Source organism: Pseudomonas sp. YuFO8 (genome assembly GCF_035065025.1).
Lineage (GTDB): Bacteria > Pseudomonadota > Gammaproteobacteria > Pseudomonadales > Pseudomonadaceae > Aquipseudomonas > Aquipseudomonas putida_AE.
The window spans coordinates 1-56,532 of the sequence record NZ_JAXDEQ010000039.1 but is presented as its reverse complement, the minus strand read 5'-3'; the positions used below and the strand labels follow the sequence as shown (position 1 = coordinate 56,532).

At 59.8% G+C, this 56,532-nt stretch carries 50 protein-coding genes and 2 pseudogenes; 20 read left to right on the top strand and 32 right to left on the bottom strand.

Going from position 1 to position 56,532, the window contains the following annotated elements:
• Nucleotides 1-50: 50 nt before the first annotated feature.
• The gene (tcdA, locus tag SOP95_RS25695; protein WP_406591888.1) at nt 51-860 is read right to left on the bottom strand and encodes a tRNA cyclic N6-threonylcarbamoyladenosine(37) synthase TcdA; all 810 of its coding nucleotides are present in this window, start codon (nt 858-860) and stop codon (nt 51-53) included.
• A gap of 213 nt (nt 861-1,073) precedes the next feature.
• Between tcdA and SOP95_RS25690 the strand changes: the two genes are divergently transcribed.
• The 4 genes from SOP95_RS25690 to SOP95_RS25675 all read left to right on the top strand — a co-directional run bounded on the left by SOP95_RS25690 (nt 1,074) and on the right by SOP95_RS25675 (nt 6,308).
• Nucleotides 1,074-3,665, top strand: coding sequence for a glycosyltransferase (locus tag SOP95_RS25690; RefSeq protein WP_323608749.1), 2,592 nt, complete (start codon nt 1,074-1,076; stop codon nt 3,663-3,665).
• Between the two features lie 220 nt (nt 3,666-3,885).
• Complete coding sequence (gene dapE, locus SOP95_RS25685) at nt 3,886-5,037, top strand: succinyl-diaminopimelate desuccinylase (protein WP_323608748.1); 1,152 nt, start codon at nt 3,886-3,888, stop codon at nt 5,035-5,037.
• Nucleotides 5,037-5,846: a putative RNA methyltransferase gene (locus SOP95_RS25680; protein WP_323608747.1), complete on the top strand. Its 810-nt coding sequence runs from the start codon at nt 5,037-5,039 to the stop codon at nt 5,844-5,846. The genes dapE and SOP95_RS25680 overlap by 1 nt, the downstream gene beginning before the upstream one ends.
• 84 nt (nt 5,847-5,930) lie before the next feature.
• Nucleotides 5,931-6,308: a hypothetical protein gene (locus tag SOP95_RS25675; RefSeq protein ID WP_046816499.1), complete on the top strand. Its 378-nt coding sequence runs from the start codon at nt 5,931-5,933 to the stop codon at nt 6,306-6,308.
• 134 nt (nt 6,309-6,442) lie between these two features.
• Here the strand turns inward: SOP95_RS25675 and SOP95_RS25670 are convergent, their stop codons facing one another.
• Nucleotides 6,443-6,652: a cold-shock protein gene (locus tag SOP95_RS25670; RefSeq protein WP_008035470.1), complete on the bottom strand. Its 210-nt coding sequence runs from the start codon at nt 6,650-6,652 to the stop codon at nt 6,443-6,445.
• 166 nt (nt 6,653-6,818) lie between these two features.
• Here SOP95_RS25670 and plsB point away from each other — a divergent pair, with 166 nt between their 5' ends.
• The 3 genes from plsB (at nt 6,819) to SOP95_RS25655 (ending at nt 10,614) form a co-directional block, all read left to right on the top strand.
• Nucleotides 6,819-9,317, top strand: a complete 2,499-nt coding sequence (plsB, locus tag SOP95_RS25665) for a glycerol-3-phosphate 1-O-acyltransferase PlsB (protein WP_274077179.1) — start codon at nt 6,819-6,821, stop codon at nt 9,315-9,317.
• Between the two features lie 138 nt (nt 9,318-9,455).
• Nucleotides 9,456-9,821 carry a YbaY family lipoprotein gene (locus SOP95_RS25660; RefSeq protein ID WP_323608745.1) on the top strand — a complete coding sequence of 122 codons (366 nt, stop codon included), beginning with the start codon at nt 9,456-9,458 and terminating at the stop codon, nt 9,819-9,821.
• Between the two features lie 109 nt (nt 9,822-9,930).
• Nucleotides 9,931-10,614: a DUF4197 domain-containing protein gene (locus SOP95_RS25655; RefSeq protein WP_323608744.1), complete on the top strand. Its 684-nt coding sequence runs from the start codon at nt 9,931-9,933 to the stop codon at nt 10,612-10,614.
• Nucleotides 10,615-10,675: 61 nt separating this feature from the next.
• On the opposite strand, the pseudogene SOP95_RS25650 reads toward SOP95_RS25655, so the two are convergent.
• The 3 genes and pseudogenes from SOP95_RS25650 to SOP95_RS25640 all read right to left on the bottom strand — a co-directional run.
• Nucleotides 10,676-11,218: pseudogene (locus SOP95_RS25650) on the bottom strand (Fic family protein); the annotation flags it as partial.
• Between the two features lie 316 nt (nt 11,219-11,534).
• Complete coding sequence (locus SOP95_RS25645; RefSeq protein WP_274077182.1) at nt 11,535-14,600, bottom strand: efflux RND transporter permease subunit; 3,066 nt, start codon at nt 14,598-14,600, stop codon at nt 11,535-11,537.
• 6 nt (nt 14,601-14,606) lie between these two features.
• Nucleotides 14,607-15,707: an efflux RND transporter periplasmic adaptor subunit gene (locus tag SOP95_RS25640; protein ID WP_323608743.1), complete on the bottom strand. Its 1,101-nt coding sequence runs from the start codon at nt 15,705-15,707 to the stop codon at nt 14,607-14,609.
• 93 nt (nt 15,708-15,800) lie between these two features.
• On the opposite strand from SOP95_RS25640, the gene SOP95_RS25635 reads away from it, so the two are divergent.
• Nucleotides 15,801-16,439 (top strand): TetR/AcrR family transcriptional regulator, encoded by a 639-nt coding sequence (locus SOP95_RS25635; RefSeq protein WP_323608741.1) that lies wholly within the window; start codon nt 15,801-15,803, stop codon nt 16,437-16,439.
• A 121-nt stretch (nt 16,440-16,560) separates the two neighbouring features.
• Here the strand turns inward: SOP95_RS25635 and SOP95_RS25630 are convergent, their stop codons facing one another.
• The gene (locus SOP95_RS25630; protein ID WP_406591885.1) at nt 16,561-17,343 is read right to left on the bottom strand and encodes a class I SAM-dependent methyltransferase; all 783 of its coding nucleotides are present in this window, start codon (nt 17,341-17,343) and stop codon (nt 16,561-16,563) included.
• A 93-nt stretch (nt 17,344-17,436) separates the two neighbouring features.
• Between SOP95_RS25630 and SOP95_RS25625 the strand changes: the two genes are divergently transcribed.
• Nucleotides 17,437-18,060, top strand: a complete 624-nt coding sequence (locus tag SOP95_RS25625) for an energy transducer TonB (RefSeq protein ID WP_323608740.1) — start codon at nt 17,437-17,439, stop codon at nt 18,058-18,060.
• A gap of 3 nt (nt 18,061-18,063) precedes the next feature.
• Here SOP95_RS25625 and SOP95_RS25620 read toward each other — a convergent pair whose 3' ends face one another.
• The 7 genes from SOP95_RS25620 to ppc form a co-directional block, all read right to left on the bottom strand.
• The gene (locus tag SOP95_RS25620) at nt 18,064-18,753 is read right to left on the bottom strand and encodes an extensin-like domain-containing protein (protein ID WP_274077186.1); all 690 of its coding nucleotides are present in this window, start codon (nt 18,751-18,753) and stop codon (nt 18,064-18,066) included.
• A gap of 2 nt (nt 18,754-18,755) precedes the next feature.
• Complete coding sequence (locus tag SOP95_RS25615; protein WP_274077187.1) at nt 18,756-19,577, bottom strand: isocitrate lyase/PEP mutase family protein; 822 nt, start codon at nt 19,575-19,577, stop codon at nt 18,756-18,758.
• A 34-nt stretch (nt 19,578-19,611) separates the two neighbouring features.
• Nucleotides 19,612-20,469: a DUF72 domain-containing protein gene (locus tag SOP95_RS25610; RefSeq protein ID WP_414919780.1), complete on the bottom strand. Its 858-nt coding sequence runs from the start codon at nt 20,467-20,469 to the stop codon at nt 19,612-19,614.
• Nucleotides 20,469-20,774, bottom strand: a complete 306-nt coding sequence (locus SOP95_RS25605; protein WP_274077188.1) for a hypothetical protein — start codon at nt 20,772-20,774, stop codon at nt 20,469-20,471. Before SOP95_RS25605 ends, SOP95_RS25610 begins: the two co-directional genes overlap by 1 nt.
• A 232-nt stretch (nt 20,775-21,006) precedes the next feature.
• Nucleotides 21,007-21,681: a tRNA (adenosine(37)-N6)-threonylcarbamoyltransferase complex dimerization subunit type 1 TsaB gene (gene tsaB, locus SOP95_RS25600; RefSeq protein WP_274077189.1), complete on the bottom strand. Its 675-nt coding sequence runs from the start codon at nt 21,679-21,681 to the stop codon at nt 21,007-21,009.
• Between the two features lie 88 nt (nt 21,682-21,769).
• A complete protein-coding gene (gene adk / locus SOP95_RS25595; protein WP_274077190.1) occupies nt 21,770-22,417 on the bottom strand; it encodes an adenylate kinase in 648 nt (215 codons plus the stop codon).
• Nucleotides 22,418-22,706: 289 nt separating this feature from the next.
• Entirely contained in the window at nt 22,707-25,337 is a 2,631-nt protein-coding gene (gene ppc / locus SOP95_RS25590) for a phosphoenolpyruvate carboxylase (RefSeq protein WP_323608739.1), read from the bottom strand.
• A 200-nt stretch (nt 25,338-25,537) separates the two neighbouring features.
• Here ppc and SOP95_RS25585 point away from each other — a divergent pair, with 200 nt between their 5' ends.
• Both SOP95_RS25585 and SOP95_RS25580 read left to right on the top strand, forming a co-directional pair.
• Nucleotides 25,538-25,846 (top strand): hypothetical protein, encoded by a 309-nt coding sequence (locus SOP95_RS25585; protein ID WP_323608738.1) that lies wholly within the window; start codon nt 25,538-25,540, stop codon nt 25,844-25,846.
• A gap of 89 nt (nt 25,847-25,935) precedes the next feature.
• Nucleotides 25,936-26,265, top strand: coding sequence for a hypothetical protein (locus SOP95_RS25580; RefSeq protein ID WP_323608737.1), 330 nt, complete (start codon nt 25,936-25,938; stop codon nt 26,263-26,265).
• Nucleotides 26,266-26,346: 81 nt separating this feature from the next.
• Here SOP95_RS25580 and SOP95_RS25575 read toward each other — a convergent pair whose 3' ends face one another.
• From SOP95_RS25575 to SOP95_RS25560, 4 genes are read right to left on the bottom strand one after another with little or no spacing between them, the layout of a single operon-like run.
• Nucleotides 26,347-28,059, bottom strand: coding sequence for a hypothetical protein (locus SOP95_RS25575; protein WP_323608736.1), 1,713 nt, complete (start codon nt 28,057-28,059; stop codon nt 26,347-26,349).
• The gene (locus SOP95_RS25570; RefSeq protein WP_323608735.1) at nt 28,059-29,054 is read right to left on the bottom strand and encodes a hypothetical protein; all 996 of its coding nucleotides are present in this window, start codon (nt 29,052-29,054) and stop codon (nt 28,059-28,061) included. The genes SOP95_RS25575 and SOP95_RS25570 overlap by 1 nt, the downstream gene beginning before the upstream one ends.
• Nucleotides 29,047-29,454, bottom strand: a complete 408-nt coding sequence (locus SOP95_RS25565) for a hypothetical protein (protein ID WP_323608734.1) — start codon at nt 29,452-29,454, stop codon at nt 29,047-29,049. The genes SOP95_RS25570 and SOP95_RS25565 overlap by 8 nt, the downstream gene beginning before the upstream one ends.
• 60 nt (nt 29,455-29,514) lie before the next feature.
• The gene (locus tag SOP95_RS25560) at nt 29,515-30,702 is read right to left on the bottom strand and encodes a hypothetical protein (protein ID WP_323608733.1); all 1,188 of its coding nucleotides are present in this window, start codon (nt 30,700-30,702) and stop codon (nt 29,515-29,517) included.
• A gap of 179 nt (nt 30,703-30,881) precedes the next feature.
• Between SOP95_RS25560 and SOP95_RS25555 the strand changes: the two are divergent.
• The 3 genes and pseudogenes from SOP95_RS25555 to SOP95_RS25545 form a co-directional block, all read left to right on the top strand.
• Nucleotides 30,882-30,980 (top strand): annotated as a pseudogene (locus SOP95_RS25555) (pilin assembly protein); the annotation flags it as partial.
• 312 nt (nt 30,981-31,292) lie between these two features.
• Nucleotides 31,293-31,700 carry a DUF4398 domain-containing protein gene (locus SOP95_RS25550; protein WP_274077193.1) on the top strand — a complete coding sequence of 136 codons (408 nt, stop codon included), beginning with the start codon at nt 31,293-31,295 and terminating at the stop codon, nt 31,698-31,700.
• 59 nt (nt 31,701-31,759) lie between these two features.
• On the top strand, nt 31,760-32,557 hold the full coding sequence (locus tag SOP95_RS25545) for an OmpA family protein (RefSeq protein ID WP_274077216.1): 798 nt from the start codon (nt 31,760-31,762) through the stop codon (nt 32,555-32,557).
• Between the two features lie 255 nt (nt 32,558-32,812).
• Here the strand turns inward: SOP95_RS25545 and SOP95_RS25540 are convergent, their stop codons facing one another.
• The 15 genes from SOP95_RS25540 to SOP95_RS25470 all read right to left on the bottom strand — a co-directional run bounded on the left by SOP95_RS25540 (nt 32,813) and on the right by SOP95_RS25470 (nt 49,289).
• Nucleotides 32,813-33,142, bottom strand: a complete 330-nt coding sequence (locus tag SOP95_RS25540; RefSeq protein ID WP_274077194.1) for a hypothetical protein — start codon at nt 33,140-33,142, stop codon at nt 32,813-32,815.
• Nucleotides 33,139-34,053, bottom strand: coding sequence for an alpha/beta hydrolase (locus SOP95_RS25535; protein ID WP_323608731.1), 915 nt, complete (start codon nt 34,051-34,053; stop codon nt 33,139-33,141). Before SOP95_RS25535 ends, SOP95_RS25540 begins: the two co-directional genes overlap by 4 nt.
• A gap of 138 nt (nt 34,054-34,191) precedes the next feature.
• The gene (locus SOP95_RS25530) at nt 34,192-35,469 is read right to left on the bottom strand and encodes a flavohemoglobin expression-modulating QEGLA motif protein (protein ID WP_274077196.1); all 1,278 of its coding nucleotides are present in this window, start codon (nt 35,467-35,469) and stop codon (nt 34,192-34,194) included.
• 32 nt (nt 35,470-35,501) lie between these two features.
• Nucleotides 35,502-36,056, bottom strand: a complete 555-nt coding sequence (locus tag SOP95_RS25525; protein ID WP_274077197.1) for a hypothetical protein — start codon at nt 36,054-36,056, stop codon at nt 35,502-35,504.
• 122 nt (nt 36,057-36,178) lie between these two features.
• Nucleotides 36,179-36,895 carry a TetR/AcrR family transcriptional regulator gene (locus tag SOP95_RS25520; RefSeq protein ID WP_274077198.1) on the bottom strand — a complete coding sequence of 239 codons (717 nt, stop codon included), beginning with the start codon at nt 36,893-36,895 and terminating at the stop codon, nt 36,179-36,181.
• A gap of 101 nt (nt 36,896-36,996) precedes the next feature.
• Complete coding sequence (gene lysS / locus SOP95_RS25515; protein WP_274077199.1) at nt 36,997-38,499, bottom strand: lysine--tRNA ligase; 1,503 nt, start codon at nt 38,497-38,499, stop codon at nt 36,997-36,999.
• A gap of 95 nt (nt 38,500-38,594) precedes the next feature.
• A protein-coding gene (prfB, locus tag SOP95_RS25510) for a peptide chain release factor 2 (RefSeq protein WP_109790603.1) occupies nt 38,595-39,690 on the bottom strand; the annotation gives its coding sequence in 2 pieces (ribosomal slippage) (nt 38,595-39,617 and nt 39,619-39,690; 1,095 coding nt in all).
• A 246-nt stretch (nt 39,691-39,936) separates the two neighbouring features.
• Entirely contained in the window at nt 39,937-40,938 is a 1,002-nt protein-coding gene (locus tag SOP95_RS25505; RefSeq protein ID WP_323608729.1) for a PleD family two-component system response regulator, read from the bottom strand.
• 46 nt (nt 40,939-40,984) lie between these two features.
• Nucleotides 40,985-41,995 (bottom strand): chemotaxis response regulator protein-glutamate methylesterase, encoded by a 1,011-nt coding sequence (locus SOP95_RS25500; protein WP_323608728.1) that lies wholly within the window; start codon nt 41,993-41,995, stop codon nt 40,985-40,987.
• A complete protein-coding gene (locus SOP95_RS25495; RefSeq protein WP_323608727.1) occupies nt 41,992-44,265 on the bottom strand; it encodes a hybrid sensor histidine kinase/response regulator in 2,274 nt (757 codons plus the stop codon). The genes SOP95_RS25500 and SOP95_RS25495 overlap by 4 nt, the downstream gene beginning before the upstream one ends.
• Nucleotides 44,262-44,945 (bottom strand): chemotaxis protein CheW, encoded by a 684-nt coding sequence (locus tag SOP95_RS25490; RefSeq protein WP_274077203.1) that lies wholly within the window; start codon nt 44,943-44,945, stop codon nt 44,262-44,264. The genes SOP95_RS25495 and SOP95_RS25490 overlap by 4 nt, the downstream gene beginning before the upstream one ends.
• A complete protein-coding gene (locus tag SOP95_RS25485; RefSeq protein WP_274077204.1) occupies nt 44,942-46,213 on the bottom strand; it encodes a CheR family methyltransferase in 1,272 nt (423 codons plus the stop codon). The genes SOP95_RS25490 and SOP95_RS25485 overlap by 4 nt, the downstream gene beginning before the upstream one ends.
• Complete coding sequence (locus SOP95_RS25480; RefSeq protein ID WP_323608726.1) at nt 46,210-46,746, bottom strand: chemotaxis protein CheW; 537 nt, start codon at nt 46,744-46,746, stop codon at nt 46,210-46,212. Before SOP95_RS25480 ends, SOP95_RS25485 begins: the two co-directional genes overlap by 4 nt.
• A complete protein-coding gene (locus SOP95_RS25475; protein WP_323608725.1) occupies nt 46,746-48,368 on the bottom strand; it encodes a methyl-accepting chemotaxis protein in 1,623 nt (540 codons plus the stop codon). Before SOP95_RS25475 ends, SOP95_RS25480 begins: the two co-directional genes overlap by 1 nt.
• 198 nt (nt 48,369-48,566) lie before the next feature.
• A complete protein-coding gene (locus SOP95_RS25470; RefSeq protein WP_323608723.1) occupies nt 48,567-49,289 on the bottom strand; it encodes a tellurite resistance TerB family protein in 723 nt (240 codons plus the stop codon).
• A gap of 189 nt (nt 49,290-49,478) precedes the next feature.
• Here SOP95_RS25470 and SOP95_RS25465 point away from each other — a divergent pair, with 189 nt between their 5' ends.
• The 6 genes from SOP95_RS25465 to SOP95_RS25440 all read left to right on the top strand — a co-directional run bounded on the left by SOP95_RS25465 (nt 49,479) and on the right by SOP95_RS25440 (nt 56,253).
• Nucleotides 49,479-50,393, top strand: coding sequence for a LysR family transcriptional regulator (locus SOP95_RS25465; protein WP_323608722.1), 915 nt, complete (start codon nt 49,479-49,481; stop codon nt 50,391-50,393).
• A 131-nt stretch (nt 50,394-50,524) separates the two neighbouring features.
• Nucleotides 50,525-51,982, top strand: a complete 1,458-nt coding sequence (locus tag SOP95_RS25460) for a gamma-aminobutyraldehyde dehydrogenase (protein WP_274077217.1) — start codon at nt 50,525-50,527, stop codon at nt 51,980-51,982.
• A 92-nt stretch (nt 51,983-52,074) separates the two neighbouring features.
• Complete coding sequence (gene ydcS / locus SOP95_RS25455) at nt 52,075-53,226, top strand: putative ABC transporter substrate-binding protein YdcS (protein ID WP_323608721.1); 1,152 nt, start codon at nt 52,075-52,077, stop codon at nt 53,224-53,226.
• 241 nt (nt 53,227-53,467) lie between these two features.
• Complete coding sequence (locus tag SOP95_RS25450; RefSeq protein WP_274077210.1) at nt 53,468-54,505, top strand: ABC transporter ATP-binding protein; 1,038 nt, start codon at nt 53,468-53,470, stop codon at nt 54,503-54,505.
• A gap of 1 nt (nt 54,506) precedes the next feature.
• Entirely contained in the window at nt 54,507-55,454 is a 948-nt protein-coding gene (locus SOP95_RS25445; RefSeq protein WP_046816459.1) for an ABC transporter permease, read from the top strand.
• Nucleotides 55,444-56,253 (top strand): ABC transporter permease, encoded by an 810-nt coding sequence (locus SOP95_RS25440; RefSeq protein WP_046816458.1) that lies wholly within the window; start codon nt 55,444-55,446, stop codon nt 56,251-56,253. The genes SOP95_RS25445 and SOP95_RS25440 overlap by 11 nt, the downstream gene beginning before the upstream one ends.
• The last annotated feature ends 279 nt before the right edge of the window (nt 56,254-56,532 follow it).

Here is a 56,532-nt window from a genome sequence, read left to right as displayed (position 1 = left end):
TCTGTTGATCTTGATTTTCAAGATCAACAGATCGCAGCCTGCGGCAGCTCCTACAGGGGTTTGACCCGCTCCGCCGGCCGCCTTACACCCGCCACAATCTTGTCCACCGCCTTGGTCGCCGCGACCATGCCGAAGGTCGCCGTCACCATCATCACCGCGCCAAAGCCGCCGGCACAATCGAGCTTCACGCCATCGCCGACAAAACTCTTCTGCAAACAAATGCTGCCATCCGGTTTCGGGTAGCGCAGTTGTTCGGTGGAGAACACGCACGGCACGCTGTAATGACGGGTCACGGTGCGCGAGAAGCCATAGTCGCGACGCAAGGTGGAGCGTACTTTCGAAGCCAGCGGGTCATTGAACGTGCGGTTGAGGTCGCAGACCTGGATCAGCGTCGGGTCGATCTGCCCGCCCGCACCGCCGGTGGTGATGATCTGGATCTTGCGCCGCTTGCACCAGGCGATCAGCGCCGCCTTGGCGTTGACGCTGTCGATGCAGTCGATCACGCAGTCGATGTTCGGCGTGATGTACTCGGCCATGGTTTCGCGGGTGACGAAATCCGGCACCGCGTGCACCGTGCAGTCCGGGTTGATCCCGCGCAGGCGCTCGGCCATCACCTCGACCTTGGGTTTGCCGACGGTGCTGTCCAGCGCATGCAACTGGCGGTTGGCGTTGCTGACGCAAACATCATCCAGATCGAACAGTGATATCTCGCCCACACCGCAACGCGCCATGGCTTCCGCCGCCCAGGAGCCGACGCCACCGACACCGACGATCGCCACATGCGCCGCTTTCAAGCGCTCAAGGCCTTCGATGCCATACAAACGGGCGATGCCTGCAAACCGCGGATCTTCTGTACTCATGACCATAACCCCAAAAACCGGCGGGCATTATATGGCGATATGAAGACAAAATCAGTTACATGAAAAACTGAAAGAACTTTAACGAAATCAAACTGCCCAATATCGGGTAATTCCCTGTCCGCTGTACGTTCAGAGAATGCCCAGTGTAGGATGCGCGCCCCTCGGCGGTCCGACCGTTCCTTCGTTCCACAGTCTTTGGAACCCGAAATAACTATGTCATCGCGTAAATTTGGACTCAACCTGGTGGTGGTGCTCGCCATCGCTGCCTTGTTTACCGGCTTCTGGGCGCTGATCAACCGCCCGGTGACCGCCCCCAACTGGCCCGAACAGATCTCCGGCTTCTCGTACTCACCTTTCCAGCAGGGTCAATTCCCGCAGAAAGAGCAGTACCCGACCGACGATCAAATGCGTCGTGACCTGGAGATCATGAGCAAGCTGACGGACAACATCCGTACTTACTCGGTCGACGGTACGCTGGAGAATATTCCCAAGCTGGCGGAAGAGTTTGGCCTGCGCGTGACGCTGGGGATCTGGATCAGCCCGGACCAGGAGCGCAACGAGCGCGAAATCACCCGCGCCATCGAAATCGCCAATACATCACGCAGTGTGGTTCGCGTGGTGGTCGGTAACGAAGCGATCTTCCGCAAGGAAATCACCGCCCAGGAACTCAGCGTCATGCTCGACCGCGTCCGCGCTGCCGTGAAAGTGCCGGTGACCACGTCCGAACAGTGGCACGTCTGGGAAGAGCACCCGGAACTGGCCAAGCACGTCGACCTGATCGCCGCCCACGTGCTGCCGTACTGGGAATTCATCCCGATGGACAAGGCCGGGCAGTTCGTCCTCGACCGCGCCCGCGACCTGAAAAAGATGTTCCCGAAAAAACCGCTGCTGCTCTCCGAAGTGGGCTGGCCGAGCAACGGCCGCATGCGCGGGGGCGCCGATGCGTCGCCGGCAGACCAGGCGATCTACCTGCGAACCCTGGTCAACAAGCTCAACCGCCAGGGCTTCAACTACTTCGTGATCGAAGCCTTCGACCAGCCGTGGAAGGCCAGTGACGAAGGCTCGGTGGGTGCTTATTGGGGCGTGTTCAACGCCGCGCGCCAACAGAAATTCAACTTCGAAGGCCCGGTGGTCGCCATTCCGCAATGGCGCGTGCTGGCCGTGGGTTCGGTGGTGCTGGCCCTGCTGTCGTTGACCCTGTTGATGATCGACGGCTCGGCGTTGCGCCAGCGTGGCCGCACCTTCCTGACCTTTATCGCGTTCCTCTGCGGTTCGGTGCTGGTGTGGATCGGTTATGACTACAGCCTGCAATACAGCACCTGGTTCAGCCTGACCGTGGGGTTCCTGCTCGCCCTCGGTGCGCTCGGGGTGTTCATCGTGTTGCTGACCGAGGCCCATGAACTGGCCGAGGCCGTGTGGGTGCACAAGCGCCGACGCGAGTTCCTGCCGGTGGAAGGCGACTCCAGCTACCGTCCGAAAGTGTCGATCCATGTGCCGTGCTACAACGAGCCGCCGGAGATGGTCAAACAGACCCTCAACGCCCTGGCCAACCTCGACTATCCGGACTTCGAAGTCCTGATCATCGACAACAATACCAAGGACCCGGCCGTCTGGGAGCCGGTGCGCGATTACTGCGCAACCCTCGGCCCGCGCTTCAAGTTCTTCCACGTCGCGCCCCTGGCCGGTTTCAAGGGCGGCGCGCTGAACTACCTGATTCCGCACACCGCCAAGGATGCCGAAGTGATCGCGGTGATCGATTCCGATTATTGCGTGCACCCCAACTGGCTCAAGCACATGGTGCCGCACTTCGCCGATCCGAAGATCGCCGTGGTGCAGTCGCCGCAGGACTACCGCGACCAGAACGAAAGTACCTTCAAGAAGCTCTGCTACGCCGAGTACAAAGGTTTCTTCCACATCGGCATGGTCACCCGCAACGACCGTGACGCGATCATCCAGCACGGCACCATGACCATGACCCGCCGCTCGGTGCTCGAAGAATTGGGCTGGGCCGACTGGTGCATCTGTGAAGACGCCGAGCTGGGCCTGCGGGTGTTCGAAAAAGGCCTGTCGGCGGCGTATTACCACGACAGCTACGGCAAAGGCTTGATGCCCGACACCTTCATCGACTTCAAGAAACAGCGTTTCCGCTGGGCCTACGGCGCGATCCAGATCATCAAGCGTCACACCCGCAGCCTGCTGCGCGGCAAGGACACCGAGCTGACGCGCGGCCAGCGCTACCACTTCCTCGCGGGCTGGCTGCCATGGGTGGCCGATGGCATGAACATCTTCTTTACCGTCGGCGCGCTGTTGTGGTCGGCGGCGATGATCATCGTGCCGCAACGGGTCGACCCGCCGCTGCTGATTTTCGCCATCCCGCCCCTGGCGCTGTTCGTGTTCAAGGTCGGCAAGATCATCTTCCTCTACCGTCGCGCGGTGGGCGTGAACCTCAAGGATGCCTTCTGCGCGGCGCTGGCCGGGCTGGCGTTGTCGCACACCATCGCCAAGGCGGTGTTGTACGGTTTCTTCACCAGCAGCATTCCGTTCTTCCGCACGCCGAAGAATGCCGATAACCACGGCTTCTGGGTGGCGATTTCCGAGGCCCGCGAAGAAGTGTTCATCATGTTGCTGTTGTGGGGCGCGGCCCTGGGGATCTACCTGGTGAACGGCATGCCGAGCAACGACATGCGCTTCTGGGTGACCATGTTGCTGGTGCAGTCGCTGCCGTACCTGGCCGCCCTGATCATGGCGTTCCTGTCGTCGCTGCCCAAGCCGTCGGTCGAAGTGCAAGCGGCACCCGTGGTCTAAATAAGGCCGGATACACTAAACGGCGGCCAATGGTCGCCGTTTTGCTTTAAGATAACCGCCATTTTGCGGGGCTTGGCGTGATATCCATCCCTGTGGGAGCCAGCCTGCTGGCGATGGCAATGTAACAATCACCGTTTATGTTGACTGCCACACCGCCATCGCCAGCAGGCTGGCTCCCACATTCAGTCCGCGCCCATATTCATGATCTCCGGAGTTTTCCATGACGGCCCACGCCGACCTTTCGCCGACCCTTCAACTCGCCATCGACCTGATCCGCCGTCCGTCCGTGACCCCGGTCGACGCCGATTGCCAGAAGCAGATGATGCAGCGCCTGGGCGATGCCGGTTTTGCCCTGGAACCGATGCGCATCGAAGATGTGGATAACTTCTGGGCCACCCACGGCAAACACGACGGCCCGGTGCTGTGCTTCGCCGGCCACACCGACGTGGTACCGACGGGCCCGGTGACGGCCTGGCAGATCGACCCGTTCAATGCGGTGATCGACGAGCACGGCATGCTCTGCGGCCGTGGCGCGGCCGACATGAAAGGCAGCCTGGCGTCGATGACCGTGGCCGCCGAGCGTTTCGTCGCCGACTACCCGGATCACAAAGGCAAGGTCGCCTTCCTGATCACCAGTGATGAAGAAGGCCCGGCGCATCACGGCACCAAGGCGGTGGTTGAGCGCCTGGCTGCGCGCAAGGAGCGTCTGGACTGGTGCATCGTCGGCGAACCGTCGAGCACCACCCTGGTCGGTGACGTGGTCAAGAATGGCCGTCGCGGCTCACTCGGTGCCAAGCTGACCGTACGCGGTGTGCAGGGCCACGTGGCCTATCCGCACCTGGCGAAGAACCCGATCCACCTCGCCGCCCCGGCCCTCGCGGAACTCGCCGCCGAGCACTGGGACCATGGCAACGATTTCTTCCCGCCGACCAGTTTCCAGATTTCCAACGTCAACTCCGGCACCGGCGCGACCAACGTCATCCCGGGTGACCTGGTCGCCGTGTTCAACTTCCGCTTCTCCACCGAATCCACCGTCGAAGGCCTGCAAAAGCGCGTCGCCGACATCCTCGACAAGCACGGCCTGGACTGGCACATCGACTGGGCATTGTCCGGCCTGCCGTTCCTCACCGAGCCGGGCGCGCTGCTCGATGCGGTGTCGTCGAGCATCAAGGACATCACCGGTCGGGACACCAAGGCGTCCACCAGTGGGGGCACCTCCGACGGCCGCTTCATCGCGACCATGGGCACGCAAGTAGTCGAACTGGGGCCGGTCAACGCGACCATCCACCAGGTCAACGAGCGCGTACTGGCGGCTGACCTCGACGTGCTGACCGAGATTTACTACCAGACCCTGATCAAGTTGCTCGCCTGATGCTCGCGTGTCCGATCTGCAGCGAACCGCTGGGCGCGGTGGACAACGGCGTGGCCTGCCCCGCCGGGCATCGTTTCGACCGCGCGCGCCAGGGTTACCTGAACCTGTTGCCGGTGCAGCACAAGAACAGCCGCGACCCTGGGGATAACCAGGCAATGGTCGAAGCCCGCCGCGACTTCCTCAACGCCGGCCATTACGCGCCGGTGGCCAGGCGCCTGGCGCAGCTGGCTGCCGGCTACGCGCCACAGCGCTGGGTCGACATCGGCTGTGGCGAGGGTTACTACACCGCGCAGATCGCCGACGCCTTGCCGGAGGCCGACGGCTACGCCCTGGACATTTCCCGGGAAGCGGTCAAGCGTGCGTGCAAACGCAATCCCGGGCTCACCTGGTTGATCGCCAGCATGGCCCGCGTACCGCTGGCGTCGGGCAGCTGTCAGTTCCTCGCCAGCGTCTTCAGCCCGCTGGATTGGGACGAAGCCAAACGCCTGCTCAGCCCCGGCGGCGGCCTGATGAAAGTCGGACCGACCAGCGGCCACCTGATGGAATTACGCGAGCGGCTGTACGACGAAGTGCGCGAGTACATCGACGACAAGCACCTGGACCTGGTGCCCGAAGGCATGGCGCTGGCGCACAGTGAAACCCTGACCTTCAAACTGACGCTAACCAGCGGCCAGGACCGGGCGAACCTGCTGGCCATGACGCCCCACGGCTGGCGTGCGAGTGCCGAACGCCGGGCAGCGGTGATCGAGCAGGTCGAACCCTTCGAGGTCACCGTATCGATGCGCTACGATTATTTCGTACTTCAATAACTTCAAACATTTTTGGCCTTGGGCAACGGCCCGAGGCCGGCTAAATCCGCGAATGGATTTTTCAGACACGCAGTGAGGACATCCATGCGCCAACCCGATATCGAGATTTACCTGAAAGACGCCGACGTCGACCACAAGGCCATCTCGGCCTGGCTCGGCACGGCTCTGGGCCCGTGCACCGACTGGGTACAGAAAGGCCAGACCTACAAGTGCAAGGCGGGGAATGTGCCGGTGACCTGGTTGCCAAAAGCCGTAGGAAAGTGGAACAGCCTGTACCTGGAAAGCGACCAGACGCCGTGGGACGATGACATCGCCTGCGCTCGCGCCGCGTTTGCCGCGCTGAACGTCGAAGTGCGCTGCGCACCGGGTAGCTGGGTCGAGGAAGAAGGCGAAGAGACGGCGGATCGCTGGATTCGCATCAGCGCCGATGGTGAAGAAGAGATCACCTGGAAAACTGCTTAATAGCTATACGCAAAACCTGTGGGAGCGAGCCTGCTCGCGATTGCGGTGGATCAGTCAACGTTGATGTCGACTGACACGGCCTCATCGCGAGCAGGCTCGCTCCCACAGTGTTTTTTTGTGGTCTGAAGAATGGGTTACAGCCCCACCACATCCTCGGCCTGCAACCCCTTCTCGCCAGTCACCACCCCATATTCAACCTGCTGGCCTTCGGTCAGCGAACGATGCCCTTCGCCGCGAATCGCGCGGTAATGCACGAACACGTCCACCCCGTCCTCGCGTTGAATAAAGCCGTAGCCCTTGGCGTCGTTGAACCACTTCACGTTGCCGGTTTCGCGCGTAGCCATTTTCAGTACCCCCGTTGTTTTTATTTTGAGCGGCCGAGTATATGACAGGCACAGAAACTCTCAACTACAGATTGGTTGACCGCTTTTTTGCCGATTTTCGATGAATACGGCACACTATCGAGCGCCCGAGCAACCGCTCGGTTTTATTCACTCACGCAGAAGCCGTATGACCCGTTCCCCGTTCCGCCGTCTTGTGTTTGGCACCCTGCGCCGACTGTTGTACCTCTGGGTTCGCTCGGAGACGATCAACCAGTCGTCGTTCACCCTCAACCTCGACCGCAGTCGTCCGGTGTTCTACGTCCTGCAAAACCCTTCGCTGACCGACCTCGCCGTGGTCGACACCGAATGCACCAAGGCCGGCCTGCCGCGCCCGGTGTTGCCGGTATCGGTGGGCAACCTGCTGGAACCGGCCGCGTTCTTCTACCTGACCCCGGACCCGGACTGGCTCGGCCGCCAGGACAAGCGCGGCGCGCCACCCACCCTGACCCGCCTGGTCAGCGCCTTGAGCCAGAACGCCGCCGAAGACGCGCAGATCATTCCGGTCAGCGTGTTCTGGGGCCAGTCGCCGGACAGCGAAAACAGTCCATGGAAACTGTTGTTCGCCGACAGCTGGGCGGTCACCGGGCGCCTGCGTCGCCTGCTCAGCATCATCGTGCTGGGACGCAAGACCCGCGTGCAGTTCTCCGCGCCCATCCACCTGCGCGAACTGATCGACCATAACAAGGGCCACGAGCGCACCGTGCGCATGGCCCAGCGTATCCTGCGGGTGCACTTCCGCAACCTGAAGGCCGCAGTGATCGGCCCGGACATTTCCCACCGGCGCAACCTGGTCAAGGGCCTGGTCAACCAGCCCCTGGTCCGGCAAGCGATCCTCGACGAAGCCGAGCGCGAGAACATCTCGCCGGAGAAAGCCAAGGCCCAGGCCCTGCGCTATGGCAACGAGATCGCCTCGGACTACACCTACACTGCTATCCGTTTCCTGGAAGTGGTGCTGAGCTGGTTCTGGAACAAGATCTACGACGGCATCAAGGTCAACCACATCGAAGGCGTACAGAAGGTCGCCCAGGGTCACGAAGTGATCTACGTCCCGTGCCACCGCAGCCACATCGACTACCTGCTGCTGTCGTACCTGCTGTTTCGCAACGGCCTGACCCCGCCGCACATCGCCGCCGGTATCAACCTGAACATGCCGGTGATCGGCAGCCTGCTGCGCCGTGGCGGCGCGTTCTTCATGCGCCGCACGTTCAAGGGCAACCCGCTGTACACCTCGGTGTTCAACGAGTACCTGCATACCCTGTTCACCAAGGGCTTCCCGGTGGAGTACTTCGTCGAGGGCGGCCGTTCGCGCACAGGGCGCATGCTGCAGCCGAAGACCGGGATGCTGGCGATCACCCTGCGCAGCTTCCTGCGCTCGTCGCGCATGCCCATCGTCTTCGTGCCGGTGTACATCGGTTACGAGCGCGTGCTGGAAGGCCGCACCTACCTTGGCGAGTTGCGTGGCGCGACCAAGAAGAAAGAATCGATCTTCGACATCTTCAAAGTCATCGGCGCCCTCAAGCAGCGCTTCGGTCAGGTCGCGGTGAACTTCGGTGAGCCGATCAAACTCGCGGAATTCCTCGACAGCGAACAGCCGGACTGGCGCAAGCAGGAACTGGGCCCGCAGTTCAAACCCGCCTGGCTCAACGAAACCACCAACCGCCTCGGTGAGAAAGTCGCACAGCACTTGAACGAAGCGGCGGCGATCAACCCGGTCAACCTGGTCGCGCTGGCGCTACTGTCCACCAGCCGCCTGGCCCTGGACGATCGCGCCATGGCGCGGGTGCTCGACCTGTACCTGGCGTTGTTGCGCAAAGTCCCGTACTCACCGCACACCACGTTGCCGGAAGGTGACGGCCGGGCGTTGATCGAGCATGTGAAGGACATGGACCTGCTCTCCGAGCAGAGCGATGCCTTGGGCAAGATTCTCTATCTGGACGAGCAGAACGCCGTCCTGATGACCTACTACCGCAACAACGTGCTGCACATCTTTGCGCTGCCGGCGCTGCTGGCGAGTTTCTTCCAGAGCGCGTCGCGCATGAGCCGCGAACAGATCCTGCGCTACACCCGTGCGCTGTACCCCTACCTGCAAGCAGAGTTGTTCATTCGCTGGTCGCTGGACGAGCTGGATGCGGTGATCGACCAGTGGCTGCAAGCCTTCGTCGAGCAAGGTCTGTTGCGCTTCGAGAACGACGTCTACCTGCGCCCGGCACCAAGTTCACGGCATTTCGTATTGCTGACGCTGCTGTCGAAAAGCATCGCCCAGACCTTGCAGCGCTTCTACATGACCGTCTCCCTGCTGCTCAACAGCGGCCAGAACAGCATCAGCGCCGAAGAGCTGGAAGACCTGTGCACGGTCATGGCCCAGCGCCTGTCGATCCTGCATGGCCTGAACGCCCCGGAATTCTTCGACAAGAGCCTGTTCCGCCACTTCATCCAGACGATGCTCGACCTTGAAGTGCTCAAGCGCGACGAAGCCGGCAAGCTGAGCTACCACGAACTGCTCGGTGAACTGGCAGAAGGCGCGGCCAAGCGGGTATTGCCGGCGGAGATTCGCTTGTCGATCCGTCAGGTGGCGTTGCATCGCAGTGAAGATGCGGCGGATCAACCGCCACCCACCGCGCCCTGAAATTCCTGACGACCCTGAACATGGATGTTCAGGAAGATTCGTCGTGGATTTGCCGAATTCCCCTACAGGGGTTTGGCTAATTCAACCATATGCTTGGCACTCGTCATCTTCGACGAATCATTGGATAAGGAAATCATGATGAACAACGAACACACCAAGAGCATCAACGGTACCGTTCACTATCTGCAGAGGATTGGGCTCGCACCGAACTCGACACTTCAAGTCAGCCTGGAGGACGTCTCCCTGGCTGATGCACCGGCCAGGCAGCTCGCTGTCCAGGTTACCCGCAATGCTGAGACCGCCGGGTTGAGTTTCAATCTTGAGTACAGCACCGCGGATATTCAGCCAGGTCACACCTACGCAATCCGTGCACAAATCGAAAACGAAGGACGGCTCATCTTTATCAACACTGAACGCTACCCGGTAGAGTTGGGTGTCGACTATTTGCAGCCACTGGACATACGGGTCGACAACGTCGCCGCAACCGCGCAGCCGGATGCCTGATGTAATGCCAGGTGCCTGGATCGGTTTGCGAGGCGATATTGCAGGCGAAATCCGTTAAATTGTCGTTGGCGCTGCTCTTCTTCAGGCGCCAATGACAAGGATCCGCTTCATGAAAAAAATCCGTTTTACCGCCCTGTGCGCAGGTTTGATGATCTCTGCCAGCGCTATGGCGCTGTCCCTCACTGACCTGTCGCAGAAAGACGCCACCGGCGGACTCAAGGACGCCCTGACCCAAGGCGCGCAACTGGCCGTGAAACAACTCGGCACCCCGGGCGGCTTCAGCAATAACCCGGACGTGAAGATCGAGCTGCCGGGCAAACTGGGCAAGGTCGCCAGCAAAATGAAACAATTCGGCATGGGCGATCAAGTCGATCAACTGGAAACCAGCATGAACAAAGCGGCGGAAACCGCCGTGACCCAGGCCCAGCCGATCCTCGTCGACGCGGTGAAGAAAATGTCCGTTGCAGACGCCAAGGGCATCCTCAGTGGCGGCAATGACTCAGCCACCCAGTACCTGAACAAGACCAGCCGCGAACAGATCCGCGCCAGGTTCCTGCCGATCGTCAAGCAAGCCACCGACCAGGTCGGCCTGGCCCAACAATACAACTCGTTCGCCGGCCAGGCCGCGACCATGGGCGTGATCGACGCGAAGAGTGCCAACGTCGAGAACTATGTGACCGAACAGGCGTTGAACGGCTTGTTCGAGATGATCGGCAAACAGGAAGAAACCATCCGCCAGAACCCGGCGGCTGCGGCGACCAGTTTGGCCAAGAAAGTATTCGGCACACTGTAACAACCACCTGTAGGAGCTGCCGCAGGCTGCGATCTCTTGATTTTGATTTAAAAAACAAGATCTAAAGATCGCAGCCTTCGGCAGCTCCTACCCGCTCAAAAAACCCGGACTCCGACAACCAACGATCAAAGCTCTCGGCATTAACCAGACTTTTCCTATAAGCCTCGGTAAAGCTGCTGACAGCACGCAGCACCACCCAACACTGGAAATCGATGAAGTACGTCAAGTCCAGGTCATCCGCTTCGCTATTGAGATAGGAGCGTCCGTATTTCACCGGCGCATTGCGCAGCAAGACGCTGATCGCGATGTAACGAAACGCCGAGAAATCATTCTTGAACATGAACCAGTAGAACAACGCCCGTGCGACGCGACCGTTGCCATCACGAAATGGATGCTCATAACCCAGCGCGAAATGCAGCGCGATACCCTTGATCAACGGGTGCAGGTAATCCGCGCGATGCGGATCGTCATGGGATTGATTGATCCACCTCGACAGCACCCGCAATCGAGCCGCGAGCCCCGCGGCGGGAGGCGGAACATGAACCGTATTGCCCTGGCCGTCCTGCACCACCACGTCATCGTTGACCCGCAGAACACCCGGCGAGCAACAGGCTGGCGTACTGCGCTGTGCGGGCTTTCGGCGTTCCTTGTGTGGCGATTTTGTCAGCAAATCGAAAACCGGGTCTGACCTCCCCTTCAGCATGGGTGGCTTTTTCATTGGTGCTGTCTCAGAACTCGTGAAACCGAATCTTGAGTACAACATCCGGGCCTCTGGGGCTCAATATCGGACGGTTCTGATATGGCTGTAGGAAATTCCGCTGGCTCGGGTTGGCTGTCAGACCGCCATCGCCGGCAAGCCAGCGCCTACAGTAGATCGGGTACAGCCGCGAGCAAAGGGTCGGCCCGAAGGCCGCCCAAGGTCAGATCGGCTCTTTCTTGACCCGGAACCAGGCCGCATACAATGCCGGCAAAAACAACAGCGTCAACGCCGTCGCCACAATCAAACCACCCATGATCGCCACCGCCATCGGCCCGAAGAACACACTGCGCGACAGCGGTATCATCGCCAGAACAGCCGCCAGCGCGGTCAACACAATCGGCCGGAACCGCCGCACCGTGGCCTCGATGATCGCCTGCCAGGGTTTCAGCCCGGCAGCGATGTCCTGCTCGATCTGATCCACCAGGATCACCGAGTTACGCATGATCATCCCCGACAGCGCGATGGTCCCGAGCATGGCCACAAAGCCGAACGGCTGGCGGAACACCATCAGGAACAGCGTCACTCCGATCAAGCCCAAGGGCGCCGTCAGGAACACCATTGCCGTGCGTGAGAAACTGCGCAACTGCAGCATCAGCAAGGTCAACACCACCACGATGAACAACGGCACGCCAGCCTTCACCGAGTTCTGCCCGCGTGCCGAGTCTTCCACGGTACCGCCGACATCCAGCAAGTAGCCGTCGGGCAGTTCAGCGCGGATCGGATCAAGTGTCGGCATGATCTGTTGCACCAAAGTCGCCGGTTGTTCCTTGCCATAGATATCGGCACGCACGGTGACGTTGGGCAGGCGATTGCGGTGCCAGATCACGCCTTCTTCAAAGCCGTATTCCAGGGTCGCAATCTGCGACAGGGCCACGCTGCGGCCATTGTCGGTCGGCACCGCCAGGCTTGGCAGCAGCGACAGCTCGGTGCGCTCGTGCAAGGTGCCGCGCAACAGGATCTCGATCAACTCGTTGTCTTCGCGGTACTGGCTGACGCTGGAACCGGTCAGCGAGCTCTGCAGGAACTTCGACAGGTTCGCCGTGCTCACCCCCAGGGCCCGCGCACGGTCCTGATCAATGTTCAGGTACACCACCTTGCTCGGCTCTTCCCAGTCCAGGTGGACGTTGACCACATGGGGGTTTTCGCGAACCTTGGCCGCGACTTTGCGGGCCAGTGCGCGGACTTCCTCGATGTGCTCACCGGTCACCCGGAACTGCACCGGATAGCCAACCGGCGGGCCGTTTTCCAGGCGCGTGACCCGCGAGCGCAAGGCCGGGAATTGTTCGTTGAGGGTGGTGATCAGCCAGGTGCGCAGGGGTTCGCGATCCTCGATGGTTTTCGCCAGGACGACAAACTGGGCGAAGCTCGCGGCGGGCAGCTGCTGATCCAATGGCAGGTAAAAACGCGGTGAACCGGTGCCGACGTAGGCTACGTAGTTGTCGATCCCGGCTTTGTCCTTGAGCAACGCTTCGAGGCGCTTGACCTCTTCGGCCGTATTGCTCAGGGATGCGCCTTCGGCCAGCTTCAGGTCGACCATCAACTCCAGACGGCCGGATGCCGGGAAGAACTGTTGCGGCACGAAGCGGAACAGCACGATGGAGGCAATGAACAGCACCACGGTCGCGGTGATCACGGTTTTACGCCAGCGCACGCACCATTCCACCAGACGCCGAACGCGCTGATAAAACGGCGTAGCGTAAGGATCGGGTTGGCCGGCTCCGTGTTTGGCTGCATGAATTTTCGCCAGGTCCGGCAGGAGTTTTTCCCCCAGGTACGGCACGAAGAGCACCGCCGCCACCCAGGATGCCAGCAGCGCAATGGTCACCACTTCGAAGATCGAACGGGTGTATTCGCCGGTACCCGATTGCGCGGTGGCGATCGGCAGGAAGCCGGCGGCGGTGATCAGCGTGCCGGTGAGCATCGGGAAGGCGGTACTGGTCCAGGCATAGCTCGCCGCCTTGATCCGGTCGAAGCCCTGCTCCATTTTGATCGCCATCATTTCCACGGCGATGATGGCGTCGTCCACCAGCAAGCCCAGCGCCAGCACCAGTGCGCCGAGGGAAATCTTGTGCAGGCCAATCCCCAGGTAATACATGCAGGCGAACGTCATCGCCAGCACCAGCGGAATGGCCAGGGCCACCACCATGCCGGTGCGCACACCGAGGGAGAAGAAGCTCACCAGCAACACGATGGCCAGCGCTTCGACCAACACCTGGACGAACTCGCCGACCCCGGTTTTCACCGCGGCCGGTTGGTCGGAGACCTTGCGCAATTGCATGCCGGCCGGGAGATTCTTCTGGATACGGGCAAACTCGATTTCCAGGGCCTTGCCCAGCACCAGGATGTCACCACCGTCCTTCATCGCCACCGCCAGGCCGATGGCGTCTTCAGCCATGAAGCGCATGCGCGGAGCCGGTGGATCGTTGAACCCGCGACGCACGTTCGCGACATCCGAGATGCGGAACGTCCGATCGCCGACGCGAATCGGGAAGTTCTTGATCTCCTCTACCGTCTGAAAATTCCCCGAGACCCGTAGCTGCAATCGCTCGCTGGTGGTTTCAAAGAACCCCGCGGTGGACACCGCATTCTGTTCTTCAAGGGCTTGTTGCACCGCCGCCAAGGGCAGCCCGAGGGTGGCGAGCTTGACGTTGGACAGCTCGATCCAGATCTTCTCGTCCTGCAAACCGAGCAGGTCGACCTTGCCTACATCCTTGACCCGCTGCAGCTGGATCTGGATGCGGTCGGCGTAGTCCTTGAGCACGGCGTAATCGAAACCTTCGCCGGTCAGTGCGTAGATATTGCCGAAGGTGGTGCCGAATTCATCGTTGAAGAACGGCCCCTGGATACCCGGCGGCAGGGTATGACGAATGTCGCTGACCTTCTTGCGCACCTGATACCAGAGTTCCGGGATATCCACCGAGTGCATGGAGTCACGGGCGATGAAGGTTACCTGGGATTCACCGGGGCGGGAGAACGACACGATGCGCTCGTACTCGCCGGTTTCCATCAGCTTCTTTTCAATGCGTTCGGTGACCTGGCGCGAGACTTCCTGCGCCGTTGCTCCCGGCCAGTTGGTGCGGATCACCATGGCCTTGAAGGTGAAGGGCGGGTCTTCGCTTTGACCCAGCTTGGTGTAGGACAATGCGCCGACGATCGCCAGCAAGAGCATCAGGAACAGTACGATCTGGCGATTGCGCAGTGCCCAGGCGGAAAGATTGAAACCCATCGGGGATTACTCCTTGTCCGCCAGATTGACCACGCGGTTGGAGCGATCCACCGGGCGTACGGCCTGCCCGTCGAGAAGCACATGGACGCCGGCGGCCACCACCCAGTCGCTGGCATTGAGGCCCTCGAGCACCGGAACGGTTTTCTCACCGAAGGCGCCGACCCGCACCGGGGTCTTCTTCAAGGTGTTGTTGGCGCTGACGACCCAGACGTAGGTCACGCCGTTTTCTGCAGTCAGCGCCGACAGTGGCACCGACAACGCCACGGCTTCGGCCGTCTGCACGAAGACACGGGCGCTCTGGCCGAGTTCGGCCGGCACCTTGCCGGCATTGAAGGCGATACGTGCAGCGAAGGTGCGGGACTTGGGATCAGCGGCCGGCGACAGCTCGCGGATGTGTCCGGCGAAGCGTTGATCCGGTTGCGTCCACAACTCCACTGCCACCGGCTGGCCGACCTTGAAGCGGCCGAAGCTCTGCTCCGGCAGGCTGATCAACACTTCACGCTCGCCATCGGTGGCCAGGGTGAACACTGTTTGCCCGGCCGCGACCACTTGCCCGACTTCCACCGCACGCTTGGCAACGATGCCATCCTGCGGCGCGCGCAATACCGCGTAACTGGCCTGGTTGGTCGAGACGTTGAATTCGGCCTTGATCTGTTTAAGGCGCGCTTCACCGGAGCGGTACAGGTTTTCGTGATTGTCGTACTGCGAGCGGCTGACCAGCTGCCGCTCCATCAGCGTTTTGTAACGATCACGTTCGGCGCGCACCATGTTCAGGTTGGCCTCGGCGGCCGCGACCTGGGCGCGGGTGGCTTCCAGTTGCAGGCGCACGTCCTGGGGGTCGAGTTCTGCCAGTGGTTGATCGGCCTTGACCCGCTGCCCTTCGTCGACCAGTCGTCGGCTGACTTTGCCGCCAATGCGGAACGCCAGGTCCGGTTCAAAACGGGCGCGCACTTCACCGGGATAACTTTCCATCGCCTGGGCCGAAGGCTCTGGCTGGACCACCATGGCCGGGCGCACGCTGGCCACGGGCGCCTCCTCGTGACCACACGCGGTCAATAAGAACGCCAGGCTGACTGGCAACGCGAGGGGCAAGGCATAGCGGAACATGGTGAAGGACCTTTCGCCAATGGTGCTTGGAATAATTATACTGACGAGTATGTTATTAATAGCAAACTCACCAGTCCAGTAATAAAAGCGAATATGCCGAACAATCTTTCAGCACCCAATGGCCCGGGCCGCCCCAAGGATCTGGCCAAGCGCCAGGCGATCCTCGATGCAGCGAAGACGCTGTTTCTGACCAAGGGTTATGCCAACACCAGCATGGATGCCGTTGCAGCGCAGGCCGGGGTGTCGAAGCTGACGGTCTACAGCCACTTCAACGACAAGGAGACGCTGTTCTCCGCTGCCGTGGTGGCCAAGTGCGAGGAGCAATTGCCGTCGCTGTTCTTTGAATTGCCCGAAGGCGTGGCCGTGCAAACGGTGCTGCTGAACATCGCCCGCGGCTTTCACCAGCTGATCAACAGCGACGAGTCGGTGAACCTGCACCGGTTGATCATGGCCCTGGGCAGCCAGGACCCAAAACTCTCGCTGATCTTCTTCGAGGCCGGGCCACAGCGCATGCTGCACGGCATGGAGCGGTTGCTGGCGCGGATCGACGAAAGTGGCGTGCTGAGCATCGATAAACCGCGCAACGCAGCGGAGCACTTCTTCTGCCTGCTCAAGGGCGCGGCGAATTTCCGCTTGCTTTACGGTTGCGGCGAGCCGTTGACCGGCGATGCGGCGGAGAGCCATGTGCAGGAAGTGGTGGGGTTGTTCATGCGGGCTTATCGGCCTGAGTGAGCCTGATGGATTTGTAGTGATTGTGCCGGCGTATTCGCGAGCAAGCCCGCTCCCACAGGATCCGAGGCGTTACACAAACCCCTGTGGGAGCGGGCTTGCTCGCGAAGCAGGCGACTCGGTCTTACGGCTTGAGCGCCTTCTTCGGATAGATGTCATACCGGCTGGATTTGCCATCCAGCGCATGACTCGGCTTCGGCCCTTCAATGCACGGCGCCTTGCGCGGGCGCTTCACCACCACCCGGTGGGTGGCCAGCGCCAACGCCGCTTCGAGCAAGGCCGGCGCATCCGGATCATCCCCCACCAGCGGCCGGAACAGGCGCATTTCCTTCTTCACCAGGGCGGTTTTCTCACGATGGGGGAACATCGGGTCGAGGTAGATCACCTGCGGCGGCTCCCCTTCCCAATTGCGCATCACCTCGATCGAGTTGCCCTTGAGCAAGCGCATGCGCGCCACGATCGGCGCCACGTCGAAATCTTCCGCGCCCCGGGCCAGGCCATCTTCGAGCAGGGCACCGATCAAGGGCTGACGCTCGATCAGGCTCATCTCGCAGCCCAGGCTCGCCAGCACGAACGCATCCTTGCCCAGCCCGGCGGTGGCATCCAGCACACGCGGGCGCACGCCCTGGGCGATACCGACGGCCTTGGCGATCATCTGCCCGCTGCCGCCACCGTACAACCGGCGATGCGCAGCGCCACCCTCGACGAAATCCACCCGCACCGGGCCGGGCGCGTCCGGCCCCAGCTGTTGCAGCTGCAAACCCTGGTCACCCACCTGCAACGCGAACTCGCCGTCCGCCACTTGCAGCGGCAGGCCCAGGCGCTCGGCCCATTGCTCGGCCTGGGGCTCGAAGGCCGCACCCAGCGCCTCGACATGGATGCGGCAGGCCGCTGGTTGATCAATCATCGGAAAACACGCTCAAAAAATTAATGATCGGCAAAAACGGCCGATAACAAAACTATCGAGCATTTTGCCAGAGCTGAGCGTCGACCGAGAGAAATGTCAGACATTCAACCCACAATCACAGGCTTTATCTCGCCCTACGGCGATTACAACCTGCGCAACACCCAGGCGCTGAGCGGCGTCAGTCACCTCTGGCAGGATTTCTTTGCCCGTGCGCTGGCCGATCAGTCGGGTGAAGCAGTGCTGCCTGAATCGTTGAATTTTCCACCGGTCGATCTCGACAGCCCGGTTGAGCCCACCGTAGGCAGCGACCTGCTGGCCCACATCGTTTCCCAGCGCGAATGCGACGTGAAGGACACCGAAGTCCGCCCGCCCGAGCCGCTGTTCCTGCCGATTGCCGAATTCGAAATGGACCTGGCCGACAAGCCGTTCCCGCCCTTCCCGCCTGAAGAAATCGTTGCCCAGCAAAAACAGCAGGACTTCGAGAGCGGCTGGGTGCGCCCGATCGTGCTCACCGGCGGCCAGCCGTTGCCAGAAACCGGCCCGGCGCCGCAACCGCGCCCACTGCACCTGCCCATCGCCGAGTTCGAACTCGAGCTGCTGGACAAGCCCTTCCCGCCATTCTCGCCCGAAGAGATGGTGGAGCAACAGAAACAGCTCGATTTCGACAGCCGCTGGGCACGCCCGATCGTGCTGCAGAACCTGCGCCTGGCCGCCTGAGCCTCAACGACAGACCCACCAAGGCCCGACATCGACATGAAAGTGATTGCGATGGGCGGCGTTGTAATCCGGGCTCAACACCACACTGAACAGGCCACAGGCGCCATCGCGGACCTGCCTTAGAAACGCGGCGTCCTGGTTACCCTTCGGCCAATCCTTGAGCACGCTGATGGTCCGACCGTCAGCCAGGCGAAAACCGGCGATATCCAGGGCATTAGCCGACGCATGCTGGCTACGCCTGCCATTCTCGCGACTGTAGACATTGCGACAGGCAAAGCTGCCGAGATGATCGACCCGCGTGACGGCTTGCCCATAGACCGCCTGCGCCGCGGGTTGCAGCGCGTGATGCTCGAACAGGGCGAACGACACCGCCAAGCGGCAACTGGCGAGGAAACTGCTGCTCAGGGCCACGTCACTGCCCTGGACACGCAGGGTATCGGTCAGCGGACATTTGGCGTCCGGGCTATCGGCCTGACGGGTCACGCGCAAACCGGAGCTGCTCAACGCCTGGTCGCACAGCTGCGGATCATCACGCAGACGCATCAGTTTGTAGCGGGTCAGAAGGTTAGGCTCAGCTTTCACATCGAGCGGCGCCCAGGGATTCCACTGTGGCGGCAGGGAGATCCAGCCGCGCCAGACGCCCACTCCCGCCGCTGCAATGATCAACAGCAAAAGCCACCCGCGAAACCGCATCGTCAGCCTTTGAAAAACTGATTGGCCTGGGCATACGGCATGGAGCGCGTCGTGAAGCCGAACGTGCCCGACGTCTTGATCTCCTCGGCGGCGCGATAGAACTCGCCTAACGCCGCCAGGGCCAGCGCCGAGCCGACACTGATGCGCTTGACGCCCATTTCGCCCAGTTGCTCGACCGTCAGCTTCAAGCCGCCGGACATCAACACATTGACCGGCTTCGGTGCCACGGCGCGGACCACGGCCAATACCTCTTCAGCGCTGCGCAACCCTGGCGCATACAACACGTCGGCGCCGGCTTCGGCGAACGCCTGCAAGCGGCGAATGGTGTCGGCCAGATCCGGATTGCCATGCAGGTAATTCTCGGCCCGGGCTGTCAGCGTAAACGCGAAGGGCAAGCTGCGGGCGGCAGCGACGGCAGCCTCGATACGCGCCACGGCATGTTCGAAGCAGTAAATCGGCCCCTCTGCACGGCCGGTGAAGTCTTCGATCGAACCGCCGACGGCACCGGCGGCCGCGGCTGCCAGAATGCTTTGTGCACACTCGGCGGGATCATCGGCAAAGCCGTTTTCCAGATCGACCGCGACCGGCAGGTCGGTGGCGGCAACAATCGCCCGGACGTTGGCCAGGGTGTCGTCCAGCGTCAGGCCGCCATCAGGTCGTCCCTGGGAAAAAGCGTAACCGGCACTGGTGGTCGCCAGCGCCTCGAAACCCAGGCTGGCGAGCATTTTCGCCGAGCCGGCGTCCCACGGATTGGGAATCACAAAAGCCCCTTGGCGTTCGTGCAGGACTCTGAACGCTTGGGCTCGAAGGGTTTGCGCATCCATTGGCAGGCTCCTGTGCAGGAAAACGAGTCCGCTGTCAGAGCAAGCCAAGTTGCTCGGCCGCGGGCTCTCTGTATAGCTCAGGCAGCGCCGGCAAGCCAGGCAGTCGCAACATCAGGCGTGTGTGAAAACGTTGCGCCAGTTTCGCCGCGAGCAGATTGTCGGCGGTGTGCAGGAAGATGTAGGGCGTGCGACCCTCTTCGATCCACAGGGCGATTTTTTCTACCCACGGCTCCAGGAACGGATCGTTGGCTTCAAGCTGCGGATGACCGATGAAACGCACCTGCGGAAATTGCGTGAACGCTGCCGGGCGTGGTGGCACCCGGGGTTTCTTCGATTGGGCGTGAAGCACCGAGGGCTCGGTCGAGGTACAGCTGAACAGCGCACGGGGATCGAGGCAGATACGTTCGACGCCGCGATCGAGTAGAAGGCGATTGAGTTCGCGCTCGCTGTCACCCTTGGCGAAAAAGTCGTCATGGCGCACTTCCACCGCCAGTGGCCGCTGCAGCCCATCGATAAATCCGGCCAGCTCCGGCAAGCGTTGTGGTGTGAAGCTCTTCGACAACTGCAACCACAGTGGGGACACCCGCTCACCGAGGGGGCTGAGTAGCTGGGTGAAGGTTTCGGCGGCGGTCAGTTGTTCGCGCAGGTCACCGCCGTGGCTGATCTCGCGGGGAAACTTCGCGGTGAAGCGAAAGTGTCCGGGCATGGCCTCGGCCCAGCGCTGCACGGTGCTGGCAGCCGGGCTCGCGTAGAAGGTCGTATTGCCTTCCACGGCATTGAACACTTGCGCATAGAGATTGAGAAAATCGGCGGGTTTGGCCGCAGGCGGGTACAGGTAATCGCGCCAGGCGTTTTCACTCCAGGACGGACAACCGAGGTAGTAAGGCAGCATCAGATGTACAGGTCGAGGCCCAGCACTTGCGCATCCCAATCGACGAAACTGGCGGTGCTCAGGTAACTGGCCAGCGCCGTTGCCACGCTCTTGCTCATCGCGCGGTGATAAAGCATGTCCTGCTGACGGGCGGGAAGATTGCTGAGCTTTTGCGCGGCGGCCTTGGCGGCACGGGAAGCCAGTTGTTCTTCGCTGGCAAACTCCAGCTCACCCTCGATATCGACGGACTCGTCATGCACTACCTGGTCTTTGCGAGGCTTGCGCTTGATGGGGTAGGACTGAGAGGAAACGCCGTCTATACGCATAGGTGCATGCTCGGTATCAGTAATGGCAGTCTAGTGGCACCCAGGCCACATCGCAAACCGCCTAGTGATAACTAGAACACATAAAAGGCAAAAGGTTTAAAAGCTGGAGTTACAAACTGACGATTGGCTTTGTGAGATAGATCGCCTTCGCGAGCAAGCCCGCTCCCACAGGGTTAGCGGAGATCCTGTGGGAGCGGGCTTGCTCGCGAATGGGACGACACGGTTTCGAGTATTAACGCGCCTTCGGCGTCGCTACCTTGTCCCGCAAATAAACCGGCTGCGCCTCATCCGCCACGATCGCCTCGCCCCGCGCCCAGGCAAACCGCGCCAGGGTCAGCAAATCTTCTGCATGGGGTAGCATGCCTTCATCCTGGCCACTCAGCTCGACAGCAATGCGCTCGGCATAACCCCAGCCGGTGCCTGCACCGAACCATTGGCCACTGGCATCGGCCGGCAAGGCAGCCGACTCCGGTGGCAATACCGCTTCAGCGCCGACCAGGCGCATCTCCCCCGCCGTCTCGCGGTAGCAGCCCCAATACACCTCGTCCATACGCGCATCGATGGCCGCCGCGACCTGGCTCACACCATGCTCGCGATAGGCGCGTTGGGCCAGCACGGCCAGGTTCGACACTGGCAACACCGGGCGATCGAGCGCAAACGCCAGGCCTTGCACCACACCGATGGCAATGCGCACGCCGGTGAACGCGCCCGGCCCGCGACCGAAGGCGATGGCGTCGACCGCTTGCAGGGTGGTGCCGGCATCGGCGAGCAACTGCTGGATCATCGGCAGCAGCTTCTGTGCATGCAGGCGCGGAATCACCTCGTAATGGCTCGTCACTTTGCCGTCATGCAGCAAGGCAACGGAGCAAGCTTCAGTCGCGGTGTCCAGGGCCAGCAAGGTGCTCATCGATGTATCCACAAGAGTGATCGGAAAAAAGTGCGTCAGTATAAACAACTACGGCCCGCAAGCGGGCCGTGGAAGATCAAGCGATTTTTCAGCTCAGGGCTGCAAGCACCTTGGCGGTGATTGCTTCAACCGAACCGACGCCTTCGATATGGCTGTACTTCGGCTTGCCATTGGCAGCCGACAGCTCCTGGTAGAAGGCCACCAGCGGCTTGGTCTGCGAATGGTAGACCGACAGGCGATGACGCACGGTTTCTTCGGTGTCGTCCTTGCGCTGCACCAGCTCTTCACCGGTGATGTCGTCCTTGCCGGCAACTTTCGGCGGGTTGTAGACGATGTGGTAAACGCGGCCGCTGGCCTCGTGAACACGGCGACCGGCGATACGTTGCACGATCTCTTCGTCTTCAACGGCGATTTCAACCACCGCATCCAGCTCGACGCCAGCAGTCACCAGGGCTTCAGCCTGGGGAATGGTGCGCGGGAAGCCGTCGAACAGGAAACCGTTGGCGCAGTCGGGCTGGGCGATACGGTCCTTGACCAGGGCGATGATCAAGTCATCGGACACCAGGCCGCCGGCATCCATGATGCTCTTGGCCTTGATGCCCAGCTCGGTGCCGGCCTTGACCGCGGCGCGCAGCATGTCGCCCGTGGAGATTTGTGGAATGCCGAATTTTTCGGTGATGAACTTAGCCTGAGTACCTTTACCGGCCCCGGGAGCTCCCAGCAGAATGACGCGCATCGATGTGCTCCTCAATTTTTTATTTAGATAACGTCAGATTCGCCTCGTGGGGCCAATCTCAAAAATAGGGTCGTGACCGCCCAAACGGCCAAAGGCTGCTCAAGATACACAGCAGGCTGCGCCCACACAAGCCGCCAAAAGTCGGAGAAACCGCTGCCTGTCGTGACCCTGTAACCCGGTTCCCCAAGTCGCAACCCCATCATTAACTGTCGCTTGGCAGCACTTTTGCACCCGCCATCGAAGCACATCCGACGCTCGCGCCGGATGCTCCAAAGCACGACAAAAAACCTTAGCCGGTATTGCGCAAACCGGCGGCAATCCCCGCCACAGACACCAGCAACGCCTGTTCTACCGGGCTATCCTGTGCCACATCTCGTTGCCGCGAGCGTGCCAGCAACTCGGCCTGCAATAGATGAAGCGGGTCGAGGTACGTGTTGCGCAAGCGGATGAATTCAAGGGTGGCTGGGCTATGTGCCAGCAGCTGCGACTGACCGGTCAGCCCGAGAACGATGGTGCATGCCTGCGACAATAGGTCGCGTAAGTGCGCGCCCAACGGCAGCAAGTCCGGTTCGACCAGCCGCTCATCGTAAGACCGCGCGATATCCGCGTCGGCCTTGGCCAGGACCATTTCCAGCATGTCGATGCGGGTGCGGAAGAACGGCCATTGCTCACGCATCTGCGCAAGCAGTTCGCCTTCACCGCGCTCCAGCGCCTTGCTCAGGGCCGCTTCCCAGCCGAGCCAGGCCGGCAGCATCAGGCGGGTCTGGGTCCAGCCGAAGATCCACGGGATGGCCCGCAGGCTTTCGATCCCGCCAGCGCGGCGCTTGGCCGGACGACTGCCCAGCGGCAGGCGCCCCAGTTCCTGTTCCGGGGTGGACTGGCGGAAATATTCCACGAACTGTGGATTTTCCCGCACCACGGCGCGGTAGGCGCTGACTCCGTCGGCGGCCAATTCGTCCATCAAGTGGCGCCACTCAGGCGTTGGTGGTGGTGGCGGCAGCAAGGTCGCCTCGAGTACCGCGGCCAGGTACAGGTTGAGGTTTTGCTCGGCGATGTCCGGCAGGCCAAATTTGAAACGAATCATTTCTCCCTGCTCGGTGGTGCGGAAACGTCCAGCAACCGAACCGGGTGGCTGCGACAGGATCGCCGCGTGGGCCGGGCCGCCACCACGCCCCACGGTGCCACCGCGACCATGGAACAACAGCAGTTCCACTTGTTGTTCGCGGCAGATATCCACCAGCCGCTCCTGCGCCCGGTATTGTGCCCATGCGGCGGCCGTGGTCCCGGCGTCCTTGGCCGAGTCGGAATAACCGATCATCACTTCCTGCGGGCCTTGCAGGCGCGAGCGATAACCCGGCAGCAGCAACAGCTTCTCGATCACCGGGCCGGCGTTGTCGAGGTCGGCGAGGGTTTCGAACAGCGGCACCACGCGCATCGGCCGCAGCACTCCTGACTCTTTGAGCAACAGCTGCACGGCCAGCACATCGGAAGCGGCACCGGCCATGGAGATCACGTAGGAACCCAGCGACGCCCCTGGCGCGGCGGCGATTTCCCGGCAGGTCGCGAGCACTTCGGCGGTGTCGGCCGAGGGCTTGTAGTGGGCCGGCAGCAAGGGCCGACGGTTATTCTGTTCGCGCGTCAGGAAGGTGATGCGCTCTTCTTCGCTCCAGTCCTCATAGCGACCCAGGCCAAGGTAATCGGTGATTTCGGTCATGGCCGCGGTATGGCGCGACGAGTCCTGACGCACATCGAGGCGCACCAGGAACAGGCCGAAGGTCACTGCCCGGCGCAGGCAATCGAGCAACGGACCGTCGGCAATCACGCCCATGCCGCACTCATGCAGCGAGTGGTAGCACAACTCCAGCGGGTCGAGCAGCTCGCGGTTGTTCTGCAAGACATCGGCCGGGGCAGGCGTCGGGGTCGACAACGCGGTGTGCGCCCAGTTTCTCGTCGCCCGCAGGCGTTCGCGTAGCTGCTTGAGCACGGCGCGATAGGGTTCGGCGCTGTCGCCTGCCTTGGCCTTCAATTCCTCGCTGGCCTGCTGCATCGACAACTCGGCAGCCAGGTGATCGACATCGCGCAGGTACAGATCGGCCGCCATCCAGCGCGCCAGCAGCAGCACTTCCCGGGTCACCGCCGCCGTCACGTTCGGGTTGCCGTCGCGGTCGCCGCCCATCCACGAGGCAAAGCGAATCGGTGCGGCTTGCAGTGGCAAACGCAGGCCGGTGGCAGCGTGCAGGGCCTGGTCGGCCTTGCGCAGGTAATTGGGGATCGCTTGCCACAGCGAATGCTCGATCACCGCGAAGCCCCATTTGGCTTCGTCGACCGGCGTCGGGCGCGTGCGGCGAATTTCTTCGGTGTGCCAGGCTTCGGCGATCAGGCGCTGCAAGGTCGACTTGATCTGCTCGCGCTCGGCGCTGGTCAGGTCGCGATGGTCCTGGGCTGCCAGTTGCGCGGCGATGGCGTCGTATTTCTGGATCAGCGTGCGGCGCGCGACTTCGGTCGGGTGCGCGGTCAGCACCAGTTCGATTTCCAGCCGACCCAGTTGCCGGGCCAGGGCCTCGGCGCCATGACCTTCGGCGCGCAGGCGGGCGAGCAACTCCGGCAGCACCCGCGCTTCGAAGGGCGCGGCCTGGGATTCTTCGCGACGGTGAATCAGCTGGTACTGCTCCGCGATGTTGGCCAGGTTGAGAAACTGGTTGAAGGCCCGCGCCACCGGCAGCAATTCGTCCTCCGTCAACTGGTTGAGGCTGGCGCTCAGTTCGGCGTCCATGGAGCCGCGGCGGTCCGCCTTGGCGCCCTTGCGGATCTGCTCGATCTTGTCGAGAAAGCCGTCCCCGTACTGTTCACGAATGGTATTGCCCAACAACTCACCCAGCAGGTGAACGTCTTCGCGCAAGCGTGCATCAATATCGGTCATCAACAGTTCTCCAGCGAAAAATCCGGTCGACCAGGAACCTTAAGAGTGCCGCTCCAGACCGGTTCTTACAAGCAAGACGACGAAGGGCCTGTAAACCTTTGGCGTTGAAGCTAGTCTCAAGAGTAAGCCGTACAACGGCTGTCGCCGGCGCCTGCCGGACATTCCCCGCCTGCCTGGAGCAGGAGCGCAATGAGGTCATTATGAAAATCCGCGAGCTTGCCAACCACTGGGAAGAAAACGCCAAAGGTCGTCTGACCGATACAGGCTATTCGATTCATCTGGACGTGGAGGCTGCCGCACGGCTTGCGGCGATCATCGAAATGTACCCCAAGCGCAGCCCCGAAGAACTGTTGGGCGAACTGATCGGGGCCGCCCTGGAAGAGCTGGAAAAAAGCTTTCCCTACGTGAAAGGTTCGACCGTGGTCGCCACGGATGAAGAAGGCGATCCGCTGTACGAAGAAAGCGAGCACGCAATAGGAAAAACTCAAGATCTCTTGAAAGCCGCCTAGAACGTGAGTTAGCGATCATTTCAGCGAACCTTGAGTGGTAAAGACAGTCACAGATTTACGAACACATCTAGCCAAGCCGGAGATACCCCATGGACACCTTCAAGACCATGCTCAGCAACTGGGAAAACAAGGCTCACGAAACCTCGAAGCTTGTTGAAATCACACTAACCATTCGCCAACAAGACCTAGTGAAAATCAAGGCGTTTGCGGAAGCCTATGGCCTAGATCAAAGCATCATCACGGAAGGTCTGATTCACTCTGCTATAAAAGAAGCGGAAACAGCCATACCCTACGTCAAAGGGTCTGAGGTGATCCGAGTTGAGGAAGGTGAAGAGGTTTATGCAGATGTCGGCAAGACACCTGCATTTGTCGAAGCGGAGATTAAGATTTTTAAATCTATGAACACTCAGCAGGAATAGCTATCAATCTGGATTTTGGGCGGTTTCGGCTTCGGCAGCTTCCTTCTTTTCCTTCTGAATTTTTTTCAATTCTCTTAGATACTATGGTTCATAAGACATAAATTTACTCATTCGTAGCTTATTCAGGGCAGTCGTTTCCGAAAGCTCTTTCAAAGCCTCAAATGTTTTAATGAAAATATCTCTGTATATCAAAGCATCATCTTGATTTGAGAAAGAAGTATTACCGAGCTTGAGTAACAATCGAGCATGAAAACTAAAAGCATGATCATTCAAGGATGCAAAATAATTATAGAAGTCATTACCATCTTTGCTAGCAAGCCCCTTGATAATCTCATAGCTATTATTAGGGTTTTCAAATGCAGCCTGCATAAACTCAGAAAAGCTACCTTTGAACACCAAGCCATCAAAGAAATCTTCTAAAGACTGTCTGACATAGGAATTAGAAGGCCATTGAATGATATCGTCTATATCAGTAACACCATGCTTTGGATAAACCTCAGAAAAGAATTTATCAATCACTGGCTGTATTTCAGCATCCCGACCAAGGCCATAATATAGAAAAGCAACCGAATCAAGGTCTTCTAAGGAGAACTTTTCAAGACCTACCTTAATGGCGTTTTCAAATGCTAAGAGAACCTCAGACTCGTTATCCTGAAATGATGAATTATAAATCCTCCAAGCATCACGTAGCAGAGCCACGTCCTTATTGTGTCGAATTTCCTGCTCAATTTCTTCTACAACCTTCTTTATCAAATCTTCGTCAGCGTAGCCTTTTTTCACAAGATTTATGATAGCCAAATCAAATTCACTGCATCTTATGAAACCATACTCTTGAAGAAACGTAGTTTTTTCGGCTTCTATTCTTATAGCCTCATCATCTTCATTTGTAGAATCAGAATCGGGTAAAGAAGTACGCCGGAACTGACCATGAGCAATGATAAAGTCTAGATCGACCTTTGAAGCGTCACCACCATATTTAGCTAAAACAGCCAATGGCAGAACAAGCAATGCCTTCTCAATTATGTGCTCGTTGCACCCCTGCAATGTTTTCTCAATCAACCCTACGAAAAAGTCAATTTTTTTCAGCAACCTTATATTGTTGATTTCGAGCTTCGTAACATTTTCAGCCAGAGTGCTGTGAAAGAAACTTCCAGAACCAAAAACAAGTTTAACCGACTCATCTATTGAAGGATTGAAGGTCACTTCATAGTCAAATACTTTCTCATGATAAGAGAAGAAATCATCACCGGATTTTAAGGTGCCGTCATTGAGCAGCATCACGACGCGGCAGTTTTTGCTTTCCACCAGAAGCGAGATTAAACCAAGCACCTCCCTATCATGCAGCCCTGACCCTTTCCGCTCAAAATCGTCTAGACAGATAAGCGTGTCAGTCACACGAATAAATTGAAGGCTTTCAACCATAGGCCCAATACCTTTAACGCCCAATGCTGATACATCATTGAACAACGATGAGCCTTTACGCATCCATCCTGCAAATCGACCTGAAATATCTTTAAGGTTTTCTTCAAACGAGCTTTCATCAGAAGCGATATGGGCACGTTCCCGGTAAACTTTGTTTTCGTAGATTGATTTCTTCAAGTCCTTCAGGCTGTTCAGACCAAAAAGAGAAACGTAAGAATAATTACGTTTATGAAACGAGTCACGGCTTTGAAGCACAACCTGTTTCCAGAGATGTGTCTTGCCTGTCCCCCAATCTCCTTTGAGAACGATAGCTCTATCTTTTTCGCCTTTAACGAAATCGACCAGAGCCGCCTTAACTTTACTTACTGACATCAGTTACCCCCGGTCTTATCATCTTCCTTAATGAATAAAGGATATTTTTGTGGCTGTTGAATAATAATGTATTTAACAAGTTTCTGACTAAGAGCTTCGTTCAACGCATTTTGAAAATTAGAAATGGAATGAAGGGGCGATTCATCAACGAGCAAAGATCGCCAATGTATATTATTTTCGGCATCAGACTTTTTTAGCTTCAACAAGGTTTCTATTGCTCTATGTGCGACATTCCCAACCTCGGAACGCACAGTAAAACTTTGCATAATAGTTTCATCGTCAACCTCAGTATTCTCATCTAGCTCGCAGGTATTTAATATTGAAAGAGTCCTAGGTGAGAACGTGTAATTTTTGTCACCATTGTAGTCCTGCAAATAAATATCTTCTATCCTAGTTCTCCAAGTCTCTGTATCGCCATCGCTTTCATGAATTTCATCTTTCCTGAATTTCAGGTGCAGCCCCACACCGTCACCTAGTTGGTAATGCATGTCACCCGCTAGCAAACTCATTAAGCTATTCGACAAAGCTGAAAAGAAGCTGACTCGATAGTTTTTATTAAATCTCTCAAATAGTGAAATATCGAAAAGCGTCCAAATGCTGTGATACTTCCACGCAAACAATATTGGTATACCCAGTAACTCACCGTACTTTATTAGTTTTTCCCTATCTCTCGCTCTGAGAGTTAGGTTTTTGTCCTGCTTAGTTTTTACTTCAATCAAAACTTTGTATTGATTATTATCCGTATTGAAAACGGCCAGCAAATCGGGAACCTGATAGATTTCTCGGGAAGATTTTGGTATTTGCTGCTGATCCAGTTTATGTACAAGCGAACACTTCCCAAGCCAGCTACAGATGACGGCGAATTCATCCTCAGCCGGTAGCCCTAGGTCGAGACGCTTCACACGTTGAATGACTTCTTCGGGATTCTCCCACCCACTCTGTTCAAGTGCTTCATGAAGAACGCGACTCCGATCCATCAGCATAAGCTCATCCATGTATAACGTCCTCATCACTGCAAAGCAGCGGAATCTCATCAGGAACAATGGAAATTACCGAATCACTAGAATGATTTGCTCTCCCCATACACCACAGAGACTGCCAGTCTTCTTCTCTGATACTTGAAAAGAAGACGATATCGAAACATCTTACTTTTTTAGACATCCTCGGCAACTGGATGATATTACCAAAAAAATCAATCGTGGGAGATTTCGCAATCACAATCTCAGCTTGTTCTTCTGAGCAGAAAACTTTAATAGCTTTGCTTTCTTTATCATCAATCCGTGCAGTGAAAATTTGCTCTCCATAATCAAGCTTGCGAATCACATCACCTTTGAAAAGCTGGGCGTAGAGTTCGATGCATCGTTCATCTTGCAGCGTCAAATCTAAGGTTTTCAATCTGAGCTGCTTAGGGATTTTTGAGGCAATAGTTCTAGAGCACTCAGCAACCTCTACGATTTACTTCAATCGAGCAAAAATTTCAGTGTAGTCATCATACGTCCCATCCCAGAGACGCATAGGTTCACCGTTAAGAACTATTTCAACTGAAATCCTAGACTTTGGGTATTTTACAACGAAGTCATAGGCTCGTTTAATACGGTGATAATACCTTAAACTATTAAACGGCTGCCCTAGCCAACCAGCAACGTCGAACGTATAGGTTGCGTCCACCTTGTAGCGGTCATGAATGAAATATTGATAAGTCAAGAATCCGTCTAAAGCAGAACCTTCAATATCAAATTGCTTTGTACCCTTCCCCATGAATGATTCAGTAGCAGCCAGCTCGAATTCTGCATCATCACTTACAAAATAGATGCACGTTTCAAGACGTCTTTTACCGGGAGTGAGCGTCAGCGTTCCCCCAACAATAACTTCATTAAGGTGTTCAAATAGTTTCGATCCTACGAATTTGAAATCCTTTGTAGGTATACGAATAGGTTCCCCCACTTCAGTCATGACTTGCCATGTTTGATCAGCAGAAGCATTGGCTTCATCATCATTAAAAACTATCTGAATTTCTGGTGCAGGGTCAGCGACTGGAATTAGCTGATGCACGACAGAACCACTTGTAGCAGTGACGACAACCTTAAAGTTTGGATCGATACCATTTATTGATTCTTCATAGCCTTCTACAACTCCAGAGACATCGAAATTTGCTGGACTACCTGCCTTCGTAATCAGGAAGTGGGTTGCTTCAAGAATCCCCGCACGAATTTCAGATTTGGCTTCAAATGGTGCCATAGGCACTACACCGACCAGCCTAGACACGTAGACCTGATGACGGGCCTTCATTTCTTTCAAATGAGCGACTGTGTGAAACGTCTCTTCGTTGTCGATAAGCTTGGAGCACGAGTAGCACATCCAGATACCATTATCGAAATGTCTTCTCTGAGCTTTCGTTTGGTTTGGGTCATATCGCTTGGCACCCGGCCCACTCGCAGCCGCACAAATGTGTGCAGCGACACCAATGCTATTTTTCCTGTCACCAGCATCTGTGGAGCCAATCGTGAAGACATGGCAACGCGAACAGAGGTTCGCCGCTCTCACAAGCAGCTCAATCTTAGTCACATCAGAAAAGTCGTCGCGGGTGCTTACGCTGATTCCTTCTTCAACAACCTTTGGTGCTCTGTTCTTCCGTGGTGCCATCGTTCATAACTCGCTATCGTATGAGCGGAATCCTGTACAGGCGTTTTAACATCGAACGCTCAAGCACACCAAGTAATGGTGCTGGGATTGCCACCCGGATACGACCACTACCCTCGACCGATTTGGACTGAGCTGGGCTGTGAGGGATAACCTCGGCCACGAAATTTTCCTTTGTATAACCTATATCCGAAGACATCGGCCCTACCCCACGTTTTCTAGCGTTGTCCCGTCGTCATCTGCACGACTTGTCGACCGGTAACGACAAGCAGAAACACTGATCCATCTGTGGGAGCGAGCCTGCTCGCGATGGTCGTGAACGAAACCGCGTGATGACTGAGTGCACGCGGCGCCATGTAGTCCATCGTCGGAACGCCGCCCGGAGCCGGCTCGCTCCCACAGTTACTTGTTAAGCCCCCGCCAAGCCAGCCACAGTTTTTTTCGGTAGCAGGCTAATTTCTCTGAACTTTCGAAAAACGCCTCGGGTCAACCCAGTAACCACGCCTGGGACGGCCGTATCAAAACGCCCCCAAAACGGTAGCTTTCGGCTCCTTGCCCAGGATGGATGTTCACGTTTCTCAGGAGTTAGCCCCATGGAGTTGAAAACGATGAAAACCCGAACTGGCACATTTTCTTCCCTGCACAGCCTGAAAATGGCGGCACTGGCGATCGGCGGCAGCCTGGTACTGGCCGGTTGCGCCGGTAACCCACCCAGCGAGCAATTTGCCGTCACCGAGTCCGCGGTCAACGACGCCGTCAGCGCCGGTGGTACCGAATTCGCTGCGGTGGAAATGAAGGCTGCCCAGGACAAGCTCAAGCAAGCCGAAATTGCCATGCATGACAAAAAGTACGATCAAGCCAGGACCCTGGCCGAACAGGCTGAGTGGGATGCTCGCGTCGCCGAGCGCAAAGCCCAGGCGATGAAAGCCGAACAGACTGTGAAGGACTCTCAGAAAGGAGTTCAGGAACTGCGTCAGGAAAGCCAGCGCACCGTTCAGTAACGGCGCGGCCCGACGTATTTCTTTTCGACTAAAAGGACGAAACCATGATTTCCAAAAGCATGAATTACAAACACGTGATGATCCCTGCCCTGCTGGCCGCAAGCGTCGCCCTGGCTGCGTGCTCCACGCCACCGAACCCCAGCCTTGAACAGGCCCGCACCAACTATGCTGGCCTGCAAGCCAACCCGCAGGCGAGCAAAGTCGCGGCGCTGGAAACCAAGGAAGCCAGCGATTACCTGGACAAAGCCGACAAGGCTTATCTGGACAAGGAAGACGCGGCCAAGGTCGACCAGTTGGCCTACCTGACCAACCAGCGCGTCGAAGTGGCGAAACAGACCATCGCCCTGCGCACCGCCGAAGCCAACCTGAAAAACGCTTCCGCGCAACGGGCCCAGGCCCGTCTGGACGCCCGCGACCAGCAGATCAAACAGCTGCAGGACAGCCTCAACGCCAAGCAGACCGATCGCGGCACGCTGGTGACCTTCGGTGATGTGCTGTTCGCCACCGACAAGGCCGAGCTGAAATCCAACGGTCTGGTGAACATCAACAAACTGGCGCAGTACCTGCGGGACAACCCGGATCGCAAGGCGATTGTCGAGGGCTACACCGACAGTACCGGTACCGCCTCGCACAACCAGTCGTTGTCGGAACGCCGAGCGGGCTCCGTGCGCATGGCACTGGTGAAGATGGGTGTCGACCCGACCCGCATCGTCGCTCAGGGTTATGGCAAGGAATACCCGGTGGCGGATAACACCAGTACTTCGGGCCGGGCGCAGAACCGCCGAGTGGAAGTGACGATTTCCAATGACAACCAGCCGGTGATCCCGCGTTCGGCGGTGAGTGCCAACACTCAGTAATCAGTCGTTACACAGCCCCTTGTGGGAGCCAGCCTGCTGGCGATAGCGGTGTATCAATCAACATCAAAGTTGAATGTTCAATCGCAATCGCCAGCAGGCTGGCTCCCACATTTAAGAGCGCCAACACCCAATTAGCAGTCTTACATAGTCCCCTGTGGGAGCCAGCCTGCTGGCGATAGCGGTGTATCAATCAACATCAAAGTTGAATGTTCAATCGCAATCGCCAGCAGGCTGGCTCCCACAGTTGATTTGTGTTTACTGCTCGAGCTTCTGCGGGGTTTCCTGCCCCATGCAACGCACGGCTTTTTTCCGCTCGTTGACAAGCACGCCGGTCAGGCCTTTCTGCTCAGTGTCGAACAATACCAACACCCCATCTATGCACTGCGCCACTTGCGCCGCCGGTTCCAGGGAGACTTTGTAGTCTTCGCCGGGCACGGTCTTGAGCATGGTGAATTCGTTGAGCAGCAACGCATCCTCTGGCTTGGCGAAATGCAGGTAGCCGTACCACCACAAGGCAGCGACGGTGCCCAGGATGCTGCAGATACCGGTGATGATCAGCGGGATGGCGTTGCGTTCTTCACTCATTGCGGGCTCTCTGGTGGTTCATTTTCAGAAGGTTCGGGCGCCGGGTAATTGGGGATTTCGCCCAGGCGGCGCAGGCCGTTGAAATGCTGCGGGTCTTCAAGAAAACGCAGCATGACCTTGCGCCACACCGGGTCGGCGAATGTCTGCACGTGACCGCCACGGGTCAGTTGCAGCACTCTCGGCGGCGGCGCAGCTTGATACAGACGGATGCCGTTGGAAAGAGGCACGATCGGATCGTCGATGCTGTGATAGATCAGTTTCGGCACGCCGTTGAGCTGCGCCATGGAATTGATCGCGCTGTCGCCATCCGGCACCAGCCAGGACAGCGGCACCTGGAACGTCCAGAACACCCATGAATTGCTCAGCGCATAGCGACCGACGCTGCGGTAGCTGGCGGGTACGCCATCGAGCACAAACGCCTTGAGCTGTTTTTGCCGCTCGGGGTGTTGCACTAGGTAGTGAACGGCCATCGCCCCACCGAGGCTTTGGCCCAGCAGGATCAGCGGCTTGCCCTTGACCTCGGGGGCCTGGTCGAGCCATTTGAACGCGGCGTCGATGTCCTGATAGATCGCCGGCAGGCTCGGCTCGCCCTCGGACAAGCCGTAACCGCGGTAGTCCACCAGCAGTACCTGATAACCCTCCTTGGGCAACCACCAGCTGCCGCCCAGGTGCATGGGCAGGTTGCCGCCGTTGCCGTGCAGGTGCAGGACGGTGCCCTTGACCTCGACACCCTTTTTCGCCGGCAGCCACCAGGCGTTCAGCTTGAGGCCGTCGGCGGTGGTCAGGGTGACCTCGCGGTATTCGAGCTTGGCTTTTTCCGGGGTGAACAGCTGGCCGGGCTCGGGGTAGAACAGCAGGGAGCTGCAACCGCTCAGCGCCAGGAGAAGGCAGAAGATGCCGAGGATTCTCATCCGTTGAAACCTCGCGATATATGTGAATATCTGACTCTGTAGGAGCTGGCTTGCCAGCGAACGCCGTAACGCGGTTTACCTGCCGCACCGCGTTATCGTTCTTCGCTGGCAAGCCAGCTCCTACAGAAGGTGTCGTGATTAAAGGATATTGGAGTAATCCGCCTCGATCCGGTCCAGGCTCAGGTGGTTGAGGAAGTTGGAGAAGCACATCCACGCCGACAACGCGTTCATGTCCCGAAACTGCTCCGGCAGGTATTTGGGTGGTACCACCAACCCTTCGTCCACCAGCAGGCGCAAGGTGCGCATGTCTTCCAGGGTGGTCTTGCCACAGAACAGCAGCGGTATCTGCTCCAGCTTGCCTTTGCGCACCGCCAGCTGAATGTAGTTGTAAATCATGATGAAGCCCTTGAGGTAGGACAAGTCTTTGGTAAAGGGCAGACCTGTCGGCACCGAGCCGCGGAAAACGCGACTGGCGTTGCTGTAGCTCTCGGGCATTTCGAAACCTTGTTCGCGGAAGAACTCGAACACCTGCAGGAAGTCCGCGCCCTCCTCCACCATGTGAATGGCGCGAGTGCGGTTGGTCAGTTTGCGCAGGCGACTCGGATAGGAGGCGAAGGTGATGATTTCCATCAGGATCGCCAGGCCTTCCTGGGTTACCGTCGACGACGGCGGGCCCTTGGACAGGAAGGTGCAGATCGGCTGGTTCAGGCCGTTGAGCGTGGTGCCCACGTGCACCAGCCCTTCGTGAACCTCCAGGGCGCGCACGTCGCGTTGGTTGAACATCGCGTCGGAGCGGATCTTGATGTAGTCGGCGCCGGCCGCCGCATCGGCGACGATCCCGTCGGATTCGAACACCCGGATGGTTTCCTCGGCTTCGCCAAACACCTTGTTCAGGCGATGCTGCAACATGTCGACCGCATCCTTGGCCGTCAGCGTCTTCGGTTCATCCTTGAGGTCGCCACGACCGTCGATGTTGTTCAGGTATTCGGACAACATCATGCCCAGGTCGGATAACGTCGGGTCGCCGGCATGGAACGCGTCGGACGCAGCGCCGTACAACTCCTGGGAAATCAGGCCAAAATCCTCGGTGCCGCGCGCTTCGAGCATGCGCACCACCATGCGGTATTCCTTGCACATGCGGCGCATGATCTGCCCGACCGGGTTGAACTGACCCAGCTGGCGGGTGATGTCGCGCTCGATGTTCTGGAACTCCAGCTTCACCTTGCTGGAATCGAAAGCCAACGGACGGTTGAGGTAGTAGTCGCGGTCCACCGCCGGCATTTCCTTGCCCTTGGCCTTCAGGAAACCCTTGCGGATGTTGTCGTCCCATTTGACCGCATCGAGGACGCGAATCGGCGTCTGTGCCAGCACAATGCGATCGGACAAAATGCGTATCGACTGCTGGTAATCGTCCACCCGAAACTCCCGTAGAAATCTTCTGTGCTGGTTTACTTGGCTTTGGCCTGGCGCTGGTAACGCACCACTTCGACGAACACATCGGAATTGGCCGGGTCGTCGAGGTAGGCGGACACCTGGTCCATCTGACTGTTGATCAACACGCCATCGCCGTCGTCGGTCTGAAAGCTCTCGCCGCTCAAGACGTTCTGCCCCAGGGCCTGCTTGATCTGTTCGAGGTCGAGGTTGTACACCACCAGTTCATGCTTGTCGGTGAGCTCAAACCCGCCAATGGTGAAATGCCCGCCGAACTGCGCCGGCACTTTCGCCGAAAGATACCAGCGGCTGCCGTGGCGCGACACGGTGAAGGGATAGGCTTCGCGCTCCTTGGGCCTGGCCCTGAAGTAGCTCACCGCCTGATAGTGATTGTCGCCGATGCGCGTCAGTTCCAGGTTGACCGGCTCACCCCAGGCGTTGGTGCTGGTCCATTTTCCGAGCAACCCCTTGGGCACGGGCTCGCTCGTGGGCAGCGGCTCCTTGAAGGTGACCAGGCAGCCACTGAGCAGCAGGAACGACAAGGCGATCACTACGACACGCCAGACTCTCATTCAACACTCCCTTTGAAACAACACTGTCCACTGTAGGAGCAAGCTTGCTCGCGATGGCAGTGTGTCAGACAACAAAGATGTTGAATGTCAGACCATCGCGAGCAAGCTCGCTCCTACAGGGATTAAACCGACGCCAGCACCAAATGCATATAACGCGTCAGTATGCCGAGCATTTCCTCTTCGGCGCCCGGCTCGGCGTCGTTGAGCAGGCCCTGATATTCCATCCGTCCGATTATCGCCGTCAACACTTTGGCATCCTGTTGCGGCTCGTGGGAGCCCAGCACCTGGAAGAGCTGGCAGGATCCCTGCAGCAGGATTTGCTGATGGGAGCGCACCAATTCGGCCAGGCGCGGGTTCAACAGTGCTTCCTGACGGAACGCCTGCTCGGCCATCAAGTGTTCACGACGGGTCACCAGTTGCCGATGAACATACTCGGTCATCAACCGCGCAATGTCGTCCGCCAGTTTTGAACGCGCCTGCGGGCTGCCGTCGCCGCTGGCGATCATGTCGCGCAGCAGGCCCTCGTTGTTCACCCACAACTTGGCCATGTAGGCCGCGCTGCGTTCCACGTATTGGGCGAAGGTATCGGTGAGCAGGTCATCGATATCCTTGAAGTAGTAAGTGGTCGCCGATAATGGCACTTCAGCCTCAGCGGCTACCGCACGGTGGCGCACGGCCCGTACGCCATCACGCACGACGATGCGCATTGCGGCATCGAGAATGTCCTGTCGACGCTGTTCGCTGCCCTGCCGGCTGGCCTTGCGGCCCTGGTACTGAACGCTTTCAGCGACCGCAGTGGCGATACCCGCTGCACCTTCTTGAGCTATTGCAGAGTTCACGACAGGTATTCCTCTCTACTTCAAAAGTAACTATTTGATACGTTTGTACCAGACAGGCAATAAAAAGCCGCCTATTTCAGGCGGCTTTTTAGTTGAAACACTTACGCTTGCGGCCGCATGTGCGGGAACAGGATCACGTCGCGGATCGACGGGGAGTTGGTCAGCAGCATCACCAGGCGGTCGATGCCGATGCCTTCACCCGCCGTCGGCGGCATGCCGTACTCCAGCGCGCGAACGAAGTCGGCGTCGTAGTGCATGGCTTCGTCATCGCCGGCGTCCTTGTCGGCCACCTGAGCCATGAAACGCTCGGCCTGGTCTTCCGCGTCGTTCAGCTCGGAGTAGGCGTTGGCGATTTCACGACCACCGATGAACAGCTCGAAGCGGTCGGTGACGTTCGGGTTCTCGTCGTTGCGACGGGCCAGCGGCGACACCTCGAACGGGTACTGGGTGATGAAGTGCGGCTGTTCCAGCTTGTGCTCGACCAGCTCTTCGAAAATCATCACTTGCAGTTTGCCCAGGCCTTCGAAGCCCAGCACCTTGGCGCCGGCTTTCTTGGCGATGTCGCGAGCCTTGTCGATGTCGTTCAGGTCGTCGGCGGTCAACTCAGGGTTGTACTTGAGGATCGAGTCGAATACCGACAGGCGCACGAACGGCTCGCCGAAGTGGAACACTTTGTCGCCGTAAGGCACGTCGGTGCTGCCCAGGACCAACTGAGCCAGTTCACGGAACAGTTCTTCGGTCAGGTCCATGTTGTCTTCGTAGTCGGCGTAGGCCTGGTAGAACTCCAACATGGTGAATTCAGGGTTGTGACGAGTCGAAACGCCTTCGTTACGGAAGTTGCGGTTGATCTCGAACACTTTCTCGAAACCGCCAACCACCAAGCGCTTGAGGTACAGCTCTGGCGCGATACGCAGGAACATTTCCATGTCCAGCGCGTTGTGGTGGGTTTCGAACGGCTTGGCTGCCGCACCACCCGGGATGGTCTGCAGCATCGGCGTTTCCACTTCCAGGAAGTCACGCTTCATCAGGAAGCTGCGGATGTGGGCGATGACTTGCGAACGCACGCGGAAGGTCTGGCGCACGTCTTCGTTGACGATCAGGTCAACGTAACGCTGGCGATAGCGCTGTTCGGTGTCGGTCAGGCCATGGTGCTTGTCCGGCAGCGGGCGCAGGGATTTGGTCAGCAGGCGCACGTTGGTCATTTCAACGTACAGGTCGCCCTTGCCGGAACGGGCCAGGGTGCCTTCGGCGGCGATGATGTCGCCCATGTCCCAGGTTTTCACCGCAGCCAGGGTGTCTTCGGACAGGGTCTTGCGGTTGACGTAGACCTGGATGCGACCGGTCATGTCCTGGATCACCATGAACGAGCCACGGTTGAGCATGATGCGACCGGCAACCTTGACCGGGATTGCAGCCTCTGCCAGCTCTTCCTTGGTCTTGTCCGCGTACTGTTTCTGCAGGTCATTGCAGTAGTTTTCGCGGCGGAAGTCGTTCGGGAAGGCATTGCCCTTGGCGCGCTCGGCAGCAAGCTTTTCCTTGCGCAGGGCGATCAGGGAGTTTTCTTCCTGTTGCAGGGCTTGCGGGTCGAGTTCTAGGTCGCTCATGTCTTTAAATATTCCATCTGGTTCGTTGTCCCCGGCCTGCGGCCGGGGATCGCCGGCAAGCCGGCTCCTACAGGGGATCGCGGTGTGTCAGTGTATTACAGACCGGATTTCAGGCTGGCTTCCAGGTATTCGTCGATATCGCCGTCGAGTACCTTGTCGCAGTCGCTGCGTTCGATGTTGGTCCGCAGGTCCTTGATGCGCGAGGCATCGAGAACGTAGGAACGGATCTGGTGACCCCAGCCGATGTCCGACTTGGTGTCTTCCAGCGCCTGGGACGCGGCGTTGCGTTTCTGCATTTCCTGCTCGTACAACTTGGCCCGCAGCATTTTCATGGCGGTGTCCTTGTTGGCGTGCTGGGAACGTTCGTTCTGGCAGCTGACCACGGTGTTGGTCGGTACGTGGGTGATACGTACGGCCGAGTCGGTGGTGTTTACGTGCTGACCACCGGCACCGGAGGAACGATAGGTGTCGATCCGCAGGTCTGCCGGATTGATCTCGATTTCCACCTTGTCATCGATCTCAGGGGAAACGAATACCGCGGAGAACGAGGTGTGGCGACGGTTGCCGGAGTCGAACGGACTCTTGCGCACCAGGCGGTGCACGCCGATTTCGGTACGCAGCCAGCCAAAGGCGTATTCGCCCTTGATGTGCACGGTCGCGCCCTTGATACCGGCGACTTCACCGGCCGACAGCTCCATGATGGTCGCGTCGAAACCGCGTTTATCGGCCCAGCGCAGGTACATGCGCAGCAGAATGTTCGCCCAGTCCTGGGCTTCGGTGCCGCCGGAACCGGCCTGGATGTCCAGGTACGCGTTGTTCGGGTCCATTTCATGGCTGAACATGCGGCGGAATTCCAGCTTGGCCAGACTTTCCTCGAGACGGGCCAGCTCGGCGACGACATCGCCCACTGCGCCTTCGTCGTTTTCTTCGACGGCCATGTCCAGCAGGTCACGGCAATCGGCCAGACCGGTGTTCAATTCGTCGAGGGTGTCGACGATCTGCGCCAGCGCAGCGCGCTCGCGCCCCAACTCCTGGGCGTATTCAGGCTTGTTCCAGACACTCGGATCTTCAAGCTCGCGATTGACTTCAGTCAGACGCTCATGCTTTTGATCGTAGTCAAAGATACCCCCGAATGGTTTCGGAGCGCTCGGACAGGTCCTTGATGGTGTTAAGGATCGGGTTGATTTCCATGGCGGGCAGCACTCGTTGGCGAACTTTTGAAAGCCGGCGAGTATACCGGCAAACGGCCGAAAACGGCAGTCCGCCTGGCCGAAAAGACGTGGTTACAGGGGATCTTTGCGATGACGCAGAACCCTGTGGGAGCCGGGCTTGCCCGCGATGAGGGCCTGACAGCCAATACTTTCGTCGACTGACATACCGTCATCGCGGGCAAGCCCGGCTCCCACAGGTTCTATGTCGTTTGGTAGAAATTGCAGATCACTCAATCCCCACCTGATTCCGCCCATTGTGCTTCGCCAGGTACAGCCCTTTGTCCGCCGCCGAGATCAATTCCCGGCAATTGCTGCCTGCCGTCGGGGTGATGGTCGACAGGCCGATGCTGATGGTCAGGCTCGAGCCTTCGGTCGGGGCTATATGCGGGATCTTCAGCGCCGCCACGGTCATCCGTAGTTTTTCCGCCACCAGGCGCGCGCCGCCGAGGGAGGTGTTGGGCAGCACCAGGGCGAACTCTTCGCCGCCGTAGCGGGCCGGCAGGTCGGAAGGTCGGGCGCAGGCGTCACGGATCGCCGCGGCGACCTGGCGCAGGGCTTCGTCGCCTTCCAGGTGGCCGAAGGTGTCGTTGTAGGTCTTGAAGTAGTCCACATCGATCATCAGCAGCGACAATTGGCTCTGCTCGCGCAGCGAACGGCGCCATTCCAGCTCCAGGTATTCATCGAAATGCCGACGGTTCGACAACCCGGTCAGGCCGTCGGAGTTCATCAGGCGTTGCAGCACCAGGTTGGTGTCGAGCAGCTGCTGCTGGCTGACCCGCAAGGCGCGGTACGCCGCATCACGCTGCAGCAGCGTCATGTAGGAGCGCGAGTGATAGCGAATGCGCGCGACCAGTTCGATGTTGTCCGGCAGCTTGACCAGATAATCGTTGGCCCCGGCCGCGAACGCCGCGCTCTTGATCAGCGGGTCTTCCTTGGTCGACAGGACGATGATCGGAATGTCCTTGGTCGCCGGGTGTTTGCGGTATTCGCGCACCAGGCTCAGGCCGTCGAGGCCGGGCATGACCAGGTCCTGCAGGATCACCGTCGGCTTGATGCGCACGGCATGGGCAATGGCCTGGTGCGGGTCGGCGCAGAAGTGGAAGTCGATATTGTCTTCGTTCGACAACCCACGTCGAACTGCCTCGCCGATCATGGCCTGATCGTCCACCAACAGCACCATGGCGGCATTTTCGTCAGTCTTGAAGTCGTCGAGCTGTAATTCATTCATGTGCGTTCACCTGAAACTGCTTGGGCCAGGATTGCTGTTGAGAGGGTCATTTGGGAAAAAGCTCCAGCAAACGAGGCGCTATCTTTTCCAGCGGGCGTATTTCCACAGCGGCATCGATGGCCGCAGCCGCCTTGGGCATGCCGTACACCGCACTGCTCTGCTGGTCCTGCGCGATGGTCAGGTAACCTTGCTGGCGCATGAGTTTAAGCCCTTGCGCCCCATCACGCCCCATGCCGGTCAACAAAACGCCAACCGCATCACCGTTCCAGTAACTGGCCACGCTCTCGAAAAACACGTCGATGGAGGGCCGGTAGATCTCGTTGACCGGTTCGGCCGTGTAGGCCAGGGTGCCGTTCTTCAACAAACGAATATGGTGATTGGTGCCCGCCAGCAGCACGGTGCCGCCTTGCGGCGGCTCGCCCTCCTGGGCCAGGCGCACCTTCAGGCCGCTGGCGCTGCCGAGCCATTCGGCCATGCCGGCGGCGAAGACCTGGTCGACGTGTTGCACCAGCACGATGGCCGGGGAAAAATCCCGGGGCAGGCCTTTGAGCAGGATTTCCAGGGCCGCCGGCCCGCCAGCGGATGAACCGATGGCGATCAGGCTCTGGCGCGGGCCGCTACTGCGCGCGGGACTCGGTGCCGGTCGCTCCCGATTGCCCTTGTCGCCGATCAGCCAGCCGATGTTCATGATCTTGCGCAACAGCGGGGCCGCCGCTTCCTGGGCATTGCCCGCGCCGAGGGCGGGTGTGTCGACCACGTCCAGGGCGCCATGGCCCATGGCCTCGAACACCCGATGCACATTCTGCTGGCGATCGACGGTGACGATGACGATCGCGCAGGGCGTTTCAGCCATGATGCGCCGGGTAGCTTCCACGCCGTCCATCACCGGCATGATCAGGTCCATCAGGATCAGGTCCGGCGTCTGTTCGGCACACTTTCGCACCGCCTCCCGGCCATCGCCCGCCACCCAGATCACCTGATGTGCCGGCTCGAAGGCCAATGCCCGGCGCAATGCTTCCACGGCCATGGGCATATCGTTGACTATCGCGATCTTCATGCCCGTGCTCCTCCAATGAGCTCAACCACTGCATCGAGCAGGGCGTCGTCGTGAAAGCTGGCTTTGGCTAGATAATAGTCGGCCCCGGCGTCCAGTCCACGACGACGGTCTTCTTCACGATCCTTGTAGGACACCACCATCACCGGCAGCGATTGCAGGCGATTGTCCCGGCGCAACAACGACACCAGCTCGATGCCGTCCATGCGCGGCATATCGATGTCGGTGATCAGCAGGTCGAAATCCTCCGAGCGCAAGGCGTTCCAGCCATCCATGCCATCCACCGCCACGGCCACGTCATAACCTCGATTGAGCAACAGTTTGCGCTGCAGCTCACGCACGGTCAGGGAGTCGTCGACCACCAGGATCCGCTTGCGGGCCGCTTCGACGGCCTGGCTGCTGTGACGCGCGATGCGCTCCAGGCGCCCGGTGTTGAGCAGTTTGTCCACCGAACGCAGCATGTCCTCGACATCGACGATCAACACCACCGAACCGTCGTCGAGCAAGGCCCCGGCGGAGATATCCTGGATCTTGCCCAGACGCTCGTCCAGGGGCAGCACCACCAGGGTCCGCTCACCGATGAAGCGCTCGACCGCAACGCCATAAATCGTATCGCGCTCACGGATCACCACGACTTTCAGGGTTTGCTGAGCCAGCTGGTTCGCCGGGCGCTGCAGTAACTGGCTGGCCGCCACCAGCCCGACATGCCGGCCTTCGTGCCAGAAATGCTGGCGCCCCTCGACCTGGACGATATCCGCCGGTTCCAGATCGCACATGCGTTCGATGTGAGCCAGCGGGAAGGCATAGGCCTCGTCGCCGACTTCCACCACCAGGCTGCGCACCACCGACAAGGTCAGTGGCACTTCGAGATGGAAGCGGCTGCCCTCGCCCGCCGTCTGCTCCAGCACCACCGCGCCGCGTAACTGGCGGACCATGTGCTGCACCGCATCCAGGCCGACACCGCGCCCGGAGACTTCGGTGACCCTGTCGCGCAGGCTGAAGCCAGGCAGGAACAGGAACGTCAGCAGCTCCTCTTCACTCAGTTGCGCGGCGGTATCGGCCGGGGACAATTGGCGTTCGACGATGCTGCGCCGCACTTTTTCCAGATCGACGCCATGGCCATCATCGCTCAGCTCCAGCACCAGCAAGCCGGCTTGATGGGAGGCGCGCAGACGGATCACGCCTTCCTCCGGCTTGCCGGCCAACAGGCGTTGTTCCGGGGTTTCGATTCCGTGATCCACGGCGTTGCGCAGCAGGTGCGTCAGGGGCGCCTCGAGTTTCTCCAGTACATCACGGTCGACCTGGGTTTTCTCGCCCTCGATTTCCAGCCGCACCTGCTTGCCGAGGCTACGACCGAGGTCGCGAACCATGCGTACCTGGCCGGTCAGGACATCGGCGAACGGCCGCATGCGACACGCCAGGGCGGTGTCGTACAACACCTGCGCACGCTGGCTGGCCTGCCAGGCGAACTCGTCCAGCTCGGCGTTTTTTTCCGCCAGTAATTGTTGGGACTCAGCCAGGAGCCGGCGGGCATCTTCGAGGGTTTCCCGGGCTTCCAGGCTCAGGGCCTGGTCCTTGAGATGGACGTTGAGGTTTTCCAGGGCCCGCAGGCTGTTACTCTGCATGCGCTTGAGCCGCTGCATGGTGGCCAGGTGCGGTTTGAGCCGCAGGGTTTCCACCAGGGATTTGCTCGACAGATCAAGCAGGCTGTTCAGACGTTCGGCCGTGACCCGCAGCACGCGCTCGCCGTTTTCGGTAGTGCGCCGGGGTTGTTTCGGCGAGACCGGCAGCGGCTCCGGCTCTTCCATCACCGGTGCGGGCGCTTCGAGTTGCAGCTCTGCCATCAGCGGCGCGGCGGGTGCCAGGTTCGCTACCTCGGCAGCCATCGGATCGAGCAAACGCCCCATCAACGCGACATAGGCGTCGATTTCCGCAGGCCCCGACACACTGTTCGGCGTCGCGATGCGCATCAGCAAATCGGTGCCTTGCAGCAGCGCGTCGATGTGCTCCGGGCGCAGGTACAGGCGCCCTTCCTGGGCACTGACCAGGCAATCTTCCATGACATGCGCGACGCTGACGCCGGCATCGACGCCGACGATTCGCGCCGCGCCTTTGAGCGAATGCGCCGCACGCATGCACGATTCGAGATGATCGGCCTGGGTCGGATCACGCTCCAGCGCCAACAGACCTGCGCTGAGCACCTGGGTCTGGGCCTCGGCTTCCAGACTGAACAGTTCCAATAAAGAGGAGTCGCGCATTTGCTCGGGGGTCATGTGAGGCTCCGGGTCACGGCGGACAACAACTGCTGTTCATCCAGCCAACGCAGGCTGCGACCTTTGAATTGCAGCACGCCACGGGTGTACTTGGCACTGGCCTGCGCGCCAGAGCGGGACGCCGCGTCGAGGATGCGTTCGTCGATGGCATGAATCCCGTCCACTTCGTCTACCGGCACCACCACCGGACCGCCGTGGGCGGCAATGATCAGCATCCGCGGCATGACCCGCGCACCAGTGGCCACGCTGCCGACGCTATCGAGCCCCAGCAACTCGACCAACGAGAGGCACGCCACCAGCGCGCCCCGCACATTCGCCACCCCGAGCAAGGCCCGGGAGCGCTGATGCGGCAAGGAGTGAATGGTTTGCAACGGCGCCACTTCCACCAGGCTGCGGGTGGCGAGCCCCAGCCATTCTTCGCCGAGGCGAAACATCAGCAGCGAACGGGTTTGCACCTCGCTCTCGACCTCAACGGACACTGAGCCGCGGTCTTCCTGCTGCAACGCGTAACGGTCCAGCAGACGCGTTGCGGCCGCCGAATACACCGCGCAATTGCGGCAATGGATGTGTTCGATCAGCAGCGGGCAGGACTTGTCGCCATGGATGCCGATACGGTTCCAGCAATCATCGATGGCCTGGGCATCTTCATGGGTGACGCTCAAGGAGTCGGAGGCGATCATCGTTTACGCTCACTGTCAGCGGCGCGCTCGCTGCGGGCGGCGCGGTCCTGCAATCGTCTGGCTCCCGCGGTATCGCCCTGGGATTGCAGCAAGGCGGCAAGGTGCATCAACGCGTCGGCATGTTGCGGTTCGAGGTACAACGCCTTGCGATAAAAACCCTGGGCTTCGAGGACACTGCCGGCGACATCGCTGAGCAGTCCCAGCCAATAGAACACCTGGGCCACCGGTTCGTGGTGGCGCAGATAATGATCGCAGGCGGCGCGGGCTTCGGCACTCTTGCCTTCGTTGGCCAGCGCGGCGACGTTGGCCAGCAGCGCGGCGGCCTCGAAGTTGTTCGGTTTAAGCGGGTGCGATGCCTGCGCAACGCTGGCGAACGGGCGCCGTTGAGTCGGTACCGGCGCAATCCGGCGCACAGGTTGCGGCATCGGCAACGGCGTGGGGACGAATGCCGGCAGAGGTTCGGGCTCTGGAGCGCTATGACGACTGAAGGCAAAGGACTGCGCGATGCCAATCGAGCGCATGCCCAGGCGCCCCAGCAGGCTGCCTTCGGCCGGGCCGATAAACAGCACGCCGTCGACATGGGTCAAGCGCTTGAGCACTTCGAAAACCTGCTTTTGCGTCGGCAGGTCGAAGTAGATCAGCAGATTGCGGCAGAACACGAAGTCGTAGGGCGGCTCGCTGGCGAGCAAGGCCGGATCGAGCAGATTGCCGACCTGCAGGCGCACCTGATCGAGGACCCGAGCGGTGAGTCGATAGCCGTCGTTCTCGGCGCTGAAATAGCGGTCGCGATAAGCAATGTCCTGACCGCGAAATGAATTCTTGCCGTACAACGCACGTCGCGCCTTGTCCACCGACAGCGGGCTGACGTCCATGCCGTCGACCTTGAACTGATGCGGCTTGAGCCCGGCATCCAGCAGTGCCATGGCGATCGAATAAGGCTCTTCACCGGTGGAACACGGCAGGCTGAGAATCCGCAGGGCGCGCATGTTGTTGAGATCGGCCAGGCGTCTGCTCGCCAGTTTCGCCAGGGTGGCGAAGGATTCCGGGTAACGGAAAAACCAGGTCTCGGGGACGATCACCGCTTCGATCAACGCCTGCTGCTCGTCGCTTGAACACTGCAAGGTGCGCCAGTACTCGTCGGCCGTTTGCGCCTGGGACGCAGCACTGCGTTGACGCACCGCACGCTCGATGATCGCCGGGCCGACTGACGTCACGTCGAGGCCGATGCGTTCCTTGAGGAAATCGAAAAAGCGCTGGTCGCTGCTCATCGCTGCGCCTCCAGCCCGGTCAGGTCCAGGGGTGGCGTCGGGTACAACAGCGCACGCACCTGATCGTCCAGCAACTCGGCCACCCGCACCCATTGCAACAATCCCTGGGCATCCTCACGCACGGGCCCCAGATACCGCGCCTGGGGATTGTCCAGGCCATAGGGCTGAAAATCCGCCGGGTCGCAACGCAAGGTGTCGGTGGCCCGTTCCAGGATCAGCCCGAGCAATTGCGCCTCGGCGGTTGCCTCCGGGCGATAATGCACCAGGACCAACCGCGTGCTGGTGCGCGCCTGCGCGGGCGTACCGAAGGTCAATGCGCTGAGGTCGATAACCGGCACCACCGCGCCGCGATAGGCCAATACCCCGGCCACCCAGTGCGGCGCCTGGGCAATCGGCTTCAATGGCAGGCGCGGCAGCACTTCCGCCACCTCGATCGCCTGCAAGGCATATCGTTCGTGACCGATTCGAAACACCAGAAACAGCGCCTGCGCCGCCTGTTTCACGACGACGCGCCTGGCCGTGAGTTCGCTCATCAGACTTTGAATCGCGAGACGCCGCTACGCAGCCCGACGGCCACCTGGCTCAGCTCGTCGATAGCGAAACTGGCCTGGCGCAGGGATTCGACGGTCTGGCTGCTGGCATCGCCCAATTGCACCAGCGCGTGGTTGATCTGTTCGGCGCCGGTTGCCTGGGCCTGCATGCCTTCGTTGACCATCAATACCCGCGGCGCCAGCGCCTGGACCTGATGGATGATCTGCGACAGCTGTTCGCCGACCTGCTGCACCTCGAACATGCCACGGCGCACTTCCTCGGAGAACTTGTCCATGCCCATCACACCGGCCGACACCGCCGATTGAATCTCGCGCACCATCTGTTCGATGTCGTAGGTGGCGACGGCGGTCTGGTCCGCCAGGCGCCGCACTTCGGTGGCGACCACGGCAAAACCGCGACCGTATTCGCCGGCCTTCTCGGCTTCGATCGCCGCGTTGAGCGACAACAGGTTGGTCTGGTCGGCGACCTTCACGATGGTGACTACCACCTGGTTGATGTTGCCGGCCTTCTCGTTGAGGATCGCCAGCTTGGCGTTGACCAGGTCGGCGGCGCCCATCACCGAATGCATGGTTTCTTCCATGCGCGCCAGGCCCTGTTGCCCGGAGCCGGCGGCCACCGAGGCCTGGTCGGCGGCGGTGGACACTTCGGTCATGGTGCGCACCAGGTCACGGGAGGTGGCGGCGATTTCACGGGAAGTCGCGCCGATTTCAGTGGTGGTCGCGGCCGTTTCGGTGGCGGTGGCCTGTTGTTGCTTGGAGGTCGCGGCGATCTCGGTGACCGAGGTGGTCACCTGCACCGACGAGCGCTGGGCCTGGGACACCAGAGAGGTCAGCTCGGCCATCATGTCGTTGAAGCCGGTTTCCACGGCACCGAATTCGTCCTTGCGCTCAAGATTCAGGCGCGTGCTGAGATCGCCCGTGCGCATGATTTCGAGGATTTGCACGATGCGATTCATCGGCGCCATGATCGCGCGCATCAACAGCAGGCCGCAGAGGCCGGCGGCCAGCACGGCGAACACCAGGGAAATACCCATGATGACTTTCGCGGTGATCACCGCATCGTCGATGGCTGCAACAGCCTGGTCTGCCACGGCTTTGTTGTGACGCAGAATTTCGCTGAGCTTCATGCGCCCGGCCGTCCAGGTCGGGGTCAGCTCTTCGTTGAACATCCTGATGGCTTCGGCGTCCTGATTGCGTTTATGCAACTCGGTAACGGCAATCAGGATCCGGTGGTAATCCGCGTGGAGTTTTTCAAAGGCGGCGTACTCGACCTTGTCCTCGTCCGTGGTGACCGTCTGGCGATAAAGCTCCATCTGGTCCAGCAGACGCGCGGAGAAGTCCTTGAAGTCTGACGCATCCTTGGCGGTGAAGCCCTGCCCCTGTTCCAGGCCGAGCATCTCCAGCATCCGCAGATAACTGTCGGACCAGGCGCCGCGCACCATCGAGCTGTAATACAACCCCGGCAGCGCATCCTCACGAACGCTGGCTTCGCTGCTCTCGATCTTCAACAGGCGCGAATACGAGACGACCACCATCAGCAACATGATGGCGATAATTACCGCAAAGCTCGCCAAAATGCGTTGGCGCAACGTCCAGTTCTTCACAGTCAATCCTCGGGGGCATTTCGAAATGCGGGGAGTATAGCCGAGGGCACTGTTTCATTTATAAGACGGTTGCGCCAGTTCTTATCCCGTGGGCAAAAAAGCGTGATTGACAGGATCAAAGTCAAAAGATCGCAGCCTTCGGCAGCTCCTACGCGCCTGTGGGCGCCGCCGCAGGCTGCGATCTTTCAAGGCAGACGCCTACAGGGAAGCCTGGCGAACCTGTTTCTCCAGCTCGGCCTTCAATCCCGGTTCCAGCTTGAGCTGGCGCGCCAGTTCATCGAGGTAGGACTTCTCCATGAAACTCTCCTCATCCACCAGCATCACGCTGGCGATGTACATTTCCGCAGCCATTTCCGGAGTGCTGGCGGCGCGGGCAACATCGCCCGGGTCCAGCGGTTTGTTCAGTTCAGCGTGCAGCCAGTGTTGCAGCTCCTGGTCGTTGTCGAGCTTGCTGAACTCGCCTTCGATCAGCTCGCGTTCGCGCGCATCGACATGACCGTCGGCCTTGGCTGCGGCCACCAGGGCCTTGAGAATCGCCTGGCTGTGCTGCTCGACTTGCGCCGGCGGCAAGCGATCGAGGGTCTGCGGTTCGGTCCTCGGCGCCGTGCCCTGCTGGGCCTGCCAGTTGCCATAGGCCTTGTAGGCCAGCACGCCCAATGCGGCGAGACCGCCATAGACCGCGACCTTGCCCCCGACCTTGCGCGCCTTCTTGTTACCCAGCAGCAGGCCCATGGCCCCGGCGGCCAACGCCCCCCCGCCCGCACCGGAGAGCAGGCTGCCGAGACCGCCCGAGCCTCCGGTGCCGCCGAGTAACCCGCCCAATCCTGCGTTGGACGAGGTGTTACGGGCACCACCGGTCTTGTTCTGCAACATGTCCTGACCGGATTTGAGTAGCTGGTCGAGCAATCCACGGGTGTTCATTTTCCGCCTCCACTAAAAGGTACAACCAGACCTTAAGGCCACCAGCCTAGATCGAAAGTGCCCGAAAACGGCCTGTTAGATTGCTTCCAGATGTTGCTCACGCTTTGCGCAGGTGACTTACAGCTACCCTCTAAAAAAACGATATACACTCGATAAAATCTATAAAACTGCCCACCGGGTACGCTCTTCATGATGACCTTGCGTCAAATCCGTCATTTCATTGCCGTGGCCGAGACCGGCTCGATCTCCGCCGCCGCGCAAACCGCGTTCATTTCCCAGTCCACCCTGACCCTGGCGATCCAGCAACTGGAGCAGGAAATCGGCGTCGGCCTGTTCAATCGCCACGCCAAGGGCATGACCCTGACCCATCAGGGGCACCAGTTCCTGCGCCAGGCGCATTTGATCCTGGCTACCGTGGACAACGCCAAGCGCAGCCTGCAACAAAGCACCGACCAGGTGGCCGGGCAATTGATCGTCGGGGTGACCAGCCTGGTGGCCGGTTACTACCTGGCGGACCTGCTCACGCGTTTCCAACGCGCCTACCCCAACGTCGAAATCCGCGTGATGGAAGACGAACGCCCCTACATCGAACACTTGCTGGTCAGCGGCGAGATCGATGTCGGCGTGTTGATCCTCTCCAACCTCGAAGACCGCCACGCCCTGCAGACCGAAGTGCTGACCCATTCGCCCCATCGGCTGTGGCTGCCGGCCCAGCACCCGCTGCTGGAACACGACAGTATCAACCTCGCCGACGTGGCCCGCGAACCGCTGATTCAATTGAACGTCGATGAAATGGACCGCAATGCCCAGCGCATGTGGACAGCCGCCTCCCTGCAACCGCGCATCACCCTGCGCACCGCCTCGACCGAAGCGGTGCGTAGCCTGGTGGCTGCCGGCCTTGGCGTGTCGATCCAGCCCGACATGACTTACCGGCCATGGTCACTGGAGGGCGACATCATCGAAGCGCGGCCGATTGCCGACCTCAGCCATACCTTGGATGTCGGCCTGGCCTGGCGCCGCGGGACCGCGCGCCCGGCCCTGGTGGACCCGTTCCTGACCGTCGCCCGCGAGCAACCCCACGGCGGGCGCAAGCCATCTATTTAATCGAACGCCGCCTTCAGTATTTAGAATTTGTCGACCTCGGGTCTGCGCACTAGTCTTGATGCATCCATATAAGACGGCCAGCCCCAGTCACAGGGAGCAACATGGCCACACAAGAAAAGAGAACCCGCAAAATGGCTGGCCCGCAGACCCCGTTGTTCACCGCATTGTTGATCGAGGGTGAATTGGTCGCCGGGCAAGGCCGTGTCGAACCGATTCTCAACCCGGCCACAGGCGAAGTCCTGACGCACATCGCCGAAGCCAGCACCGAACAAGTCGAAGCCGCCATCCTCGCCGCCCACCGCGCCTTTGCCGGGTGGTCGCGAACCACGCCGCAGCAGCGCTCGAACCTGTTGCTCGATATCGCCAACGCCATCGAAAAAAACGCCGACCTGCTCGCCCGCCTCGAATCCCTGAACTGCGGCAAGCCGTTGCACCTGGCCCGCCAGGACGACCTGAGCGCCACGGTCGATGTGTTCCGCTTTTTCGCGGGCGCCGTGCGCTGCCAGACCGGCCAGCTCAGCGGCGAGTACCTGCCCGGGTACACCAGCATGGTGCGTCGTGATCCTATTGGAGTGGTTGCGTCCATCGCGCCGTGGAATTACCCGATCATGATGGCCGCGTGGAAAATCGCCCCGGCCCTGGCCGCCGGCAACACCTTGGTGTTCAAGCCATCGGAGCACACCCCCCTGTCGATCCTGGCGTTGGCCCCGGCGCTGGCCGAGATCCTGCCGCCCGGCGTGATCAACATTGTCTGCGGTGGCGGCGAAGGCGTCGGCAGTCATCTGGTCAGCCACCCCAAGGTGCGCATGGTGTCGCTGACCGGCGATATCGTCACCGGGCAGAAAATCCTCCAGGCCGCGGCAAAAACCCTCAAGCGCACGCACCTCGAACTGGGCGGCAAAGCGCCGGTGATCGTCTGCAACGATGCCGACATCCAGGCGGTGGTCGAAGGCGTGCGCACCTACGGCTACTACAACGCCGGGCAGGATTGCACCGCCGCTTGCCGGGTGTATGCCCAGGCCGGCATTCACGACCGCCTGGTGGCCGAACTCGGCGCGGCGGTCAGCAGCCTGCGTTTCGCCGGCAAACGCGATGCCGACAACGAAATCGGCCCGCTGATCAGCACCCGCCAGCGCGACCGCGTGGCCAGCTTCGTCGAGCGCGCCCTCGGCCAGCCACACATCGAACGGGTGACCGGTGCGGCGGTGCATTCAGGCGCCGGCTTCTATTACCAGCCGACGTTGCTCGCCGGTTGCAAGCAAGGCGATGAAATCGTCCAGCGCGAAGTGTTCGGGCCGGTGGTCACCGTGACCCGCTTCGATCAGCTCGAACAAGCCGTGGACTGGGCCAACGACTCGGAATACGGCCTGGCGTCCTCGGTCTGGACCCAGAACCTGGACAAGGCGATGCAGGTCGCCGCGCGGTTGCAATATGGCTGCACCTGGATCAACAGCCATTTCATGCTGGTCAGCGAAATGCCCCACGGCGGGCTCAAGCGATCGGGCTACGGCAAGGACCTGTCCAGCGATTCGCTCCAGGACTACAGCGTGGTGCGGCACATCATGGCCCGCCACGGGCAACATCTCTGACTACGCTAATAACAAGCCGATAGCGGCATGCTTCACCACGTTCACCACGTTCACCACTGCCCCGACCATAATTTGAAGAAGAGGGAAATTCCATGTTCGTGCACAAGACCGCACTGCTCAGTGCAATCACCACCGCGCTGCTGGCCAGTGCCAGTGTCCAGGCCGCCGAGCCGTTGCAGGCTGTCGGTGCCGGCGAAGGGCAACTCGATATCGTGGCGTGGCCCGGCTACATCGAACGTGGCGAAAGCGACAAGGCCTACGACTGGGTGACCGGTTTCGAGAAGGAAACCGGCTGCAAGGTGAACGTTAAAACCGCGGCGACCTCCGATGAAATGGTCAGCCTGATGGCCAAGGGCGGTTATGACCTGGTGACGGCGTCCGGAGACGCTTCCTTGCGCCTGATCGTCGGCAAGCGGGTGCAGCCGATCAACACGACGTTGATCCCGAACTGGAAGAACCTCGACCCGCGCCTGAAAGATGCGCCGTGGTATGTGGTCAACAACCAGACCTATGGCACCCCGTACCAGTGGGGTCCAAACGTATTGATGTACAACACCAACGTCTTCAAGACCGCGCCCGACAGCTGGGGCGTGTTGTTCAATGCCGAAAACCTGCCGGACGGCAAGCCGAACAAGGGCCGCGTGCAGGCCTATGACGGCCCTATCTACATCGCCGACGCGGCGCTGTACCTCAAGACTGCCAAGCCGGAACTGGGCATCCAGAACCCCTACGAACTGACCGAAGCGCAATACAAGGCGGTGCTCGATCTGTTGCGCGCGCAGCAGCCGTTGATCCACCGCTACTGGCACGACACCACCGTGCAGATGAGTGACTTCAAGAACGAAGGCGTGGTGGCGTCCGGGGCCTGGCCGTATCAGGTCAACGGCCTGGTCAACGAGAAACAGCCGATCGCCTCGACCATCCCGAAAGAAGGCGCCACCGGGTGGGCTGATACCACCATGCTGCATGCCGAAGCCAAGCACCCCAACTGTGCCTACAAATGGATGGACTGGTCCCTGCAACCGAAAGTCCAGGGTGACGTGGCGGCGTGGTTCGGTTCGTTGCCAGCGGTACCGGCCGCGTGCAAGGAAAGCGAACTGCTCGGCGCCGAAGGTTGCAAGACCAATGGGTTCGACCAGTTCGACAAGATCGCCTTCTGGAAAACCCCACAGGCCGAAGGCGGCAAGTTCGTGCCGTACAGCCGCTGGACCCAGGACTACATCGCGATCATGGGCGGTCGCTAGTCTGCGCGATCCCTGAAATGAAGTAGATCCCTGTGGGAGCTGGCCTGCCGGCGATGGCGGAGTAACAGGCAACACAGTATTGACGGTGCTGACGCCATCGCCGGCAGGCCAGCTCCCACAGTTGACCACCTCTGTTGCCACTGCCGAGCAAGGCATTCGGCTGTAGTTGACCGTTTCTCGTTTTTTCAGAAGTCCAGGCAGGGCCGCTGCGACGGCCCTCGCCTTTTCGGAGCACCGCACCATGACGCTTGCAGTCCAGTTCACCAACGTTTCCCGTCAGTTCGGCGAAGTGAAAGCCGTTGACCGGGTTTCCATCGACATCCAGGACGGCGAGTTCTTCTCCATGCTTGGGCCTTCGGGCTCGGGCAAAACCACCTGCCTGCGCCTGATCGCCGGTTTTGAACAACCGAGCGCGGGCTCGATCCGCATTCATGGCGAGGAGGCCGCCGGCCTGCCACCGTACCAGCGTGACGTGAACACCGTGTTCCAGGATTACGCGCTGTTCCCACACATGAACGTACTCGACAACGTTGCCTATGGCTTGAAAGTCAAAGGCGTCGGCAAGGCCGAACGCCGCAAACGCGCCGAAGAAGCCCTCGACATGGTCGCCCTCGGCGGTTACGGCGAGCGCAAACCGGTGCAACTGTCCGGTGGCCAGCGCCAGCGCGTAGCCCTTGCCCGCGCCCTGGTCAACCGTCCGCGTGTGCTGCTGCTCGACGAACCCTTGGGCGCGCTCGACCTGAAGCTGCGCGAGCAAATGCAGAGTGAACTGAAGAAGCTGCAACGCCAGCTCGGCATCACCTTTATCTTCGTCACCCACGACCAGACCGAAGCGCTGTCGATGTCCGATCGCGTCGCCGTGTTCAACAAGGGTCGCATCGAACAGGTCGATTCGCCGCGTAACCTGTACATGAAGCCCGCGACCACGTTCGTGGCGGAATTCGTCGGCACGTCCAACGTGATTCGCGGCGATCTGGCGCAGCAGTTGAGCGGCAATCCACAACCGTTTTCGATTCGCCCGGAACACGTGCGTTTCGCCGAAGGCCCACTGGCCGCGCACGAAATCGAAGTCAGCGGTTTACTGCACGACATCCAGTACCAGGGCAGCGCCACACGTTATGAACTGAAGCTGGAAAATGGCCAGACCCTGAACATCAGCCAGGCCAACAATCAGTGGCTCGATACCAGCGCGCAACATCAGACCGGGCAACGCCTCAGCGCACGCTGGGCGCGCGAAGCGATGATCCCGTTGCACGACACCATCGTGGGTGGGGTGTGAAATGACCAGCGTCGCTCTCCCGCAAAACCCGGCCAGTGGCTCGCCGTTGCGCCGATTTTCCAACCTGTTGTATCGCCGGCCGAACCTGTACCTGTCGATGCTGCTGGTGCCGCCGCTGCTGTGGTTCGGCGCGATCTACCTCGGCTCGTTGCTGACCCTGTTGTGGCAAGGTTTCTACACCTTCGACGACTTCACCATGGCGGTCACCCCCGACCTTACCCTGGCCAACTTCGCCGCGCTGTTCCAGCCATCGAACTTCGACATCATCCTGCGCACCTTGAGCATGGCGGTCGTCGTCTCGATCGCCAGCGCCATCGTCGCGTTCCCGATTGCCTACTACATGGCGCGCTACACCACCGGTAAGACCAAGGCGTTTTTCTACATCGCGGTGATGATGCCGATGTGGGCCAGTTACATCGTCAAGGCGTATGCCTGGACCCTGTTGCTGGCCAAGGGTGGCGTGGCGCAGTGGTTCGTCCAGCACCTGGGGCTGGAGCCGGTCTTGCAGTTCATCCTGGGCATTCCCGGCGTCGGCGGCAGTACCTTGTCGACCTCGCACCTGGGACGCTTCATGGTGTTCGTCTACATCTGGCTGCCGTTCATGATCCTGCCGATCCAGGCCTCGCTGGAACGCCTACCACCGTCCTTGCTGCAAGCCTCGGCAGACCTCGGCGCCAAGCCACGCCAGACCTTCATGCAAGTGACACTTCCGCTGGCGATTCCGGGCATTGCCGCAGGTTCCATCTTCACCTTCTCGCTGACCTTGGGCGACTTCATCGTGCCGCAACTGGTCGGCCCGCCGGGCTACTTCGTCGGCAGCATGGTCTACGCCCAGCAAGGTGCGATCGGCAACATGCCGATGGCGGCCGCCTTCACCCTGGTGCCGATCGTGCTGATCGCCATTTACCTGTCCATCGTCAAACGACTGGGGGCCTTCGATGCACTCTGAAAAAGCATCCCTGGGTTTGCGCATTGCAGCCTGGGGCGGGTTGGTGTTCCTGCACTTCCCGATCCTGATCATCTTCCTGTACGCCTTCAACACCGAAGACGCGGCGTTCAGCTTCCCGCCCAAGGGCTTCACGCTGAAGTGGATCGGCGTGGCGTTCTCGCGGCCCGACGTACTGGAAGCGATCAAGCTGTCGTTGCAGATCGCTTCGATTGCCACGCTGATCGCCATGGTCCTCGGCACGCTGGCTTCGGCGGCGCTGTATCGCCGGGACTTCTTCGGCAAGCAAGGCATCTCGCTGATGCTGATCCTGCCGATCGCCCTGCCCGGCATCATTACCGGGATCGCGCTGCTGGCGACGTTCAAGACGCTGGGCATCGAGCCGGGGATGTTCACCATCATCGTCGGCCACGCGACCTTCTGCGTGGTGATCGTCTACAACAACGTCATCGCCCGCTTGCGCCGCACCTCCCACAGTCTGATCGAAGCCTCGATGGACCTCGGTGCCGACGGCTGGCAGACCTTCCGCTACATCATCCTGCCGAACCTGGGCTCGGCGCTGCTGGCCGGAGGCATGTTGGCGTTTGCGCTGTCGTTCGACGAGATCATCGTCACCACCTTCACCGCCGGCCATGAACGCACCCTGCCGCTGTGGCTGCTCAACCAGCTCAGCCGCCCTCGGGACGTGCCGGTGACCAACGTCGTGGCGATGCTGGTGATGATGGTGACCATGCTGCCGATTCTCGGCGCCTATTACCTGACGCGGGGCGGTGAGAGCGTGGCGGGTAGCGGTGGGAAATAACAGACAACTCAGCCACTGAAGAAACCGAATCTTGTAGGAGCTGGCTTGCCAGCGAAAGCGGTGTGTCAGCCGACATCAATGTTGGAGGTGATGGCCCCTTCGCGAGCAAGCCCGCTCCCACATTTTGAGCCGGTTCCTTCAGAGGTAAAACAACAGTTCCAAAGAGGACAGAACCATGCAAACCCAACTCTTGATCAACGGCCAACTTATCAACGGCGAAGGCCCCGCCCAACCGGTGTTCAACCCGGCGTTGGGGCGCGTGCTGGTGGAAATCAACGA

Coding starts and splice junctions, on each gene's coding strand:
- tcdA (WP_406591888.1), bottom strand. CDS start 860: ATGAGTACAGAAGATCCGCGGTTTGCAGGCATCGCCCGTTTGTATGGC.
- SOP95_RS25690 (WP_323608749.1), top strand. CDS start 1,074: ATGTCATCGCGTAAATTTGGACTCAACCTGGTGGTGGTGCTCGCCATC.
- dapE (WP_323608748.1), top strand. CDS start 3,886: ATGACGGCCCACGCCGACCTTTCGCCGACCCTTCAACTCGCCATCGAC.
- SOP95_RS25680 (WP_323608747.1), top strand. CDS start 5,037: ATGCTCGCGTGTCCGATCTGCAGCGAACCGCTGGGCGCGGTGGACAAC.
- SOP95_RS25675 (WP_046816499.1), top strand. CDS start 5,931: ATGCGCCAACCCGATATCGAGATTTACCTGAAAGACGCCGACGTCGAC.
- SOP95_RS25670 (WP_008035470.1), bottom strand. CDS start 6,652: ATGGCTACGCGCGAAACCGGCAACGTGAAGTGGTTCAACGACGCCAAG.
- plsB (WP_274077179.1), top strand. CDS start 6,819: ATGACCCGTTCCCCGTTCCGCCGTCTTGTGTTTGGCACCCTGCGCCGA.
- SOP95_RS25660 (WP_323608745.1), top strand. CDS start 9,456: ATGAACAACGAACACACCAAGAGCATCAACGGTACCGTTCACTATCTG.
- SOP95_RS25655 (WP_323608744.1), top strand. CDS start 9,931: ATGAAAAAAATCCGTTTTACCGCCCTGTGCGCAGGTTTGATGATCTCT.
- SOP95_RS25645 (WP_274077182.1), bottom strand. CDS start 14,600: ATGGGTTTCAATCTTTCCGCCTGGGCACTGCGCAATCGCCAGATCGTA.
- SOP95_RS25640 (WP_323608743.1), bottom strand. CDS start 15,707: ATGTTCCGCTATGCCTTGCCCCTCGCGTTGCCAGTCAGCCTGGCGTTC.
- SOP95_RS25635 (WP_323608741.1), top strand. CDS start 15,801: ATGCCGAACAATCTTTCAGCACCCAATGGCCCGGGCCGCCCCAAGGAT.
- SOP95_RS25630 (WP_406591885.1), bottom strand. CDS start 17,343: ATGATTGATCAACCAGCGGCCTGCCGCATCCATGTCGAGGCGCTGGGT.
- SOP95_RS25625 (WP_323608740.1), top strand. CDS start 17,437: ATGTCAGACATTCAACCCACAATCACAGGCTTTATCTCGCCCTACGGC.
- SOP95_RS25620 (WP_274077186.1), bottom strand. CDS start 18,753: ATGCGGTTTCGCGGGTGGCTTTTGCTGTTGATCATTGCAGCGGCGGGA.
- SOP95_RS25615 (WP_274077187.1), bottom strand. CDS start 19,577: ATGGATGCGCAAACCCTTCGAGCCCAAGCGTTCAGAGTCCTGCACGAA.
- SOP95_RS25610 (WP_414919780.1), bottom strand. CDS start 20,469: ATGCTGCCTTACTACCTCGGTTGTCCGTCCTGGAGTGAAAACGCCTGG.
- SOP95_RS25605 (WP_274077188.1), bottom strand. CDS start 20,774: ATGCGTATAGACGGCGTTTCCTCTCAGTCCTACCCCATCAAGCGCAAG.
- tsaB (WP_274077189.1), bottom strand. CDS start 21,681: ATGAGCACCTTGCTGGCCCTGGACACCGCGACTGAAGCTTGCTCCGTT.
- adk (WP_274077190.1), bottom strand. CDS start 22,417: ATGCGCGTCATTCTGCTGGGAGCTCCCGGGGCCGGTAAAGGTACTCAG.
- ppc (WP_323608739.1), bottom strand. CDS start 25,337: ATGACCGATATTGATGCACGCTTGCGCGAAGACGTTCACCTGCTGGGT.
- SOP95_RS25585 (WP_323608738.1), top strand. CDS start 25,538: ATGAAAATCCGCGAGCTTGCCAACCACTGGGAAGAAAACGCCAAAGGT.
- SOP95_RS25580 (WP_323608737.1), top strand. CDS start 25,936: ATGGACACCTTCAAGACCATGCTCAGCAACTGGGAAAACAAGGCTCAC.
- SOP95_RS25575 (WP_323608736.1), bottom strand. CDS start 28,059: ATGTCAGTAAGTAAAGTTAAGGCGGCTCTGGTCGATTTCGTTAAAGGC.
- SOP95_RS25570 (WP_323608735.1), bottom strand. CDS start 29,054: ATGGATGAGCTTATGCTGATGGATCGGAGTCGCGTTCTTCATGAAGCA.
- SOP95_RS25560 (WP_323608733.1), bottom strand. CDS start 30,702: ATGGCACCACGGAAGAACAGAGCACCAAAGGTTGTTGAAGAAGGAATC.
- SOP95_RS25550 (WP_274077193.1), top strand. CDS start 31,293: ATGGAGTTGAAAACGATGAAAACCCGAACTGGCACATTTTCTTCCCTG.
- SOP95_RS25545 (WP_274077216.1), top strand. CDS start 31,760: ATGAATTACAAACACGTGATGATCCCTGCCCTGCTGGCCGCAAGCGTC.
- SOP95_RS25540 (WP_274077194.1), bottom strand. CDS start 33,142: ATGAGTGAAGAACGCAACGCCATCCCGCTGATCATCACCGGTATCTGC.
- SOP95_RS25535 (WP_323608731.1), bottom strand. CDS start 34,053: ATGAGAATCCTCGGCATCTTCTGCCTTCTCCTGGCGCTGAGCGGTTGC.
- SOP95_RS25525 (WP_274077197.1), bottom strand. CDS start 36,056: ATGAGAGTCTGGCGTGTCGTAGTGATCGCCTTGTCGTTCCTGCTGCTC.
- lysS (WP_274077199.1), bottom strand. CDS start 38,499: ATGAGCGACCTAGAACTCGACCCGCAAGCCCTGCAACAGGAAGAAAAC.
- SOP95_RS25505 (WP_323608729.1), bottom strand. CDS start 40,938: ATGAATGAATTACAGCTCGACGACTTCAAGACTGACGAAAATGCCGCC.
- SOP95_RS25500 (WP_323608728.1), bottom strand. CDS start 41,995: ATGAAGATCGCGATAGTCAACGATATGCCCATGGCCGTGGAAGCATTG.
- SOP95_RS25495 (WP_323608727.1), bottom strand. CDS start 44,265: ATGACCCCCGAGCAAATGCGCGACTCCTCTTTATTGGAACTGTTCAGT.
- SOP95_RS25490 (WP_274077203.1), bottom strand. CDS start 44,945: ATGATCGCCTCCGACTCCTTGAGCGTCACCCATGAAGATGCCCAGGCC.
- SOP95_RS25485 (WP_274077204.1), bottom strand. CDS start 46,213: ATGAGCAGCGACCAGCGCTTTTTCGATTTCCTCAAGGAACGCATCGGC.
- SOP95_RS25480 (WP_323608726.1), bottom strand. CDS start 46,746: ATGAGCGAACTCACGGCCAGGCGCGTCGTCGTGAAACAGGCGGCGCAG.
- SOP95_RS25470 (WP_323608723.1), bottom strand. CDS start 49,289: ATGAACACCCGTGGATTGCTCGACCAGCTACTCAAATCCGGTCAGGAC.
- SOP95_RS25465 (WP_323608722.1), top strand. CDS start 49,479: ATGATGACCTTGCGTCAAATCCGTCATTTCATTGCCGTGGCCGAGACC.
- SOP95_RS25460 (WP_274077217.1), top strand. CDS start 50,525: ATGGCTGGCCCGCAGACCCCGTTGTTCACCGCATTGTTGATCGAGGGT.
- ydcS (WP_323608721.1), top strand. CDS start 52,075: ATGTTCGTGCACAAGACCGCACTGCTCAGTGCAATCACCACCGCGCTG.
- SOP95_RS25450 (WP_274077210.1), top strand. CDS start 53,468: ATGACGCTTGCAGTCCAGTTCACCAACGTTTCCCGTCAGTTCGGCGAA.
- SOP95_RS25445 (WP_046816459.1), top strand. CDS start 54,507: ATGACCAGCGTCGCTCTCCCGCAAAACCCGGCCAGTGGCTCGCCGTTG.
- SOP95_RS25440 (WP_046816458.1), top strand. CDS start 55,444: ATGCACTCTGAAAAAGCATCCCTGGGTTTGCGCATTGCAGCCTGGGGC.